This window comes from Planococcus sp. PAMC 21323, from assembly GCF_000785555.1.
Lineage (GTDB): Bacteria > Bacillota > Bacilli > Bacillales_A > Planococcaceae > Planococcus.
In genome coordinates, this window is sequence record NZ_CP009129.1 from 1,787,817 (window position 1) to 1,845,206 (window position 57,390).

Consider the following 57,390-nt stretch of genomic DNA (forward strand, 5'->3'; position numbering starts at 1 on the left):
GGATAAAAGTGTTTTCATATCGATAATAAAATCAAGCTGCCCCGAAAAGCGGATCGCTCGTAACATTCGCAATGCGTCTTCTTCAAAACGTTCATCGGGATCACCAACTGCACGAATTACTTTATTTCGCAAATCTTCTTTTCCACCAAAAGGATCGATTATCGTTAAGTCTTCTGTCATCGCCATTGCATTGATCGTAAAATCACGACGGCGCAAATCCTCTTCAAGCGAAAGAACAAATTCTACAGAATCTGGTCGGCGGTTATCGGAATAGCTGCTCTCTGTGCGGAACGTCGTCACCTCAATGCCTTCTCCATCCAGTAATACTAAAACTGTTCCGTGATCAATACCTGTATCAACAGTACGGTCAAATAATGCTTTTACTTGCTGGGGCAAAGCTGATGTAGCTACATCCATATCATGTGGTGTCTTTCCTAATAATAAATCGCGCACCGCTCCACCTACAATATAGCCCTCGAATCCCGCTGCTTTTAATGTGTGAATTACTTTAGTGGCCGTATTCATTGATTATCATCCTGTGGCATCAGCTGTTCGTATAAGCCTTCATATTGCTCCAAAATTTTTGAAGAATGAAAATGTGCAGACACTGTATCCAATGCGCCTTGACGCAAGTTTTGCAATTGAGTTTCATCACTCAACATGTCTACAATATATCGAGCAGCCTGTTCTGTGTCTCCTAGCTCAACAAGAAATCCATTGACACCAGGATTAATAATTTCAGGCATACCACCGATGTTTGCGCCTATAACTGGAACTCCGCACGCCATTGCTTCAAGTAGCACTAAACCAAACGCTTCTTTTTCAGAAAGTAACAGCTTGATGTCACTAATACTATAAAATTCTGCAAGGTCGTCTCGTTTACCAAGGAATAATACATGCTCTTCTAGTTTTAGGTCGCGCACTTGTTGAATGATTCTCCCCATTTCCGGTCCATCGCCTACTAATAATAATTTGCATTGAATTTGTTTACGGGCCAACGAAAAAGTTTCTACCACATCTTGTACCCGCTTAACTTTGCGGAAGTTTGAAACGTGTATCAACACTTTTTCAGCAGGATCAATGCCAAGTTGTTCCTTCAACTTCGTTTCGTTTTTTGGATGGTACTCTCTTTCATCGACAAAATTGTAAACTGTCTCAATCTTCTTATTGGGTTGAATAAGCTCATAAGTCTGATCTCTGAGTGAATTAGAGACGGCTGTTACAATATCTGATTTTTCAATCCCATAACGAATTGCTTCTTTTAGGGAAGAATCCGATCCTAATACCGTAATATCGGTTCCATGGAGAGTTGTCACTATTCCAATATTCGACCCTGCCATATCACGTCCGAGTATAGCGCAAACTGCATGTGGAATTGCATAATGAACATGGAGGAGGTCCAGCCCTTCATTTTTAATCACTTCAGAAATTTTAGTGGCTAAAGCAATGTCGTAAGGAGCGTATTGAAATACGGAATACGTATTGATATCAACTTGATGATTAAAAATATTTGGATATGTTTTATTTAAACGGAAAGGAGTGCTTGACGTAATAAAATGAACTTCGTGTCCTTTTTCCGCCAACATTTTTCCCAACTCTGTGGCAATAACTCCAGACCCGCCAACTGTAGGATAGCAAGTAATGCCGATTTTCATTTTTCGCACGTTATTCTCTCCTATCCTCTTCTTTCTCCAAGCAGGCGCCAGTCTATAAAGCCTTCTTTTAAGCCTTTAAGAAGAACTTCAGCCGTCCCCATATTTGTAGCTAAAGGAATGCCATAGACGTCGCACAGACGGATTAACGCCGTTACATCTGGTTCATGAGGTTGTGCAGTCAATGGATCACGGAAAAAAATAATCATATCCATTTCATCTTGTGCGATCATTGCACCGATTTGCTGATCGCCACCCAGTGGCCCCGAACGAAAACGAGTAACTGCCAAATCGGTTTCGTCGATAATTCGTTGTCCTGTCGTCCCTGTTGCAAAAAGCGAGTGTTCAGATAAAATCTCTTCATACGCTAAAGAGAATTGAATCAGGTCATCTTTTTTACGGTCATGAGCAATTAGAGCTATATTCATAATATCGTCCCCTTTAATCGATTATGTGTTCTAAACCATAGATCAATTCTTGTTTTTCCATCACAGTTTGGATAGATAAAATCACACCTGACATAAATGAGCCTCGATTAAATGAATCATGTCGAAGTGTGAGCATTTGTCCTTCTCCGCCAAGTAACACTTGTTGATGAGCTACCAAACCAGGTAATCGAACACTGTGGATACGCATACCGTCATAGTTTGCACCACGGGCACCTTCAAGAATTTCTTTTTCGTGGACATGTCCTTGTTCGTGAATCGGACGTTGCTGCGAAATCAGATGTGCCGTTTTCATCGCAGTGCCAGATGGAGCATCAAGTTTTTGGTCATGATGCATTTCAATAATCTCAATGTCGGGTAAGTATTTCGCCGCTTGTTCTGCAAATTTCATCATTAGTACTGCTCCAATTGCAAAATTCGGTGCAATAATACACCCTATTCCCGAGTTTTTCGAAAGTGCCTTTAACTCTTTTAATTGTTCATCAGAAAAGCCTGTAGTACCAACAACTGGACGAATCTTCAATTCCAACGCCTGCTTTGTGTGTTCATAAACAAATTCTGGTGTAGTTAAATCGACAAGTACGTCCGGCCTAGTTTCAGTGTTGAGCTGCTCCAAATCAATAAAGATAGGCGCAGTAAAACTAGAAGGAAATAAGTTTGTGTCAGCTAATGTATCGCCTACTCTTTTGTAATCTAAAACTGAAACTAGTTCCATTTCAGCATGATTCATAACGGTATGTACTGCTTCTTTACCCATTTTCCCTCTTGCTCCTGCAATTGCTACGCGAATTGTCATTTATGTTCCTCTTTTCGTGTCCAGCGATTTTGGTCTCTACTGCTGAATTTATCAATTACTCGGTCATGTGCATCCGCTAAATTTATGTTCATTGAGTTAGCCATACAGATTAAAACGAATAGGACGTCACCCATCTCTTCTTCGATACTGTTTTCAGCCTCTGAACTTTTCTTTTTTTTCGGACCGTACTCGTGCATGACTTCTCTAGAAAGTTCACCAAGTTCTTCGGTCAAACGAGCCATCATTTCCATAGGTTGAAAATAACCTTCTTTGAATTGTCCAATGTATGTGTCAACCTCTTGCTGAAGCTGTTTCATGGTTTTTTCGCCGCTCATATCATCACGCTCCTCAGTCAATCGTAAAGAAAACAATGCATGTTGTCAAAATACAAAATTTCAACGATAATACAGAGGTTGACATTTACGAAAGGGGCATGGCGGAATTGAAAGAATTAAAACTAAAAAATGTTTTTTTCATCCTTATAGGAGCTGCTATTTATAGTTTCGGTTTTGTTCATTTTAATATTCAAAATGAACTAGGAGAAGGCGGTTTTGCAGGTATTACATTGATTTTGTACTTTATTTTTAATTGGGACCCTGCTTTAATGAACCTTCTATTAAACATTCCATTGTTTTTCATCGGATGGAAACTTCTTGGCAGAAAAGTCTTTCACTATACCATCATAGGAACCGTAGCCGTTTCTGTATTTTTAAAGATTTTCCTTGTCTATGAAATACAAATTAATTTGCAAGATGATTTGTTTTTAGCTGCATTATTTGCAGGTGTTTTTGTAGGTGTTGGACTCGGAATTATTTTCCGTTATGGCGGTACAACAGGCGGCGTTGATATCATAGCGCGTTTAGCTCAAAAATACATAGGCTGGAGTATGGGAAAAACCATGTTTTTGTTCGATGCAGGCGTGATTATGTTATCATGGCTGACATTTCTTGATCACCGCTCAATGATGTATACGCTTGTCGCAGTCTTTGTAGGTGCGCGCGTTATTGATTTTGTACAAGAAGGAGCTTATTCTGGTCGTGGCGCTCTCATTATTTCAAATTCTCAAGAAGAAATCGCTAGTCGCATTGCGATTGAAATGGACCGAGGTATTACAATTCTTCGTGGCTATGGCCACTTTACTAAAGAAGAAAGAGAAGTATTGTATTGCGTAATAGCAAAAAATGAAATTGTGCGCTTAAAAAATATTATTAACTCTGTAGACCCTCATGCTTTTGTTTCCTTAATGGATGTTCACGATGTGATGGGTGAAGGATTTACACTTGATGAAGAAAAACGACCAATCGAATAATTTTTCCACGAAAAAAACGGCCCGCGTTGGGCCGTTTTTTTATGAGCGATTCATGCCTGTATAGATCAAGATTAATCTAGCAAGTTCAAGAACTGCAACTGCTGTAGCTGCCACATAAGTCATGGCTGCAGCACTTAACACTTTTTTTGCATGGCGTTCTTCTTCGTTTCGAATAATGTTATGTGATAGTAATTGGTCCATCGCTCGACTTGAAGCGTTAAACTCAACCGGCAAAGTGATCAGCTGGAATACTACACCCGCCGCTAATAAAATAATACCGATCAATAACGCGCCACTCCATGCGGAGAAGAAGCCAATCATAATAAAGATCCACGACATATTTGATGAAACGTTAACGATTGGCACAAGGCGATGTCGCAGACGCAAGAACGAATAATCCTCTGCATCTTGAATAGCATGACCTACTTCATGAGCCGCTACCGCAGTACCCGCAACTGATGCCTCGTTATAGTTATGGCTACTGAGTGCCACAATCTTTGTTAACGGATTATAATGATCACTCAACATGCCTCGACTTTCAATGACTTTAACATCTTGTAACCCATTAGCATCCAAAATAATACGTGCTACTTGAGCACCTGTGTGACCTGATGTCGAACGAATTTTTGAGTATTTAGCATATGTTCTTTTTAATTTAAATTGAGCCCATAATGGGATGATTAGCAAAAGGATAAAATAGAAGATATAACCGCCTATTCCCATGTCTAAATCAACACCTCTTTCTACTTGATACTCTTATTTTACTTAAATTAGTCAATATTGGTCAACTGAAATGGATTGCGCTTTGTTTAAATGAGCAACATAAAAGGCGAATCCGACACAAATAATTGAAAGCCAGAATGTAAAATAACCAATTTGACTACTATACTCACTTAATCTACTATATATAGGCATTTGCCCAAAGACATAATCGATTACATCGTTATGCAATGTCCAAACAGCTGTTAACGCAACAGATAGCCAACCAAAACGATAATGTTCGATATAAAGCACAGCTTGTAACGCCATCGCAAAATGTGAGCCTATTAGCATCCAACCTATCCAGCCAATTGAACCGGTTTCCCATAATGTGAGCAAGTTCATCACAACTGCCCATAGGCCATACTTAATCAATGTGACAAAAGCCAAGGCTTCAATTAATCGATTGCGTTTGCCGAAAATCCACAAACCAAGCACAATAGTGAAAAATAAACTTGCAGTCGGGCTATCGGGTACAAAAATCAGAAAAATTGGTTCTGTAATTTTTAATTGCCAGCCATACCATATGTATCCATATACCGAACCTGCTAAGTTTACTATAAATAACAAAATTAAAAATGGTCGATACATCAACCAAGTTGAAATTTTAACTGCAAAGGAAAGCATCATTTTTCTTCCTTTCAAGATAGAAAAAAAGAGTCGGTTTCCCGACTCTTTTTCTATTAATAATTATTCTGCTTCAAGGCCTGAAATAAACTCAGCTAGAACTTGCAGATCTTCATCTGTTCCGTCCCAAGATGGAGGCATTACTTGATTGCCGTCTTTTTCAATCCCGTTAACAGCAATATCAGCGATTTCTTCAGGAGTTAAACCAGTACCAGCAAGAGAAGGTCCAACTGCTCCTTCTAAATTATCGCCATGGCAACTAATACAAGCGGCGCCAGCATAAACTTCATATCCTGGATCAGTCGTATCAATTTCCACTTCTTCTTTAATTTGTCCTTGCGCTTCAGCAGCTTCCCAGTCATGGTTTGCTACTGATTCCCATGTTAGGAAAATGATTGATATGATAGCAAGAATCATAAATCCTGTAGGTAATGGGCGTTTTGAAGGACGTCTTTCCGGACCGCGGTCTAAGAACGGTGCTAACATAAGTGCTCCAAAAGCAAGGCCAGGAACGATGATAGCTCCAACCACGTTAAATGGTCCAGATGCAAATTCGTATTTTAGTAATTGATATAAGAACAAGAAATACCAGTCTGGTAAAGGAATATATGCTGTATTCGTTGGATCAGCCTGACCTTCAAGAGGTGAAGGATGAGCAACCGTCAAAAGCAGATAACCGATTAAGAAGACTGCACCAATCATCCATTCTTTCAAAAGGAAGTTTGGCCAGAAAGCTTCTGTTTTACCAGGGTATTCGGAGTAATCTTTAGGAACATTCGGCTTACGGAATTCCATACTTGGAACACGCGAATCCCCTACAAATTTCATCCCTTTTCCGCGATGCATAAGTGTTCCCTCCTTAAAAAAATCCTTGTTGCGGGATAAATTATAGCGGTCCTGAAATACCTTGTCTTCTAATCATGATAAAGTGAGCAGCTAGCAACCCAAGCAACGCTGCAGGTAAGAAGAAGACGTGGATAGCGAAGAATCGTGTCAAAGTCTGTGCACCAAGAATTGTTGAATCCCCAGCCAATAGAATTTTGATCGATTCACCGATTACCGGTACAGAAGCTGCAATTTCAATCCCAACTTTTGTAGCAAATAAAGCTTTCATATCCCATGGAAGCAAGTAGCCTGTAAAGCTTAATCCAAGGATTACGCCGAATAGTAGTACGCCTACTACCCAGTTTAGCTCGCGAGGTTTCTTATAAGAACCTGTAAAGAATACTCGTAGTGTATGAAGGAAGATCATAACAACTACTAGTGAAGCTCCCCAGTGATGCATCCCACGCACGATTTCTCCAAAAGCAACTTCATTTTGAAGATAGTAAACCGACTGCCAAGCATTTTCAATATCTGGCACATAATACATTGTTAAGAACATACCGGATAAGATCTGAATTACTGTAATGAAAAATGTAAGTCCCCCAAAACAATAAACAAATGCTGAAAAGTGGTGTGCGGGGTTTACGTGCTCAGGTACTTCATGGTCAGCAATATCACGCCAGATAGGCGTAATGTCTAATCGCTCATCAACCCAATCATATAACTTGTTTAGCACTGGTGTCGTACCCCCTAACTATTAAACTAGTGTGTTGTCTCTTACTGCGCCGATTGCAACAAAACCATCTTGTTCTTTGACTTTATACTCATCAAGTGGTCCAAGCGGCGGTGTTCCCGGGATGTTTTGTCCGTTTTTCTCATAACGGCCTGCGTGACATGGACAGAAGAATTGTGTCGGGTGTTCTGGATCTCCGGCCCAGTTCACTGTACAGCCTAAATGTTTGCAAACTGGTGAAAGTGCGATTAATTTATCGCCTTCTTTATACACCCAAGCTGAATTCGTTACTTCAGATACATACCAAGCGTCTGTTTGTTCAAATGTAAAGTCGACGCGTACTGGCTCTTCCGTAATATCAGCTACAGCTTGATCAGTTAAAACGTAGTCTCCGCCTTCTTTTTCCTGAAGAATCGGGTCTACTGCAAAACGAACCATTGGCATTAACATACCTGCTGCCATGAAACCACCTACACCTGTTAAAGTGTAGCCTAAAAATTGACGTCGTGATACACGATTATTACTCATCCTTTTCCCCCCTCTAACATTCAAGGTCAGTCCAATGGACATACTCATTCAAATATAATTACTAGGACAACCTAATGATATATCAATCAAATCTTAAGGTCAATATCGCATATAGCCTATTCAAGCAGTTTGTGAACATTTCATGAATGATGTGACCATTCTTTTGTAAATAGCGGCAATACCTGTCTCAATTGGTCTTCCATGACCGAATTTTTAAAGGATTGGTCCATATCCTCCATCGGAATTGCCGGTAGCCATAAAACATTTTTTAAACTGTCAATTGTTCGCCATTCAGAATCTGTTGTTAAATAAAAAATGTGTTTAAATTTTGTATGCGTTAATTCTGCCAACAGTTCATCTGCAATTCGCTGGCGATTTGCTCTTTTGCCATAAGAAATAGGCGGAAGCAAAAGGATCCGCCCTTTAAATTGCTTTTCTAGTAAAGCTGTTAAGTTTTGCAAGTATTCAGATGCGCCTGCACTTGACTTCATCCCAGCTTCACTTAAATCCAACTGCAAAAGTGGCACTACAGCTGTATCGATATAATCTTGTTGGCTTAAATATTGATCAATTTCTTTGCCGATAAAATGCATAGTGATTTTTCACTCTCCGTCTTTTTTAATAGCTTTGAACGCCTGTAATATCGCTGATAGTTCAAAAAAACGGTCGCGATCATTGGCATCTAATGCTTCATCAATTTGTTTATAAATTGTTTCTTCATGGAAAACAGACATGCTTTCCTTTAAAATTTTCTCAGCAATTTGACGATCTTGTTCATCGATAGATGCATCTTCGGGTATATATGGATTTTCTTCCAATACCGACAAATATAATGGAGGTGGCGGAATGCTAGGGAAATTCAATTGGATATACAAATGTTCATCGGGATTTAAACGCAAATCATGAAATGATTTTTCTGCATCTGCCGTCATTAAATTCCCTTTGTAAAAACGGAATGGGATTTCTTTCGAATCTGTTGAGGACATGACCATTGCGCGTGGACAATAATGCGCTTCTTCAACAAAATGGGTTTTCTCAAGCAGATCTTCATTGCTCAACATATAATTTAAAATCCAAATGCATTCACGTCTTTTCATCTTGTAGGATTGCAAAAACCAACGGACAAATTGCTTTTTTTCACCTACTGATATTGAAGCGGTCATGAAATTTCCTCCTTTCATTCAAAAGACTGTTGCCAATCAAACCATTCTGGATTTTCTGGTTCTAACACTTGCAGTTCTTTTATTATTTCGAGAGCGAGTTCTCTTTTCCCTTCTTCTATTAAAAATAAGGCATATTTCTTCAAAAATACAACATCGTCTCTAAACGATGAATACGCTTTTTCATAGTAAACAGTTGCCTGCTTGTAATTTTCTAAGCGTTCGTAAGCTTCAGCTACCATTGGATAAAGACCAGCCCAGTCGTCTCCACTTTCAATCACCATTTCTGCAAGTTCAAGAACTTCTGCATCTTGTTCTTGCGCATGAAAGTACGATACTAATGTATAAATGGCCTCCATGTATTCAGGATCTAGTGCAATTGCTTGACGTAGATGTTCTACACCTTCAGGTGCTTTGCCCAGTTTCAAAGCAAGCTTGCCTGCAAATAAGTACAGCTCCTTATCAAATTCATCTCTAGCAATTCCTTCACTTATTGCCTGATAAGCAGGTTGGTAATCTTCAGCCATATTATAACTTTGTGCTTTTAGCAAATAGGCAGAAAAGTAATCCGGATCAACGCCAATCAATTCGTCAAGTCGACGCACTGCCATCTCGTATTGACGAGTTTGAAATGCCGCAAATGCTGCGCCAAAAAGTACGTCGGGTGTCGCAAAATCTTCAAGCGCTTTTTCGTAATAAGGTAAAGCTTCTTCGTAAGCAGCTCCAGCACTATAAACTTCAGCTAGTCTTTCTGCGATATTAACACCTTCTATAACTACCTGTTGCGCTTCAAGCTCTTGATAAATTTTTGCCGATTCAAGATAACGTCCAGAATCTAGTAGCAGTTCAGCTTTTGCTTGTTGTAATAGAGGTTCTTCCGGCATTAAGTCTATCGCTTCGTTTAAACGATTCTCAGCTGCTTCAAGCAAGCCTTGTAATTGAAACAAGTCTGCTAATGATACAAGCGCTTGTGCATATAATTCGTTGTCTTTTGGAATTTCCATTAAGGCATTCAATGCATCATCTTCTCGATCAGCATCAATTAATAAATTGGCTCGGTCGATCGTCAATTGTGCTTCTTCTGGGAAAATATATTGTAAATGCTCGATTACTTTTATGGCTTCTTCTACAAAGCCTATTTCTGCTAACCATTCAGATAAACCGTATTGTTCGTCTGGGTCACCTTTTAGTAAATAATCATCTAATAATGTATTTAAGAGATTTGGGTCTCCTTGTTCTACCGCTTTTTGTATTTGTTCAATATTCGCCATGCTATCACCTATTCCTTCACATTCTTACTTTCATCCTACACGAAATACTTCTATTATCATAATAAAAAAACTCTCCAAATGGAGAGTTAATTTGTCAGTAAATTCAGTTGTTCGAAAAAGTTCGGATATGATATTGAAATGCATTCCGGATCGTCAATCGCAACTTCATCGGTTGCAACGAGTGCGGCAATTGCTGCCATCATTCCTAGACGATGATCGCCGTAAGAAGTCATTTCAGCACCTGATAATACAGTTGGACCATGAATAATCATGCCGTCTTCGGTAGCTTCAATATCCGCTCCCATTTTCGACAATTCTTTTACAACTGCGGCAATCCGATCAGTTTCTTTTACTCGCAACTCTTCTGCATCTTTGATCACAGTCGTACCTTCTGCTTGAGTGGCAATCAATGCAATCAATGGAATTTCATCGATTAATCGAGGGATTAAATCTCCACCAATTTCTATGCCTTTTAAAGCACTTGAATAAATGGTTAAATCTGCTGAACGCTCGCCTGCAATTTCTTTTTCTTTTATTTCAATAATAGCGCCCATTTTTTCAACTACATCTAAAATTCCTGTACGTGTCGGATTAATGCCAACATTATTTAACGTAACTTTACTATCCTCTGTAATTAAAGCAGCTCCTATCATAAATGCCGCAGAAGATATATCACCGGGTACTTGAACATGAGCAGCTGTCAGTTTTTGACCGCCTTCAAGTTTGATTACATGATCTTCCCGTGTAATTGTTGCGCCAAAATGTTCTATCATTATTTCTGTATGATCACGCGAGGCGATAGGTTCATGGATGATTGTTTCACCTTCTGCTTTTAAAGCAGCCAGTAGAACGGCTGATTTGACTTGCGCACTGGCTACTGGCAATGTGTATTCAATTGCTTTTAATGGCGTTCCCTGAACTGCCAACGGCGTATATTGTCCGTCTTGGCGACCACGAATATCCGCACCCATCTCACGAAGCGGATTAATGATGCGCTTCATTGGGCGTTTAGCGATTGACTCATCTCCAGCCATCACTGCATGAAAAGATGTGCCGGCTAATAGTCCAAGCATTAAGCGTGTGGTCGTTCCAGAGTTTCCTGTATCCAAAACTTCTGAAGGCTCTTCCCAAAACTCTTCTCCTTCGCTTTCAATTGTCACTAATTCATCTGTAACGTCAATTTTGACGCCAAGCTTTTTAAAACAAGCAATCGTACTTAAACAATCATCTCCCATAAGAAAACCTTCAACTGTCGTCTTACCAGTTGCGATCGACCCGAACATAATAGCCCGGTGAGAAATAGATTTGTCTCCTGGAACAAGTATGCTACCTTTTAAACTTGGTTTTTTAAATGCTAACGATAATGCCATAGAGTGACCCTTCCTCTCAGGAAATATATGTATCGTAAACTGTTCGTGTAGTAATGCATTTTTGCGCACGCGTACGGTCTTCGTTTGTTTGAAAACTAATAACGAGAATACCAAATACGTCTTCACGCGTTTCTAAAATTCGAATATTGACAATGCTGATTTGTTCTTCTGCTAAATAACCAGTCAGTTCAGAAATAATACCAGGCACATCCGGTATATCTATGTATAAATCAAATACAGAGAACATCGCCCCGTGACCAGCAATCGGGAGCTCATCTCTAACGACTTTTGCATGATTAAAAAATTGTTCGATTGGTTCGGGATCATTTTGTTGGAGCATTTCTTTCAAATGCTCCATTTGTTGCATCCAGTTGTCTAATTGATGAACAATCATGGCATTGTTTTGAGTCGTGATATCTCGCCACATTTCTGGATTTGCTGATGCGATACGCGTTGTGTCTCGAAAACCACCAGCTGCCAGTTGCCGTGCAAATGGAAATTTATTTTCTTGGTCTAATTGATGAACAAGTGAAGCTGCGATTAAATGCGGAAAATGACTAACCACCGCTGTCATATGATCATGTTCTTCTGCTGCTAGCACTTTGATTTTAGCTTTTGTGACCGACAGTAAATCTTTAAGAAATTGAAGACTTTTCTCATCAGTTTTTTCATCAGGTGTTAAAATATAAAAAGCATTTTCAAACAACACTTCTTTTGCTGCTTCTACACCACTTTTATGCGACCCTGCCATTGGGTGACCACCAATAAACAGGCGGTTTAGCTTTTTAGAAGCTTCCATTATCTTCAATTTCGTACTGCCTGTGTCTGTCAAAATGACATCGTCTTTTAGTTTCCAGTATTTGCTTTGCTCCATTAGTTTAATGGTCGCTCCAACTGGCGTAGCAAAAACAATCACATCAGCTTCCGCTGCAGCTTGTTCGAGCGATGGCGGTGAACTATGTATGATGCCCATTTTAAAAGCTTTTCGCGCTGTTAATGCACTTGAATCGTAGCCTGCCACATGGACATCCTTGTTACGCTGAAGCGCTTTTGCCAAAGATCCACCGATTAAGCCTAATCCAATGATTAATACGTGCTTGGTCACTTTGAAATCACCTGGCTTTTTGCTGATAGATCCGGACGCAGTTTCGTCGCTTCATTTAAGTAAACATGGTGAATTTCTTTTTGCTCTAGTTGTGTATTCACATGCATCATGACACGAATACATAGAGGCATGCTCCCAGGAACATCCATTTCATGTGTGCACATAACCGGTACATAATTCCAATTATCTATTGTTCGCACGGCTTTTGCAGGAAAAGCTGATGAAATATCAGTTGTCGTTGAAATGATGACTGATGCGACATCGTCTGGTTCAATTTTATTTTCTTTGGCCATTTCCAAAACAAGACGTTTTGTTTCTTTTAGCACTTCTTCTGCCTGATCTGTAGAAACCGTAATTGCTCCTCTTACTCCACGTATCATCAAATCACTTCTCCTATCTGTAAAACTAATTTTTCGTAGGCTGCAAAGGCACGCTGTTCATCTACTTTGTCCACATATGGCTGACCTGTCTGTTCAAGAAGAACAAAATTCAGTTCCCCTCTTGATGACTTTTTATCTTTTTTCATATATGGCAATAATGCTTCAAATTGAATTTCTTGTAGCAAGTTAAGCGGATAGTCATTTACCTTCGCCCACTGAATAAATTCATCCAATTTTTTATGGCCTGATAATAATAATGCATAGGACATTCCAAGTACGACCGCTTCGCCATGTGTAATCTTACCGTACCCTAAATTACCTTCCAGGGCATGAGCCAAAGTATGGCCGAAATTCAAATATTTTCGAACGCCGCCTTCAAATTCATCCTCTTCAACAATTGCCGCTTTTACAGCAATTCCTTTTTCTAAATGACGATTTAAATCTTCTTCAGTCAAAAGACTAAAATCTTCAATCGCTAACAGCTCTGACAGCCATTGTTCATTGGATATAAAAGCGTGTTTGATCACTTCAGCCATTCCAGAACGGACTTCTCCAGGGGGTAAAGTGTTTAATAATGCGCTGTCGTATAAAACAGCTTTTGGCTGATAAAATGTGCCAATCATATTTTTACCCAACTCATGATTGATCGCTGTTTTTCCGCCTACTGCGCTATCATGAGCCAAAATCGTCGTTGGAAGCTGAATAAAAGGAATGCCGCGCATAAAGGTTGATGCAACAAATCCTGCAACGTCTCCAGTAGCTCCTCCGCCAAATGCTAATAATATCGAATTTCGAGAACAGTTTTCAGATAGCAGAAAGCTGTGGCAGGCCATAAAGGTCTCCACAGATTTCGCACTTTCCCCGGCAGGAATCGTTAATACACGAATGTCCCAATCGGTTAAATAATTCAACAAATATTGTAAGTGAAGCTCGGCCACTTTTTCATCAGCGATAACCACAATCTGGTCAGCCGCATCTAGTAAAGGGCGATAAGTATCCGCAAACAAATCGAATGCTCCGGCACCAATATGGACAAGATAAGGATGATCAGCTTCGACCTGCAATTGCTTCATGCTTAAAACTCCTTCGTGTAATTCATGTAGTTTTTCAAGTTATCAACCAAACGCGGCATTTGATCCGCATCAAACTGATCTAATAATGCGTTTGCTACTTCCCAAGCTACAACGTGTTCCGCAACAATTGAAGCTGCTGGTACTGCACAACTATCTGAACGTTCAATGCTTGCTTGGAACGGTTCTTTTGTTTCAATATCTACACTTTTTAGTGGTTTGTATAAAGTAGGAATTGGTTTCATCACACCTCTTACAATAATTGGCATGCCTGTCGTCATACCACCTTCAAATCCACCTAAATTATTTGTGTTACGTGTATAGCCATTTTCTTTGTCCCATAAAATTTCATCATGAACTTCACTGCCTGGTTTTCTAGCCATCTCAAATCCTAACCCAAACTCAACACCTTTAAAAGCGTTAATGCTCATTATTGCCGCAGCAAGTTTCGCATCCAGTTTACGGTCATAATGAACGTAGCTTCCAATACCTGCTGGCATACCTTCGACAATAACTTCGACAGTACCACCGATTGAATCTCCATTTTTTTTCGTTTGATCAATTAAATCAGTCATTTTTTTTGTTACTGTTGGATCAGCACAATAAACCGCATCATTTTCAACAATTTCACGAATATCATCGACTGACTTCCCGATATAACTTTCAGGATCCACTTTTATACCACCGATTTCCGTAACGTGAGAAACAATTTTAATACCAAGTTCTGCTAATAACTGCTTTGCAACTGCCCCTACTGCTACACGCACGGTTGTTTCACGTGCTGAAGAGCGTTCTAAGACATTTCGAAGGTCACGGTGACCATATTTCATTCCACCGTTTAAATCTGCATGACCTGGACGTGGACGAGCTATTTGGCGTTTCACTTCTTCTGTTTCTTCAATTGGTTCAATTCCCATTATCGATGTCCAATGTTTCCAATCATCATTTTTGACGACTAAAGCGACAGGTGAACCTAATGTTTTACCATGTCGTACACCAGATACAATTTCAACCGTATCTTTTTCGATTTGCATTCTTCTGCCACGACCGTGGCCACCTTGGCGTCTCTTAAGTTCTTTATTAACCATTTCTGCCGTCAAAGGCAACTGCGCCGGCAACCCCTCTATGATGGCAGTCAATTGCGGACCGTGTGATTCTCCAGCTGTTAAATAACGCATTTACACTTTCTCCCTTCAACGTGCTAAAGTATTTATGTATCACTATACCATAAGATAATTCTTCAATTCTATATTAAAATCACATAAAGTGAAACTTCAATCAATTGAAAATTTTTATCTTCATTAAACATTCATATTCAACAAAAAAACCGCCCCCAAAAGGGACGGCTTTCAAAGGGTGAATTAGTTAACCCAGTTATTCATTGTTTTTTCGTATGATACTAATTCTTCTTCTTTGAAGAACAAACCGATTTCGCGTTTTGCGCTTTCAGCAGAATCTGAACCGTGAATCATGTTTTTCCCAACAGTAACTGCGAAGTCGCCGCGGATTGTTCCTGGAGCTGCGTCTTTAGGGTTTGTAGCGCCCATCATTTGACGTGCAGTCAAAATAACGTTTTCGCCTTCCCATACCATTGCGAATACAGGACCTGAAGTGATGAATTCTACTAATTCACCGAAGAAAGGACGCTCTTTGTGCTCGCCGTAATGCTCTTCAGCCAATTCAGTAGGAATTTGCATTAATTTAGCGCCTGCTAAATGATATCCTTTTTTCTCGAAACGTGCGACGATTTCTCCGATTACGTTGCGTTGAACGCCATCTGGTTTAACCATTAAAAATGTTTTTTCCAATGTAAACACTCCTCTATTAAAAGCTCGGGCTTTTTGCCCACCTTAAAAAATACTATCATTGTCGAGTCATTTGTCAACTAGCAACTTAAAATTTTCGTTTTCCAATAAAAAATGCAATTTTGCGCATCGTTTTCACGCCTTGCCCTTTTGGTAAGAAAGAAAGTTCACGCAAAGCCTTTTGCAAGTAGCGTTCGCTCATCGCCTTTGCTTCTTCAATCCCCGAACTGTTGCGAACCGCTTCCACAACTTTATAACGCTCTTCATCTGACAAATCTCTGTTTAAATTATCTTTTAACATCGTATAAAGTTTAGGATCTTTTCTGGCACATAAAATCGGCAACGTCATATTCCCTTGGATAAAATCACTACCTGCTGGTTTTCCTAGCTCTTCATCAGTTGAAGTGAAGTCTAGGATATCATCAATAATTTGAAACGACATTCCGATAAAATAACCAAAACGTCTTAAATGAGCTGCAGTTTTTTCATCAGTACCGGAAACGAGCGCTCCCAGTTCACAGCTTGATGAAATTAATAATGCAGTTTTTCGTTTTATGCGACGGAAATAATCACGTAAATTTTGATCTAATCTGTACTTGTCTTGAATTTGAATAATTTCGCCCCGACAAACTTCTATTAAAGTTTTCGATAAAATTTCGTGTACCCGCGGTGATTCAATTTCAGTAATGCGTTCTAATGCTCGCGCCAAAATAAAATCACCCGTATACATTGCTACACTATTATTCCACTGCGCTTTAACGGTTGGTTGACCTCTACGAATTTCTGAGTCATCAATAACGTCATCGTGGACGAGTGAAGCCATATGGATTAATTCGAGTGGAACAGCCACTTTTTTCATCACATCGATGTCATAGTTCCCAAATTTTCCTGCAAGCAAAACAAAAACAGGTCGGATTCTTTTCCCTCCGGCCTGCAATAAATGAAGAGACGCATCATTTAAAAGGAGAGATTCGGAATCCACTGCCTGTTCCAATTCCTTCTCAATCATTTCTAGTTCCGGCTTAAGATCGGAATAGAGCAATTTCAACTTCATCTTTTCCACTTAAAATCCTTCTCCCGCTAATTTACTTTTTTAATTCCTAAATGGAGGGCTGCGGCGCCTCCTGTATAAGGTTTGTATTTTACTTTTTTAAATCCGACTTCTACAAATAATTTCGCTAATTGCTTCATGCCTGGAAATGATTTTGCCGATTCTTGCAACCATGAGTATTCTTTATAACTTTTAGCAAAAAGCTTACCGAATACCGGCATGATAAAACGGAAATACATTCTAAAAAATGGTTTAAATACGATATTTTCAGGCTGTGATGTTTCAAGACAAGCAATCATGCCCCCTGGTTTCAAAACACGATGCATTTCAGCTAGCGCTTGACGATAATCGGGTACATTGCGCAAGCCAAAACCGATTGTTGCAAAATCAAAAGAATTGTCCGGATAAGGTAGAGACATTGCATTTCCTTGAATCAATTTAATTTGCGGCATATCTTTTGTTTTATCATGACCAACATTCAACATGTTCTGACTAAAATCGAGCCCGATTACTTGTCCAGTTTCTCCCACTGCTTCGCCTAATGCAATTGTCCAGTCAGCTGTTCCGCAGCAAACATCGATAGCTGAGGCACCTTTTGGTACTTGCATTTTAGACATCGTATCTTCACGCCATTTATTATGTTGCTGAAAACTGATCACTGAATTCATTTGATCGTAGTTTTCAGATATTTTTTCAAAAACTTCGTGGACTCTCTGTTCTTTCGTTTTAGGCATCTCAGTCATCCTTCTCGGGTCAGCTGCTCAGCTCTATGCTGGTGCGGGGTTATTTGATGGAGCAGAAATTGTGCCAATTCATAATCAAGTGCACAATCGGCGATAGACGCCAAGATCTGTTCATGCAGGCTATCCAACTTTTCCATTAGCCAGTATTTAGTATAATTTTCATGGACTAGATTTGTATTTAACTCACGTAGCAAATGCGTGTAATGTTTAGATTGAAGTCGATTTAACTCTTCAGTATAACGTATATAAAGAAGCGCATTTTTTGCTAATGGTCCATATTCGGTATAACCATAGAATGTATAAAATGACATTAAAAGTTCGGTTTCAATAACGGTAATTGCTTGTTCGATTTCTTCGACCGTTCTGTAATTCTTTTCGAAAAAAGATGTTTTGCTTTCACTTACTTTAATAATAGCTGTTGCCAATCGTTGGACTAACTCAATATTTTTAGTGTTTACCAACATTTGATAATAAATACCACTGTATAAGTCCCCAGCTAACACCGTAAGTTGCTGTTCTTTAATAATAGGGGCATCTTCTTTTATTTGATCATGCGCATGCAATGCCGCATAAACGATGGAAACCGTATTTGCAGAGGCTTCAATATCTGGCGACCAATTTTTTCCACTAAAAAATGGCAATAGTAAAAAAAACAAACGGGACTCTTTGACAGAGGGACCTTCTGTAAATTGATCGAGCGTCCGCTGTCGCACAGCTTTTAAGACCTCGATTTCCATTGAGATAATTTTCGATTGTATTTGATGTCCCTTCATACTGCTTGCTCCATTCATGATTTAGCCATACTTTAATAGTATATCACAGGCATAGCCCTGCCTTCACCAATATCGTTATTTTTTAGCTTCGCTTTCAACGATACCATGGGCAGAATGAATCTCCGCTTTACCACGAATCTTCATAGCTGAAGTGTGTTCAGTAAACTGAGCAATCATCACTTCGCCTTTATCCAATTTTTCAGTATGGTGAAATTTTGTATCGTTCCCTCGAGTCAATCCAATAACGTTAACGCCATCTTCTTGAGCGCGAATAATAATGTATTCTGTCTGAGCCATATTCACACCTACTTTTATAGTTTTAGTTCATATTGATATAAGTAATTACTTCTGAACGTTTAATTGCATCAGTTTCAAAAACTCCTCTGGAAACAGCTGTTACTGTTTTGGCTCCCGGCTTTTTGATCCCTCTCATAGTCATACACATATGTTCTGCTTCAACCATGACGTAAACACCATGCGGGTTTAATGTTTCCATTAAAGATTCAGCAATAGAAGAGGTAATACGCTCCTGTAGCTGAGGACGTTTAGAAACCGTTTCAACAGCGCGAGCCAATTTACTTAATCCAGTTACGACTCCATCACGAGGAATGTAAGCAATATGTGCTTTCCCGAAAAAAGGCACGAGATGATGCTCACACATCGAATAGAACGGGATGTCTTTAACTAGCACTAATTCTTCATGACCTTCATGAAAAACAGTTTTGAAATACTCTTTGGGATCTTCTTTTAATCCAGAAAATACTTCCGCATACATCTTAGCTACCCTTTTCGGCGTATCTTGTAACCCTTCGCGGCTTACGTCTTCGCCAACTGCCTCTAAAATCATCAAGACTGCCTGCTCGATTTTATCAAGATCTACTTTTTGTGTTTTCACATCTATCACTCTGCTTCCCCCTGTTGAAGACAATTCGGTTATTTGTTGAACAGCTAATTGGCTGCTAGTTTATTTTATATAGCTAAACTCAGTTTTATATTAGTTTGTAACTTTAGGAAACTAAGATGGCTGTTTCCGCTTTTCTGTCTGTCTAGCTGCAGGAGCCAGCTCCTCGAGGTCATAAGTCGTGCTGGCTGTAAGGCTTAAACGCCACTTCGCCACCCCACCTTATGCCTGTTGGAGCTGAGACGTCTCCTTCCGCTTTTCTCACATGAATCGTAGCATACGCACAGGTGTTTCGCAAAATTGTTGGCTCAAAAAAAGGATGACTTTTGCAAGATTGTGTCTCGCAAAAGTCATCCTATGTACAGAGGCTAAAGCTTACTTCACTGCGTCTTTAAGCGCTTTACCTGGCTTAAATGCAGGAACTTTGCTTGCAGCGATTTCGATTTCAGCACCAGTTTGCGGGTTACGTCCTTTGCGGGCCGCGCGTTCGCGTACTTCAAAGTTACCGAATCCGATCAACTGTACTTTTTCACCTTTAGTTAAAGCGTCTTGAATCGTCTCAAATGCAGCGTCAACTGCTTTGGCAGCGTCTTTACGTGAAAGTTCAGCTGCTTCAGCAACAGAGTTCACTAATTCTGTTTTGTTCATGCTATTCACCTCCTCTCAAAGGGGATGCAACCATCAATCCTGTAAAAAGAGTATCACATCGAAAATCGCATAGCAACAACAAACAGCCCACTTTTCCAATAAACACACTAAATACTAACAAAATCTTCTAAAAAGCAGCTTTTTCTATTAAAAACGCGTTAAATCAAGGGTTTTACTCTGTTAAAAAAATTGGTTCATTTTCTTCGTTTATAGTGTATGGAAGTGAATAAGCTGGTAAGACCGGAAAGTCTTCATAGAGGATAAATCGAATATCTTGTCCTGGTTCTAACTCACCTTCGTACTCTTGAAGTTCTGTAAAAAGATCCATTGCGTAATCAATGTAAACGTCTCCGCTTCCAGTTATCACCAACGGCAAGTTTCTACCACTATAAGGGCTTACTACTGTTGGTTCTTCTGAAAATCCCATTGCTTTATGGTTAAACTTGTAGACATTGTCTGCCAATATTTCAGCAATTGGTGCTTTACCGCCATTGGCGCTTTTTCGAACATTTACAGATCGAACCGCATCTGCCGCTTGTAAGTCGACTAGTTTGACCGTCGGATTTTCTTCAACATCTACTAATACATATTGAAAAATCCCACCCGTTTCAAATGCATTGGATGGTATTTCTGCAGTATAAGCTGGGACAATTTTCGAAAAATCGACAGGATATTTTATATATTGATCTATATCCATATCTCGAGTTTTGATCGGCAATAATCCACTTGTTGCATCTCTATACTGGTTTACTGCATTTTGTACAGTATTTAATTGGTCTTCGTAAGGAACTTGATTTTCTGCTTTCTCGCTTTGTGGATAACCACAGGCTGTCAAAATCCCAATCATTATCAACAATAATAACAGCATTGATATTTTTTTCAATTTTCTCACCTCAAGCGCCACCTGTCGGTCCACTGAATACTGTGAATATCATGATAAAAAATCCAAGAATCAGCAAAATATATGCAACTAGCGCAAAAATAAACTTAAGTATGCCGTTTTGCAATTTGTATCTACTTAAATAGATTAATCCCATAGAAATTAATAAAAAAGCAATTCCGGCAAATGATACCCACATTTTGTCTAACGCACTCATAATTGCCCGCCTTTCGTAGTGTTTCAAACCATAGTATAGCATAAAAAAAGAAGAGTCAGCCTTAAGCATCCTCTTCTTTTGTGACAATTAAAGCAAGTCGACTAAGTCTTCCATTTCGTTCTTTTTCGTGCGTCCCATTAAATTCCCAACTGCGTCATCTGTCGACACATTGTCAAACAGCACAGCATAAAGTGCAGCTGTAATTGGCATAGGCACATCATAAGCCTCTGACAACTGGTAAGCAGCTTTTGTTGTTCGTATTCCTTCGACGACCATGCCCATTTCTTCAAGCACTTCGTCTAAAGTTTTCCCTTTACCCAGCATGTTTCCAGCGCGCCAATTGCGTGAGTGTACACTTGTACAAGTAACTATTAAGTCGCCTACACCGGTCAATCCTGAAAAGGTCAAAGGTGTTGCACCCATCTTGACACCGAGTCGAGCAATTTCTGCTAGCCCACGTGTCATGATAGCTGCTTTTGCATTATCACCAAAATTTAATCCATCTGTAATTCCGACAGCTAATGCAATAATGTTTTTCAAGGCTCCACCGATTTCAACACCAATTACATCCGTATTCGTGTAAACACGGAAGTAGCTATTCATAAACAGATCCTGAATGCGCACAGCTGCTGCAGTGTTCTCACAGGCAGCTGTAACCGTTGTTGGATGCTCTTGTACTACTTCTTCAGCATGACTTGGTCCAGATAAAACGACCACTTCTTCAATCCATTGTTCTGGTATTTCTTCACGAATCATTTCACTGATACGTTTTAACGAATCTGGTTCAATTCCTTTAGAAACATGAACAAATAATACTTTACGATCGAGATTTTTTTTGATATCACGACAAACTTCGCGAATTGCTTTTGTAGGCACTGCTAAAACAAGAATATCACCGTGTGCAACTGCTTGTGGCAAATTACTTGTTGCCTTTAAGCTCTCTGGAAGTTGTGTATCTTTTAAATAGCGTTTGTTTGTATGCTGGTTGATTTCTTCAGCTTGCTCTTGACGATGTGTCCAAAGCAATAAATCATGACCATTTTGAGCTAACACGTAGCTCAGCGCAGTACCCCAGCTTCCTGCTCCAAAAACAGAAACTTTTTCCATAAGTTAAAACCACCTTTACCTTAAGTACGAGCTCTCGTTATAAGACGCAGAGGTGTGCCTTCAAAGTCGAAGCTTTCGCGAATTCGATTTTGTAAGAAACGTTCATAACTAAAGTGCATCATTTCCGGATCGTTTACGAAGACAACAAATGTTGGTGGTTTGATAGCCACTTGCGTTGCATAATATAGACGCAAACGACGACCTTTGTCGGATGGCGCAGGATTCATTGCAACTGCATCTTCAATAACTTCATTTAAAATACTTGATTGGATACGGCGTGAATGGTTATCGTTCACTTTATTAACTATTTCTAAAATGTTATGCACGCGCTTGCCACTGATGGCAGAAACGAACATAATTGGTGCATAATCTAAAAATAAGAAATGCTCGCGAATTTTACGAGTCATGACATTCATCGTTTTTTCGTCTTTTTCGACAGCATCCCATTTGTTGACAATAATAATCACTGCTTTACCCGCTTCATGAGCATATCCAGCAATTTTTTTATCTTGTTCTTGAATACCTTCTTCGGCGTTCAAGACTACTAAAACAACGTCTGAACGTTCAATAGCACGCAATGCTCTTAAAACACTATATTTTTCAGTTGTTTCATAAACTTTCCCTTTTTTACGCATACCAGCAGTATCAATAATGACGTACGGTTGCTCATTATACTCATATTGTGTATCAATGGCATCGCGCGTTGTTCCAGCCACTTCACTAACAATAACTCGTTCTTCTCCTAAAAATGAGTTTACAAGAGAAGATTTACCAACATTTGGACGACCGATTAATGAAAATTTAATGACATTGTCAGGATATTCCTCATCATCGTCTTTCGGGAAGTTTTTAGCAACTTCATCTAATAAATCACCCAATCCTAAACCGTGAGATCCTGAAAGTGGGAATGGTTCACCCATTCCTAAAGTATAGAAATCATAGATCATGTGACGCATATCAGGATTATCGATTTTATTAACTGCTAAAATAATTGGTTTTTTTGTTTGATATAAAATTCTTGCTACTTGTTCGTCTTGAGCCGTAACGCCATCGCGTCCATTTACAAGGAAAATAATGACATCTGCTTCATCCATAGCAATTTCTGCTTGTTGACGAATTTGTTCCAGGAATGGCTCGTCACGTAAATCAATGCCTCCTGTATCTATAATATTAAATTCGTGTGTTAACCAATCTGCCGAGCTGTAAATACGGTCACGCGTCACTCCTGGAATATCTTCCACAATTGAAACCCGTTCTCCTACCACGCGATTGAAAATCGTGGACTTACCAACGTTCGGCCGGCCAACTATTGCTACTACCGGTTTTGCCATAATAAATTCATCCTTCCACTTCTGATATGCCTATTATACACGAAAAAGGCGATGTCATCTGTTAAATGTCCATCGCCTTTAAATGTGCAATATTCAGTTTTTCGCAACACTTGCATAAGATGCTGGATTAAAGCCTCTAACAGTTAAATATTGTGCCAATTCTCCAGATATTATTGCAGGACATTTCTGTAATTCCATTAAGTTTTTTGCGCCTAACGCTGTCATCATCATAGCCAAATCTTCATATACCGAGTGGATATCAGTGATTAGCTGCTTTTCTCCATCTTGCATAGCGGTTTTCAAAAAAGAGCCAGCTAGACCAACCGCATCCGCCCCTAATAAGAATGATTTGATCATATCTCCGGCATTTGAGATCCCGCCCGATGCTAAAACGGTTTTTTCAAATATGCTTTTTACTTCTACTATCGCAGCGGCTGTTGGAATGCCCCAATCTTCGAAATATGACAACTTTTTTTGGCGACGCTTATTTTCAATAGATGCGAAGTTTGTTCCACCAAAACCACTGACATCTATAGCGGAGATCGAACAATCGCTAAGTTTTTCCGCTGTTTCTCGTGATATACCAAAACCAGTCTCTTTGACAATTACAGGTACACCAACTTCTTCAGCTATAGCCTGTATTCGCTCAAGAGCACCGCGAAAATCGCGGTCTCCTTCTGGCATCGTTAGCTCTTGCACAACATTTAAGTGAATTTGTAGCGCATTAGCTTCAATCATTTCTACTGCATCTCTAGCTTGTTGCAGAGTTGCTTCACTCCCTAGATTACTAAAGAAAATGCCATCTGGATTTTCTTTTCTCACAATAGCATAAGTCTTTCTTTCATTAACATCTTTGAGTGCTGCCATTTGCGACCCTACCGCCATTGCCATGCCCGTTTCTTTTGCTACACGAGCTAAAAGACCGTTCAATTGTTGCGTATTGTGTCCACCGCCTCCCGTCATTGCATTAATAAAAACAGGTGATTTTAAATTCAAATCACCTGTTTTTGGTTTTATGCAAATATCGGATACCGCTGAATCCGGCAAAGCTTGGTGAACAAAACGAATATCATCAAACATGCTTTTCTTGCTTTGTCCTGTTGATAAAGCAAATTGTATATGATCCATTTTACGTTCAGCTCTCGACATCTTATTCGGATTTAAAACCTTTTAGTTTATCACCGATAACGTCACTGATTGAGAAACCAGATGACTCTTCAGGCATATCGTAATTTGAGAAATCTTGCTCACCTTGTTTTTCTTGCAATTCTTTAATGCTTAAGGAGAGACGTTTATCAGCTTTATTGACTTCTAAAACTTTCACTTCTACTTTTTCGCCTTCGGTCAAAACCTCGTTTGGTGTTGCAATGTGTTTATGTGCAATTTGAGAAATGTGAACTAAACCTTCTACTCCAGGTAAAACTTCAACAAAAGCACCATAGCTAACCAATCGCTTGACAGTTCCTGTATGAACAGATCCCTTAGGCGCTTTTTCATCAATAGCATCCCACGGCCCAGGAAGTGTATCTTTGATCGATAATGAAATCCGTTCAGAATCACGGTCAACAGATAAAACTTTGACTGTCACTTCTTGACCTTCTGTTACCACATCCGAAACTTTTTCAACATGTTCATGCGATAATTGAGAAATATGGACAAGTCCATCTACCCCACCTATATCGACAAAAGCTCCAAACGAAGCAATCCGCTGAACCTTTCCTTTTAACTCATCACCAGCATGGATGTTATCCATAACTTGTTCTTTTTTCGATTCTTTTTCATTCTCAACAACTGCTCGATGAGAAAGGATTAACCGATTATTTTCTTTTTCCATTTCGACAATTTTAAATGTTAGTTCTTTTCCTTTGTAATCTTCAAAAGACTCGACAAAATAGTCTTCTACTAGTGATGCAGGAACAAATCCACGCACGCCTAAGTCGACAACTAAACCACCTTTAACAACATCTTTTACTTCAGCTTCGATGATTTCACCCGATTTAAATTTTGTTTCCAACTCGTCCCATGCCTGTTCAGCATCAACTTTGCGTTTAGATAAAACAAAATTCTCATCTTCGACTTTAGTAATGATTAGCTCCAATTCGTCACCAACTTCGACTGAATCTGAAGCTTTTTCAATGTGTAAGCTAGATAACTCACTGATTGGGATGATCCCATCAAATGGCGCACCATCAATCGTTACCGTAACTGCCTTTTCTTCGATTTTTGCTACTACCCCTTTAACGCGATCTCCTGTTTGGAAGTCACGGTTTTCCATCTTATTCGTTTCCTCTGACATAAGTAGCCCTCCTTCACAAACTATCCACCTTCTATTTTATTCGAATTCTCTAATAAAAACAAAAATTATCACTTATTCCCTGAATAGTCATCTAGAATTTTTTGGATACTCGCCATTATAACTTCAGTTACTTCCTCGACAGATGCTTTTCGCTCACGAAAAGGCGCCATTTGAATTGGTTCACCATAAACTACTTGTACTTTTCGGAATGCTTTATATGGTCCGATAATCGCACATGGCATAACGTCTGCATTGCCTCGTAACGCAAAAAAACCTGCTCCACTAAGACCCTTTTTCAATACGCCGTCTGTTGAACGCGTACCTTCTGGAAACAATCCAACTACATCGCCGTTTTTCAATATCTTTAATGCGGTACGCAATGCTTCACGATCGCTCATGCCCCGTTTAACCGGAAATGCATTTACTTTCGGTAAAATTGATTTAAGTATTGGTGCATTGAAAAGCTCTTCTTTTGCCATGAAATGAACCGTCCGAGGAGCAGTCATTCCGACAACCGGTGGATCTAGAGCATGGATATGGTTGGAACAAAGAAGAATGCCGCCATCTTTTGGAAAATTATCTGTGCCGATTACTTCAAACCGGTAAAGAGGACTTAATATTGTTTTTACAAGACCTTTACCAAATGCATATAAATTCACTTTAAACCAACCTCTCTTCAGCTAATTTCAATATTTCTTGAGCCGCTTGTTCTATTGTCAAAGCTGTAGTATCCAAATATATAGCATCTTCCGCCTGACGTAATGGAGCTACTTCACGTTCACTGTCCATTTTATCTCTCTTAGCAATTTCAGCTTGAAGATCTTCAAGAGACGTCATTATCTCTCTCTTTTGATTTTCCGCAAATCGTCTTCTCGCTCGCTCCTCAACAGATGCTGACATGAAAACTTTTAACGCAGCATCCGGGAGAACATGCGTGCCAATATCCCGACCATCCATGACCACTCCACGACCTTCAGCCAGTAGTTGTTGCAATTCGACCATACGCATACGAACCAATTCATGCGCCGCCATTTGTGACACCGATTTTGTTACATTTTGTGAACGTATTTCTTCTGTAATATTACGTTTATCAAGAAAGACTAGCTGACCATTTTCAGACGGCTGCAAGTCAATTTCAGTTTCTGCTAATAATTTTCCGGCTTCTTCGTTACTCGCCATATCAATTCCTGTTGCTAAAGCTTTCATCGTAATAGCACGGTACATAGCACCAGTATCGATGTAAACATAACCCAACTTTTCTGCTACAATTTTCGCTATCGTGCTTTTTCCAGCAGCTGCCGGTCCATCGATTGCTATTTGTATCGGTTTCATCAAAATAGTCACCTCATCCTAAGTATTCATCATATTTTAACATAAAAAAAAAGTCTTCATGTGTAAGACTTTTTTAGTATTCACTTTAATCTTCTGAATGTCCCCGCGAACTATGATCGCTATAATGTGACATCGAAAGTTGGTGAGCTTGCTTTGCTTTTTGAAGACCAAACCACCATAAGAACAGCATGAATGGAATTGCTCCGTACACGATATTATCGTATATATACAAACTCATATTATACGCAAGATGCAAAATTACCGAGCTAACAATAGCCCAGCCAATCCACCGTCTGCGCTTATTACTTTTGCTAAATTTGGCTTTACCAAAATAATAACCCATTACTACCCCAAATAATGCATGACTCGATACCGGTAAAAACGCACGAATAAAAGCTGTTTGTAAGCCAAATTCTAATAAGTATAAAATATTTTCGACTGTTGCAAACCCGAGTGAAACGCTAGCACCATACAAAATGCCATCATATGGATCTTCAAAATCGACGTGACGATAAATAGCTATTAATATTACTAACCATTTGAAAAACTCTTCAATGATGCTAGAAAACACTACATTTTGTATAAAACTATTTGTAAAAACACCTTCAGCATCAAAGACATATTGAACAAAAAGAATTGGAAATGTTAAAACAGCTCCATAAACAAAACTTTGAAACAGCAACTTCGAAGGTTCGCCAGCAAATTGATCGCGTAAATAAAAATAACTAAAAAGCGCCAGACCCGGGGCTATTGCTACTGTTAGTAAAATAATCATACGCGTACCCCTTTAGTTGGATTACACTTATTTTTCAAACTTATGTGTATATTTTTCATGTCATATAGAAAACTTATTGAAATTTTATCTTTCAAAAGCATTTGCTTGAATCAGGTCTTGAGTCGATAACAATACTGCAAGCTTTATACGCGCTTTCTTACTGTCGTAATCACTCCCAAGAATCACACCGCGAGTCAATAGATCATGAGCGCTGCCTGGATAGCTATATGTAGGATAAGTGTTTCCTTCTTCAGCACTAGTTGTCAAGACGACTGGTATACCCTGTTTGATCGCATGATCAATCGCATCTATCATATGAGGGGATACTTGCCCCCTACCGGCCGCTTCTAAAACAATCCCTTTTGAAGGTCCCGCTACTAATTGTTCAATTAAAAAGCCATCTTGTCCTGAATGGCATTTAATAATATCCACACGCGGTAATTGATCATTCACCATATGTACTTCATGCATAATCGGTTTCTGGTAAATACGTACAGTATCGTTATCAATAATCCCAAGATAACCATGACCAAACGAGTCAAAACCTTGTAAATTACTAGAGTGAACCTTCTTAACGTATTTCGCACTATAGATACGCTCATTAAATACGACGACAGCTCCTATCCCGCGCAGGTTCGGCTCAACAGCTACGTATATAGAGTTCTGTAGATTCGAGTAAACATCTGTGCCAACTTCTTCTGGGGACCGCTGAGAACCAGTGATAACTACTGCACGATCGTCATCAATCGTTAAATCTAAAAAGTAAGCTGTTTCTTCTAATGTATCTGTTCCGTGTGTTACAACAACTCCTTCAACTTCAGGATCTTGTAATTCTTTTAGGATCGCTTGTCTAATTTCCATCATTTGTTCAAAACCAATATGCATACTTGGCAACTGGAAGGCATCAACTACTTTAACTTCAATTTCTTCTGGGAGCTGGCAAAGCTCTGCTAATTCTTTCCCTGAAATTGCTCCAGATTTTAACCGTCCATCTGAAATTTCTCGACTGGCAATTGTTCCGCCTGTTGTAATCAATGATACTTTTTTCTTCATCCCAAAACTCCCCTTCTAAATCATAAAATTATACGTTTATGTATAGACGGTAAAAAAAGAAGGCACGATTATGCTATACCTTCTTTTTTTGCAATAGCTTCCGCAATTTGCAGTCCATGAAAGCGCCCATTTTCAATAAAAATCTCATTCGCATTATTCCCTGCTGCTATAACACCGGCAATATATAAATTATCTACATTGGTTTCCATCGTTTGCTCGTCAAAAGTGGGTCTTCCGCTTTGTTGATCAATGGAAATGCCCATAGATCTTAAAAATTGATGGTCTGGATGATAACCAATCATCGCAAATACAAACTGGTTCGGAATCGATTCTTTTTGATCATTAACGGTTAGCTCAACAAAGTCATCCGTGATACGGTCTACCATCGAGTCAAATAACATCGTAATTTCGCCTTTTTTCACTAACCCATCAAATTCCGGTAAAATCCAAGGTTTAATGCTTTTAGAATAACTCGTTCCGTGGTAAGAAACCGTTACTCTACTACCCGCCTTGTGCAAAGCTAATGCGGCATCTACAGCTGAATTTTTGCCACCAATCACTAAAACATCCTGATCAAAATAAGGGTGTCCTTCTTTAAAATAATGCATCACTTTTGACAAATTTGCGCCTTCTACTTCAAGTTTGTTTGGTTGGTCGTAATAACCAGTCGCAGCGACTACATATTTTGCCTGATATTGACCTTTTGACGTCGTGACTTTATAAAGGCCTTCTTTTTCAACTTGTTCAACTGTCTCGAAAGGTCGCACTTGAATACCACTTCTCTTAACAACTTCTCGGTAATATACGAGAGCTTGATTTCGTTTTGGTTTGCGACCTTCAATGATAAAAGGAACGTCTCCTATAGACAACTTTTCACTTGTACTGAAAAAAGTTTGATGAGTTGGGTAATTGAAAATGGCATTAACAATATTCCCTTTCTCAATAACAGTTGTTTGCAATCCTAATTTTTTCAACTCAATCGCAGCTGATAGTCCGCAAGGGCCGCCTCCTATGATAAGGGCATCTACATATTCCATTTCAAAACATCTCCTGTAATTAATCCTCATATAAGCATAAAGGACTTATGCTTTGTTTGCCAAACTTTATTCTCTCACTGTCTTTGGAATAATTGTCAGCAAATGATATTCAGCCGGAGCACCTAACCTAAGATGTAAAGTCGTTGTGCCGAATCCATTTGTAATCAGTTCAATTCGATCATTTTTATATTTCATAGCACCTTTTTTAAACATTCCAAATGGACCTACCCGAATTTGACCGCCATGTGTGTGCCCAGCAAGTAACAAATGGGCTGAATATGGCTTTTTAATCTTCCAAAAATCAAAAGGTGTATGTGAAATAAAAATCACGGTATCTTGTTTCTCAACATTGCTAAATGCGTTTTGTAACCCATCAGGCTTATATGCAAAATGATCAATTCCAACCAACTTCAATTGTGAATTGTTAAATAAAGAAACTGATTTATCTTCTAATATAATTACATCGTATTGATCAAATATTTTTCTAAGAGCTTGTTCATCTACTTCTCGGTCGTTATTTCCCCAGACAAAATAGACAGGTGCAAGAGAGCGTAAGTTTTTAACGTTTTTAGCTACTCGTTCAAGTGGTACACCTTTTTCAACTAAATCCCCACCAATTACAATTACATCCACAGGTAAATTGGTAAATTCTGCTTTAATACTTCTTCGGTGGATGTCAGCAATAAACAGCAAATTAAATGGCTCAAAAGGTTTTTTTGCAGGCAAGCTAATTGTTTTTTTCACAACATTTTCTGAAAAAGCATTTCGTATCATATACAGCAGCAGAGATAATGCTAAAAATCCAAACCGCATTAAATATTTCATGTAGAGCTTCCTTTCATATAAAGAAGAAAAAAACATAAGCAAGGCTTATGTTTTTCTTTCATTTTACTATTTGTCTTCTGCAATATCCAATACTCGGAAGCCAGATTTTTCAAGTTCTTTGACAAAGCGATCGATATTGTCTTTCTTTTCAACCTTTAATACGATACGTCGAACCATTTTATTTGTCTCATCAAAAGTAACTAAGGAAATTACAGACTCCTTGTATTTCTCAATAATTTCTCCTAATCGTCCAATGCGACCTTCTGATTCTACAGAAGTAAAAGTAATTCGATATCCTGGTTTATCAATACCGAATGCACTTTGTAATTGGTTAACAATGTCAAAACGAGTAACAATTCCTAGGAATTGACCCTTGTCAACTACTGCAATGATTGGAAAATCATTAAGTTCGACTAAAGCCTTTTCATAAACATCGTTAATTGTTAAGTAAATTTCTTGGTTTACAATTACATCACTCACTTTAGTTGAGCTAATGAATTCTTCTTTTGATTTCCCTGAGTAGAAAAACGCACGATATGCATGGTACCAAGTAAAGATACCTTTATACTCTGATCCATCAACTACAGGCAAAGCATCGATTGTGTGTTTTTCTAATAAGTCGAAGCCTACTTGCACTGAATCTTCTAATTTCACTGTATAACATTTTTCTCTTTTTACCATTACACTTTTAACAAACATGTATTCGCCCCACCTTCTATTTTTTTGCTTTTATCTTTCATTTACTATTGTAACCTCATCACTACTTATGGCAATGTCAAACTTTGCCCTGGGCTAATACTATTCGATCCTAAACCATTTGCTTGTTTGATTTTTTCTACAGCGGCAGCTGCTCCTGCTGCACCGTAATTATTAACAGCAATTCGATATAGCGTTTCACCAGGTTTCACTACATAAGTTTTGCCTGATGCGCTCGGAGTTTCTTCTTTTTTATCTGCTTCTGCTTTGGCTTGAGCATCCGCCTTCGCTTTTGCTTCAGCTTCTTTTTTTGCTTGTAGATCAGCTGCAGCCTTCGCCTCGGCATCCGCTTTTGCTTGGGTTTCTGCTTGGGCTTCTGCTTTTTCTTTTTCTACTTGTGATTGGGCTTCTGCTTTTTCTTGTTCTACTTTTGCTTTTGCTTCGGCTTCAGCTTTTTCTTTTTCTGCTTTTGCCTCAGCTTCTGCTTTTGCTTTATCTGCTTCTTTTTGTTCTTTTTCTTCTTTTTCCGCCGCAGCGACAGCAGCACTAGATGGCTCAGCATTCATTTCAAAACTTACTTCGTTCTCTGTAGGTTTGGCTGTCAAAGTATCGTTGGGTTCAAAAAAGAAAGCTACATAAATCAATAAAGAAACTGGAATTAAAATAAATATAAAAAACAACACCGGCATTAAAAGACTTTTACTTTTTTTAGCTTTAGGCTTTTGGGCTTGCCTTTGAGCTGCTCTAGACAATTCTGATTTGTTACCTACTGAAATTTCTTGCCGATTCTTTTCAATCGACTCATGATAACTATGATTCCCCATACTTGACTACCCCTATCTGTACTAATATATCTATTATGACGAAAAAAGGCTCATTTGTAAATGACAGTTAATGAAATCCTTATATAGGTAATATTACACTTAAACGCTCATTCCAATCAAGAGGTATTGGCTTTTTATTAGAAAAAGAAAATGCTTCGAAAACTTCATAATTAATCCCATCATTCACGCAACAATTGTCAGGTTTGTCTAGAAGTTCTTGGTCAAAACTGCTGATTATATAACTTCTTATACAATTATCGCTCGAGATTAGCTCTCGAATTTTCGCCGCTTGTTTCTTTTTGCCTTTTCTTAGCCCTTCAATTTGACTTATTACGCCGGCTAACGGTAATTTTGTCATCCAATAAGCAATAACTCGAAATGCGGTTTCTCTTACGATTCCTCGATCTATTAAATAAGTCGCTGAAGGTCCATCATTAAAAACAGCCTCTATTTCATGTCGTGTTGGCAAGTCATCCGTCACTAAGCTTTCAAGCAAAGCTTCATCTCCTTGAGCATAGAGCAATGTCGCCAAAGCAGGCAATCCATCTCGACCAGCTCTTCCAACTTCCTGCACGTACCCTTCAATCGAAGTTGGAACTTGAAAATGAATAACTTGTCGTATATTTGCAATATGCACTCCCATACCAAAAGCATTTGTAGAACAAATCCACTCTACCTCTCTGTTTTGGAACTGCTGTTGAACAAAAACTCGATCTTGATGTTCCATTCCCCCGTGGTAAAAAGCAGATGAAATCCCTTGTTCCGTTAAAAGCATAGACAGCTCTTGGGACTTTTTTCTTGTACCCGCATAAATAATTCCAGGACCTTTAAATTTCAGGATAAAATCTTTCAAAAACTCAAGCTTTTTATGGGTGTCTTCAAATTTCTTTATATCGTAAACAATATTTTTTCTATCCATTGGATGACAATAAATAAAAGGTTTTATGAGTGCCAAATACTCTTTTATTTCTTCAGTAACTTTGTCTGTAGCAGTAGCAGTCAGCGCTAAAACTTGAGGGAATTTCAAATCGGGTAAAATTTCAGAGATCCGCAGGTAATCAGGCCGAAAATCAAAGCCCCATTGAGAAATACAATGAGCTTCATCGGCTACTAATAAAGAAACCCGTATTTCTTGCAGCTTTTTCTTAACAAACGGCTGAACTAGCATTTCCGGTGAGATAAAAATAAATTTATAAGAACCAAGCTTTTTCATAATTCTCTCTTTGTCTTCTGGTTTTAAAAAAGAGTTTATTGCAACGACTGATTTTTCACCCATTTTTTTTAATTGAGCTACTTGATCTTGCATCAACGACAACAATGGAGAAACTATTAATATACTATCTGGCAAAATTTTTGCCGGCAATTGATAACAAATTGACTTTCCCATTCCGGTTGGCAACAATGCAATAACATCTTCACCAGCTACTATCTTTTCAATCACTTCCTTCTGCCCAGGACGAAAGGAAGAAAAGCCATAAGTAGTGTACAATAATTTCTCCAAATTCATTAATGTTCCTCCTTGACTGCCAATGCGAGTCGTATTTGAAAATAGCTCGCTTCGGGTAAATTTTCTTTAATTTCACGTAATCTTTTTGTTTTATTACGGTGACTCTCCGTAATAATTGTTGTGTATAGTTCAGTACTCATAAATGGTTTATAATTGAAATACGGGTCATTCATAGCAAGTTCTACGACATGATCTTCAATGGTACTTGTTTTTAATTGCCTTAAGGAAGCAATTTGTTCTAACGTAAAACCTCTTTCAAACAACTTTTCTGTACGCTGTGCAGTTGCTGTTAGCGAAGACTGTTGAACAATGCCCTCCATTAACCCTAAGAGCATAGGTGACTTTGTTTGCTCTATTACATTCATCCAACTATGCAAAGCTTCAACTGTCATTAATTGTACGTCTAAAACAGATAGTTTTTTAGCCGATGCAATTTGTTGCCATGTTAGACCACTTAATCCAAAACCTGTTAATCGCTCTACTATAATCATTTTATGTGTTTCAGAAATATTGGTTTTGGATAAAGTAGTAAAGAGTTCTTTTTTAAACGCTTGGGCTACTGCTAAATCGCGAAAGTGAATTTGTTGCAAATATTTTTTCACCCACATTTGTACTTCTTCATTATTAACAATAGGATCGAAAATTTTTATGGACTGGCTGACATGGGATAAAGTTTGAACAATTAGTGACAAGCGGCTAAAAAAGAGTTTTTCTTTTCCTCTATATTTCCATCCATTTAGAGAAGACTCGAACGCAGTTAAATTTAATGCCTTTTCTGATAGCTCAAGAACTTGCTCGTTTGCTATCAAATAGCCTTGTGTAAATAATTGTTGAACCACTTGGTCATAAGCTTTCTTATCCAATTTTGGCAACACACCAAAATAAGGATAAAGGCCAAAATAGCCAATATCCTGTATTGTTTGTCCGGACTTCTTTCCTTTTATTAAATGATAAGGAGAAGAGATTGTCCGTTGTCGATCGAGTGGCTTCATAATGGCCAAAATAAGTTCACTAAATAACAAGCTTGCACCCCCTAACGGTTTAAGGTTGAAAAACTACTCAAACACCTTTAGAATAAATACGATAGTATAACTGAACTTGTTCGGAGATAAAGGAGTGGAAAACAATATGGCTAAGTATACCATTGTTGACAAGGATACTTGCATCGCTTGTGGTGCTTGTGGTGCTGCTGCACCCGACGTTTATGATTACGATGATGAAGGAATCGCATTTGTTATTTTAGATAATAACATGGGAACTGAACAAGTTCCAGATGAACTCGAAGAAGACATGGAAGATGCATTTGAAGGCTGTCCAACAGATTCTATCAAAGTAGCAGATTCATCTTTTGAAGGCGATCCTTTAAAATACGAAGACTGATTAACAAAAAAAGCGTTCTGGGACAATCCCAGAACGCTTTTTTTGATGTGACCCGGCCTAACCGGGAACTTCAAATTTTCTATATCTTTTATAATAAATAGTAATTTCGTTGTTTTTGAATCCATGTGTGCATGCTGCTAAACATTAGCAAAACGACCGCTGTTAAAAGAACACCTTTGATCAAGTTAAAAGGAAGTATCCCTAAAACAATCATTCCAAATAATGCGTCACCAGTAGTTGGTGGCATATTAAGGAAATACGTATACATTGGAAGGAAAACTAAATAATTTAAAACGCTCATTCCAATTGCCATAATTAGTGTTCCAATTGTTAATCCGAAAGCCATCCCTTTTTTCGTTGCCACTTTATGATAGATGAAATAAACTGGCAAAATAAATAAGAGACTCGTTACGAAATTCGCCATATGACCGACTGGAACTCCTGTAGGACTGCCTGCAAAAAGCCAATCTAAAATGTTTTTAAAGAATGCTACTAAAATTCCCGCAACCGGTCCCATAGTAATTGCTGCGATTAATGCAGGTACATCACTAAAATCTACTTTCAAAAATGCTGGTAATGCTGGTAATGGAAAGTTGAAAAGCATTAATACAAAGGAAATACTGCTCAACATCCCTATCGTAATCATTGTTTGTAGCTTTTTGTTCTTCATATTCCTCTCTCCTTGTAATGATTCACCAGAAGAAAAGTTTGGACTCTGTATTTACACATAAAAACCCTTAAGCATTAAATACTTAAGGGAGAAAAGGCACACTTAATAAGCGTTCCGTCTACATGTAAACGACAAACGTCCGCACCTTCACCTTCTCCCATCCAGACTATACTGTCGGCTTTGGAATCTCACCAAATCCTGCGTTTTACGGCTCGCGGGCTTATGAACAGAGTTCAATTACCGCCGGTAGGGACTTGCACCCTGCCCCGAAGATGAATCGATATTTTGTTATGCCCTAATATTAGTATAAAAAAGAAGGGTTGTAAACAAATTTGTTTACAACCCTTCTACTACTTATTGTATTGACCATTCCAATAAATTAGGTGCTAATGGAATCGGCATTGGTTTAGTAAAGTCAAAACCATTCCAAATTTCCTGTTGGAACCCTTTTACTACCACTTCTTTATCAAAAGTATTAGCAGTCAGTACAAGACTTTCAAGCATACGAACTATATCTAACCGATCCATCGATTCTAAATCGACATTATTCTTAAAATCAACTTCTACGATTTTCTCTGTTTCTAATACTTGATACTCTAAATTTTGCGGAATAGTGGCTTCATATACATCATTGGGCGCATCTGCTAGTGCTGTAATTGCTTGTTTCGCAGAATTAAACGGCATATTGTAACCTGGTGCAAGGTATATTTCGCCATTGTTCGTTTGATAAGAATAATAAGCCAGATTTTTAGCTCCTGGAACTAATTTTTCAACTGGTCCAATTTGAGAAAACTCGATAGGAGAACCTTCTTCATTGGTTACACTAATTTCTTCAACATCAGCAAATGTCTCTGTCATCGTATTCATGTAAACATTAATACTGGCTGAAGCTAAATCATACTGGTGATTCCCCGGCAACGAGTGACGAATGCCAGTAGCTGTCTTCTCTAAAGTCCCAACGTACGGATGATAGTCATCAAATCCTAATGCGACTTCATCTAGTTTATCTGCATATTTCTGATACAGCTCTAATGATGATGGTAAAGTATTTTCGAATGTTTTTGTTATTTCCTCATTTGGAATAAGGAAAGACACTGGTATAACGAATGCATTTTCAGTCATCCCAATAGTCATCAATGTTTGATCACCTATTGACTCTTCATAAACCGCAGTTCGCAACGTTTCCTCTACTTGAGCTGTTGAATATGAATCTGCACTTTCATTACGAGATTCTTCAGCTGCAGGTAAACTTTCTTGTTCCTCTATACTTTCCTGAGTCTTCATTTCTGCCCCATTATTAGAACTGTCTCTATTTTGTGCAGAATCGATACCATTTTGATTGATAATGGAGGAGACCAACAGTCCAACAGCGATAAACGCCAACGCCGCGACAAGAAGCGGTAGCCATCTATTTGGACGCTTATGAACCGGCTCTTTTTGAACCAATTGATTGTATACTTTTTCTTTTGGCCGGTTATCTTTTATCGCGGGGAAACCCTTCAACAAATCTTCGATAGAATCATCGGTCCATTTGTTATTCGGCATTTCCATCTCCCCCTTCCCTAGCTATTAATTTTTCGCGCAAGGCCTTAATTGCACGGTGCTGGGTTGTTTTCACTTTCCCTTCAGTCCAAGCTAACACTTCAGCGGTTTCTGAAATTGATAAATCCTGAAAGAATCGCATAATAACGACCATCTTTTGATCTCCTGTACACGTGTCCAATGCTTTGTATAAAAATATCTTATCTTCGTTTAATAAAGAAACTTCTTCTGGTAGCTTTTCCGATGAAACTAGTTGCTGAGTTTCCCAATCAAAATACTCCATCGAATGTTTTGAGCGAACTGCCGCTTTACGAAAATGATCAATTGCTACATTTTTAGCAATTGAAAAAAGCCATGTTTTCTCAGAACTTCTTCCTTCAAATCGATCATAAGCACGAAACGCACGAATATAAACTTCTTGCATCAAATCTTCCGCAAGATGCCTGTTTTTCACTAGATAAATTAAAAATTGAAAAACATCCTGATGATATTCATCATACAGTCGGTGGAAAACGGAGTCCTTCAATATACTCCCTCCGTTCTTTAGATTGGTCGTCTCTGAAACTGAAAAGTTACATGTCTTTTAAAGGTAATAAAAATACAAATGAAGTGCCCAGCCCTACATTGCTTTCTGCATAAATCTTACCTTCATGAGCTTGGATAATATTGCTCGCAATTGCTAAACCAAGACCTGTTCCGCCTTTTCCAAGCGTTCTCGCCTTATTTGCTTTATAAAATCGCTCAAAGACAAATTCCAAATCTTCTTTTGAAATGCCGACCCCATTGTCATTGATCGAAATCTTCGCGTACTCTTTTTCTTGTTCGACACGAACAACCACTTGCCCTTCTTTAGGCGTATGGCGTATGGCATTATCGATTAGATTCGTCATAACCTGCTCGATGCGATCTTCATCAATCTCAGTTGCCGCCCAATCATCGATAGTCGTTTCGAATGACAAATAGACGCCATTTTCTTTCGCAATTTGAGAAAATTTAAGTGTCATGCGTTCAATAGAGCTGTTTAATTGCACAATTTCTTTATAAAGTCGCATATATCCTGATTCTAAACGAGCTAAGTTTAATAAATCAGTGACCAAACGCCCCATCCGCTGTGATTCTTCGTAAATAATTTTCGTCATTTCGCGACGCTCTTCCTCCGTTGCACCCACATCATCTAAAATCGCTTCACTATAGCCTTGGAGCATAGCAATAGGCGTCCGCAATTCATGGGATACATTTGCGATAAAGTCTTCCCTAAGCTTCTCTAAACGATGCTGTTCTGTCATATTATGCAAAACGGCGACAGCTCCACGTATCGATTCACCACTATACAAAGGGCTAAAATTAATGGCGTAATAGGCACCTTCAATTTCAAGTTCTTCTTCTATCTCTTCCTGAAACCCTATAACATGATCGAGCATATGCAACATTTCTGCAGGCAAAGATCGCGCTTCTGTAGAACCACTTTTTAAAGTCCATTGCTTCAATAGTTTTTCGGCGGGCGGATTACTTAACAAGACGGTTTTATCTTGATTAAATGTGATAACCGCATCTGCCATCGATGTCAAAATGCTTGAAAGCTGTTCTTTTTCCTGATTGATTACTTCAACATGATGTTTTAATTGACGGCCCATTTGATTAAATGCAATGGCCAATTGACCAATTTCATCACTAGAAGTCGCTTTAACTTTTGTATCGAAATTGCCTTTCGCTAGCTCAAATGCACCTTCACGCATTTTCCGAAGAGGTGATGTAATTCGCGAAGATAAAAAGAATGCAAAAAAGGTTGTTAATAAAAGAGCGATAAATGCTGATAAGAATACAATATTGGTCGTACGTTCCGCTGTGCGATCCATTACTTCTAATGACTGGTAAATGAATACAACTCCATGCTCTTCTTCTCCAGTTTTTAATGGACTGGCTAAAACAATATAGGATTCTAGACGATTTTTTTCCGTTAGTGAAGGCAATAGCATTTCCTTCATCACGGTTTCGTTCGTTTCAAACACTTTCTGAAATGCTGGTTCATTTAATATTTCTTGTCGTGTCTTTTCACCATTCAGTCCATCATGAATATAATAACTACTGTCAAAAGGGACTTCCGCTATAACAGCATTTGTTTCAGCACCGATAATATCGCCAATGATTTCTAATGAACTGACTACTTCTTCGTGCTCGTTAAAAATATTTGCAATCATATTTGCTTCGCTATTCAACGCTTCTTCCACCGTCTGACTGTGATAGTTCCCTAAAAACTCTAAGAGTAGGACGGTCACAATAAAAAGGACAAAGGAAACGAGAAGCAGGATCGTAATCCAAAGCTTCCCGACGACACTATTCCATATTCTATTCATTGCCGACCTCAAATTTATAGCCGACACCCCAAACCGTAACAATCATCTTCGCAGCAGATTCTGAAACGCGGTTCAGTTTTTCGCGTAAGCGTTTGACATGCGTATCTACTGTTCGTAAATCACCGAAAAAGTCGTAATGCCAAACTTCTTTTAGTAAATGCTCACGGTCAAACACTTTGTCTGGCGCTTTTGCTAAAAAGTACAATAATTCGTATTCTTTTGGTGTTAAGTTTACTTCTACACCATCAGCCGTGACACGATGTGCATCGTGATCAATCGTCAAATGTGGAAAAACAACAAGATCTTTTGAAGCTGTTGAATTAGAAATCGGAGAATAAGCAGCCGAACGGCGTAAGATTGCTTTAACACGTAAGACTACTTCTCTTGGGCTAAAAGGTTTCACAATATAATCATCTGCCCCAGACTCGAAACCTTCCACACGGTTAGCTTCTTCACCTTTTGCAGTAAGCATAATGATCGGTGTCATTTTAGTTTCACGTAATTCTGTAGCAACAGAGACACCATCTTTTTCAGGCATCATCAAATCAAGCAAGATACAATGATAATCTTTTTCCAAAGCCATATCTAATGCTTGAACTCCATTTTCTGCTTCTTCAACTACATAGCCTTCACGTTCTAAATACATTTTCAATAAACGTCGAATCCGTTCCTCATCATCTACTACTAAAATCGTAATTTCCTCTGACATACTAATCCCTCCAACTTTCTACTGTTATGTCTCATTGTACCGATAACTTTTGCAAAAATAAAGAAAAGTGTAAAAGAACTCGATAGTCCTAATCAAAATAAAAGGCCCTTTCCGTTACCGGAAAAGGCCTGCTTGTTATGCGTAAGAATGCAACCCGGCGATTATTAAGTTTACAGCAACCAAGTTAAACATGATGATTACAAAACCAAGAACAGCCAGCCAGGCAGATTTCTCACCTTGCCACCCTTTGCCTAAACGCAAATGCAAGTAAGCAGCGTAGAATAACCATGTGATCAATGCCCATACTTCTTTCGGGTCCCAGCCCCAGAAACGAGACCAAGCAATTTGTGCCCAAATCATAGCGAAAATTAATGCACCTAATGTAAATATAGGAAATCCAATGATTACGGCACGATAACCAATTTCATCCATTAATTGCAAGTTAACATTTTTAACAAATGGTTTTAAAATCGCCGCTATCCGTTTTCTGGAAACTAAACGAATCAACCAATAAAGAATTGTACCAATCAAAATTGACCATACAACAGTTGTCAATTTTCCTGCGTGTACAATTGCAGGCATTTCAACAAGCGGTGTCATAGCATCATCCGTTAATGCAACATATTCATTCATGCCGAAGATTGGCGGCATTGTGTACGTCACAGCAGCATCTTTAGCTTCTTTATCAACGTAAGTAAATTCCGCTTCATAACCTGTTAACGAAAAGAAACTACTAGCTATAACAAACCCGAGAACTAGCACAAGTGAATACATAATGGCTTCTAAGCCCATACGTTGCTTCGATTTTTTTGTTAAATCTACAACTTTTAATAAATAAATCAATCCCGCAGCTGCGCTAATTGCCAAAATTCCTTCTGCAATAACTACTGTGCTAACGTGAATCGCTAACCAGTTTGTTTGAAGAGCTGGAATAAGTGGGCTCACTTCACTCGGGAACATGCTCGCAAATGCAATGATTAATAATGCGACCGGCAAAACAATCATGCCCAATACAGGCGTTTTATACAAGAAGTATAAAATGATAAATCCGCCAACTAAAGTCATTCCAAATGCTGTTGTAAATTCGAACATATTACTAAGTGGTGCATGACCTGTTGCTCCCCATCTCGTGAAGAAATAACCAAGATTGGCAGCGAAGCCGATAAGGGTAATGGTGATTGCAACCAGACCCCATCGTGACTCTGATCTAAAGGTTCCTTCTTTGTTTCCCTTGACCGCACCACCAAAAACAAACGTTGCGATAAGATAAGCGACAAAGGCTACGTATAATAAACTTGAACTTATTTCAGCTAACGTCATGACAATACTTCACCTTCCTTTTCCACTTTCTCTTGTTTATCGATTTCATCTTGCTGATCTGTGTAAGCGGGCAATGATGCATACTCAACAACTTGGTCTAAATCTTTTTTCAAGCCAAACCAGTTTTTGTTTGTGTGACCTGCTAGTAAAATGGTCCCGTCAGTTTTATGCTGAATCCAGAATCTACGGTGATTAAAATACATCCCTTGAGCTACACCAATCATAAAGATTAAACCGCCAAGTCCAAGAATCGGTAAAGTCCTGTCTTTACGAACTGTTAACCCAGAAACATCTCGTGTTTCAACGCTTTGGAAAGCTAATTTATAGTCATTGTCACCTAAAGGCTCAACCGTATTTTTAATCGTGATAAAGCTTGTTTCTCCTTCTGGTGTATCCGGAGTAAACAATTTCACTAAAAAGCCTGGGTTGTTCGGTAATGGTGTAGCCGTTTGTGGTTCACCATTTTCAAACCCTGAAAAATCCGGGTAATAACCAATCAATTTAACAGAAGCTCCATCATCAAGTTCATAATCTTTTTTCGGATCAATCAAATCAATAGTCAGTTCACCAAAAGATTCTTCTGTTTCTTTGTTAATAAATGAGAAAGTCATCGCTTTAAGCTCGTCTAGACGGAAGTCCATTTGATAAATAGCGTACCCATCAAATTTTAACGGTTGGTTTACGCGAATCGGATACTCTTTTACCACTTCCTGTCCATCAACTGCTCCAGGCAATGCATCTTCTTTCTTTTTGTACAAAACAATGTCCGTTTGGTAATTTTTTGCAACAGTGCCGACACGATCCAGTGCTTCACCGAAGATTTCTTCTCCGCCTTCACCTGAATAATTTTCTAGTTCGAAGTTTTTGTTTTCCAAGTAATAACCCGGCACTTCAGGAATAGCTCGTGTTTCTCCTTCACGAATCCAAAGACTTTCATCAATATAAAATCCTGGCATCATGCGCAGCATAACCCCAAATAAAAATATGATCAGTCCGATGTGATTAACATAAGGACCCCATCTAGAGTAACGGCCTTTTTCAGCTAATAAGCCATTTTTATCTGTGCGGACTTTATATTTCAATTCGGTTAATTTTTCTTCTGCTTTAGTTAGCGTATCTTCTGCTCCAGGTCCTTCAGCGTAAATTCGCTGCTTGTTCATAAAGCTTGGATGACGTAACACACGTTGGTTTTTTAATGATTTATAAAGAGGAACAAAACGGTCTAAGCTAGCAATAATTAACGAAATGGCTAGCATTCCAACCAATATAATAAACCAAGATGAGCTGTACAAATCATGAAAACCAAGTGTGTGATAGATTTGTCCGACTACGCCATACGTATCCGCGTAATAGTCTTTAATCGTTGCTTCTGTATTAGCAGGAACAAATGCTTGTTGTGGCAAAATTGTCCCAATTGCTGCAGCTACTAGCAATACCACAATAATACTAACACCGACTTTAACACTCGAGAAAAAATTCCAAATTTTATCGATAATCGATTTATTATAAGTTTGTGAGCGTCTTGCTGTTCCTTCGTAGCGCATATCGACCAGTTTGCTGTTTTGATCTTGTTCAGTCAAAGATCGACCGCACGATTCACATAGTTTCGTACCCGGCGGATTTGTATGACCGCATTGACATTGCAATTTTTCCATCCAAAAAATCTCCTTAGTCAGGTTTGATTTCTTCCATAAAGCCCTCAATATCCTGTTCTGTCATTTCGCCTGTAATGATGCGTTGTATATTCCCCTCTGGGTTCACAAGCACTGTCGTTGGCAACGGCCTTATATTATAAGCCGTCATCACACTTTTTGTTTTATCAATCACTACTGGAAAAGACAAGCCGTATTGATCAGCAAAAGATTGGACTTCAAAATCTGATTGAGCAATGTTTACCGCGAGTACTTGAACTCCTTCATTTGAAAAGACCTCATATTGCCTATCCATCGCCGGCATTTCTTTTGCACAAGGTTTACACCATGTACCCCAGAAATTCAAAAAGACGCCTTGACCTTCATAATCTGACAGTTTATGATCATTTCCTTCAAGATCTACTAATGTAAAGTTAGGTGCTTTGTCACCAACTTTCAGCACAGTAACATCTTCTGCTGTAGCACTGTTATAAATGGTATAACCAATCGCAGCTATCAAAATCGCTAAAATGATTGTTCGCATCATAGCTCTTTTTCGCTTTTTGTTATTCTTTTTTTGGTTTGATTTTTCTTCCATACTTGTTCCCCCCTTCGAGGTGTATTACGTAAACCTAATTATAACAAAGTTCAAACCGTCACAAATCAGGAGTTTTGAAGGGTTTGTGAACGTTAGAAATTTAGACGCGTTTGCCTGTTTCAGCTAACACGCGCAATAATTTAACTTCATGAGCAGATAGTTCACGTGATTCGCCCGCATTTAAGCCATGCAATGTTAAGAAAGCAAATTGTTCACGGCTCAATTTTTGGACTGGATAACCAATTGCCTCAAACATTCTACGAACTTGACGGTTTCTACCTTCATGAATAGTAATTTGAACAATTGCTTTTCCTGTCTTTTTATCGCCAGACAACAGTTTCACTTTAGCAGGTGCCGTCATGCCATCTTCAAGCTTTAGCCCACGCTCTAATTTTCTCAAATCATCTTTTTCAGGAATTCCTTTTAAACGAGCAACGTAGGTTTTATCAATTTCAAATTTCGGGTGAGTTAGCATATTGGCAAATTCCCCATCGTTTGTCATGATTAATAATCCAGATGTATCATAATCTAATCGACCAACTGGGTAGATCCTTTTTTCAATTCCTTCGAAAAAGTCTGTAACAACTTTTCTGTTTTTATCATCAGATACGGCAGAAATAACGCCACGTGGTTTATATAATAAATGATAGACTTTCTGCTCTTTTTCAAGCTGAACGCCTTCAACTTCGATTTTATCGGAGTTTGATACTTTTACGCCTAACTCTTTTATCGTTTTCCCATTTACTCTTACTTTACCGTCCAAAATCAATTGTTCTGATTTACGTCTTGATGCTACGCCTGCATGTGCAAGTACTTTCTGTAATCTTTCCATAAATAAGTTCACCTCATTAGTATTTTTTCGAAAAGCGTACGCCCCTGAGTCTTCAGATGCTGCAACTAGGTCGATAAAACATGTTTTATCTTACTTAGCCGAGTACTGCAAATATATTACAATAACTTGATATGCCGTTCGTTCCTCTCGGAATTATGTCACATTTTCCTTAAAAGCGGAAGCACTAAGCTCAAAAGAAAAAGAGACTGTCAAGTTCTCAGTCTCCTTGATAATTTTATACTTTCACTTCTTCTTTAAAGGTTTGTTGAAAATTCGTCATAAAAAGGTCGGTATCTTCATCCAAATCACTTGCTGTTTCTTCTGGTAATGGCGGAAGTTCTTCAAGGTTTTTTAAACCAAGATAATTTAAAAACTCTTTTGTTGTAGCATACAAAATGGCACGCCCTGTTCCTTCAACACGACCCGCTTCTTGAACTAAACCTTTTGCAGTTAATGTTTGAAGCGCTTTTTCACTTTTCACTCCACGTAAGTCTTCAACTTCTATTCGTGTAATTGGTTGTTTATAAGCAATTATCGCTAATACTTCTAACGAAGCTTGTGACAAAGATTGAACGGTTGGATTTTCGACTAGTTTTTGAATTGTTTCAGCAACTTCCTGTTTAGTAACTAATTGAAAAACCCCTGCCAATTCTTTTAATGCTATGCCGCTTACTGACGAACGGTATCTTTCATCTAACTCATTGATTCCTACTTGTAATTCTTCGTGGCTTACTTCTGTTAAAAATTGAAGTTGCTTTAAAGTTAGACCATCGTCTCCAGCCACAAAAAGTAAAGCTTCTATTTTACTCGAAAGATTCGTCTTCATATTCCCACTTGTCCTTTCTGAGTTCTACCATCAAATCAGTAAAATTCTTTTGCTGTTCTACTGCTACAACTTGTCTTTTCATCAATTCTAAAATCGATAAAAATGAAACAACAAGTACAGACTTATCATCTGAAGGAAATAATTCACTAAAAGATGTTCTGCCTTTTGACAACTTTAGCTGATCTACTATGGAAGTCATTTGTTGCTTTATTGAAATTTCTTGTCTAGCAATTCGCGCAGATAAAGGCGCTTTTAATTGTTTGCGACGAAGCATTTTTTGAAAAGCTCCTAACATATCATAAGCATTTACTTCTAAGTCTAGCTGATTATCAGGTAATGCTAATTGAATATCCGATAAATCCATAGGTGCTTTCGTATAAATTATGGAACGATTGCTTTCAAGTTCTTTTAAATTTTCTGAAGCATCTTTGAATTTTCGGTACTCTACGAGTCGAGACACTAAATCTTCCCTTGGGTCTTGCTCGTCAAATTCATATTCAACTTCATCCAATTCTCCTTCATGAACTGGCAAGAGCGTTTTACTTTTTATCGCAAGTAAAGTTGCAGCCATAACAAGGTATTCACTCGCCTCGTTTAACTCCAGAACTTGCATCGCGCGTATGTGTTCCATATACTGTGTAGTAATCTGGGAAACAGGAATATCGTAAATATCAATTTCCAAACGGTGGATTAAATGCAATAATAAATCAAGAGGACCTTCAAACGCCTCTACTTTCACTTCGTAAGACATGTTTATACCACCTGACTGTTAAAATACTCATCTATCCCGATTAATGGGCAATTATTCTTTATTATAGTAGAAAGGGGATCAAAATGCATCCACTTCAACATCCACTGTTTATTCAGTACATCGTAAATTTTAATTTAGAAAAAGATTTTTTCGAATGCCATGAAGTCGGCGAAGACTACTGGAAGCTAGTTGCACCGAAAGATAAAATGCATCCCCTTACCGGCTGGATTCAATTAGCGGTTGGTATGTACCATTGGCGAAGAAGCAATTATCCAGGTGCTTTACGCTCATTTATTCGAGCTAAAGTAAAGTTATCTGAAGGAGGCGTTTGGGTTGAGGGGTTTGATCATGAAAAGCTAATAGGCATTTTAACTTATTCGATCAAAGCTGTTACACAACGACAGCCTTTTGTCGTACAAGAAGTGCCGGTTGTTTCTGATGAGTTATTAAAAGCAGTTGAAATGTACTGCTCTGATAACCCTTTACCTCCACAAGACCCATATTTTCTTATGCACAAACATAGACTTCGCGATCGATCTGCTATCATTAGTTTGCGTGAACAAAAAAAAAGGCGAAACCTTTAATCTAAATTAAAGGTCGCCTTTTTTTACTGGACATTTTTTTAGAAACGCTTCAGTTTCATCTGTTGAAAGCATTTCTCGATCTTGCATCATATTCTGTATTTTCCCGATCATTTCATGACCGATTCCTTCTCCCCGATGTGATGGGTTTACAGAAATATGGTGAATTGTATAAGACTCTTCTTCGACTTTGACGCCCAATAAGCCAACAAAATCATCTTCTTTTTTCCAAAGGAACAATTGCCAATCCGGATTTTCTTCATAAATATGCATGGTCTGCTGAAGTTTTTTCAGCTCTCGTTCTTTCGGCATGAAAGACATTAGCCCCATAGCAATTTTTTCGAATGATTTCTTATATCTGAATAACATAATTAAATCCCTCATTTTCGTCTTAAAGCAACTTTCATCATACTACTATAAATCTCTTGAGAACTCAAGAGAGCCTTTTTTAGCCGCCAACAACATTTTCTGCAAAGAAGAGCCAGTAAACAATTCCCCACCCAATAGCCATCGCTAAGATAAATAACAGTAAAATGACATTACTTTTCCTCATTCTTGAACAGGCTTTCGTGTATATGGTAAGTCTTGTTTAACCAAATCATCATTTGTTTCACGTTTGACAACAAGCTGAGATTCACCATTTTCTACAAAAACAACGGCTGGTCTGGCAATACGGTTATAATTGCTGGCCATCGAATAGCCATATGCACCCGTGCAAAATACAGCTAAAATATCTCCCGCTGTTACAGCTGGCAACTCCGCTTGCTCGATTAATTTGTCACCAGACTCACAGCATTTCCCCGCGATCGTGTATTGCTCTGTTAAAGGTGCCATTGCATTATTGGCAATGACCGAACTATATTTTGCGCCATATAGGGCAGGTCGGATATTGTCAGACATTCCGCCATCTACTGCCGCGTACTTCCTAGTGTTTGGAACTTCTTTTGTCGAACCGATCGTATAAAGTGTTGTCCCTGCGTCACCGATCAACGAGCGACCTGGTTCAATCCAAATTTCAGGAATCGGGTAGCCAGAAGCATCGGCTGTTTGTTTTACTGTCTCGATCATTTGTTCCACATAAACTGCAGGCTCAAGGGGCGTATCTTCTTCTGTATAGCGAATTCCAAACCCTCCACCAAGATTTAATACAGGACACGTATAATCGAATTGATTTTTCCAACTCGCCATTTTTTGCATTAGCTTTTCAGATGCTAGTTGAAATGCACCCGTATCAAAAATTTGCGAACCAATATGGCAATGAAGACCTAATAAATTCAAATATTCATGGTTAAACGTTTGTTCAAATGCACGATCTGCTTGTCCATTTTTCAAATCAAAACCGAACTTTGAATCTTCTTGACCAGTTGTTATATAGTCATGTGTATGAGCTTCAATACCAGGAGTTACACGTAATAAGATATTCATTGATTGCTGCAATTGCTCAGAAAGTTTCTTCAATAAGTCAATTTCATGGAAATTATCGACCACAATACAGCCAACCCCCACTTCAAAAGCCATCTTTAATTCTTCTAGACTTTTGTTGTTGCCGTGGAAATGAATTTTTTCAACCGGAAATCCTGCTTTGACAGCTGTATATAGTTCTCCTGCTGATACCACATCTAGCGACAACTTTTCTTCAGCTGCTACTTGGTAGATGGCAATTGTTGAAAAAGCTTTACTTGCATAGGCAACTTGATAACCTATTCCTGCTTTTTCAAAAGTTTCTTGAAAAGCTTTAGCACGATCACGAAATAATTGAATATCGTATACATAAAGAGGAGTACCATATTCTTTTGTCAACTCTACTGAATCAGTTCCACCGATTGTTAAATGACCTTGGTCATTAATTGTTTGTGTGCCGTATAAATGCAATTAAAGCCCCTCCTGATATTCGCTTTATAAGAAAAATCTTGCTGAGCAATTACCCAGCAAGATTTTTTGTTAATCGGTTATCAAAGCTGAAATTAGTTTGATTTTCTCAACCGGTTTACTTGTATATTCAATACTATTATATATCATTTTAGAACATTCTGCGAGCTCTTCTGTATTCGAGTAGATGGTTGCGATTGACTCACCCTCTTTTACGAAGTCTCCCACTTTTTTACGAAGAACGATTCCAACAGCTAAATCGATTTCCGACTCTTTTGTTGCACGTCCTGCACCAAGTACCATTGCAGCTGTTCCAATTTCATCCGCTTCCATAAATGAAATATATCCTTCTTCTTTTGAAGGAACCTCTGTTACAAATTTAGCTTGTGGCAATAATGTGACATCATCTACTACAGCTGGATTTCCACCTTGGTCTTTAATGAATTGTTTGAACATTTTTAAAGCTTGTCCATTTTCAATTACGTTTTCTAACATCGTTCGTGCTTCTTCAAGTGTTTCTGCTTTTCCACCAACAACAACCATCTGGCTACCAAGAACCATGCACAATTCTGTTAAATCTTCTGGACCATTACCTTGTAAAGTTTCAATCGCTTCTTTAACTTCTAATGCGTTTCCAATAGCAAACCCAAGAGGTTGGCTCATGTCGGAAATAATCGCCATCGTTTTTCTACCTGTTGCATTGCCGATGCCGACCATAGCATGTGCTAGTTCTTTAGCGTCTTCAGGCGTTTTCATAAATGCACCTTCGCCCGTTTTAACATCTAAAACGATTGCATCTGCTCCTGCCGCAATTTTTTTACTCATAATCGAGCTTGCAATTAATGGAATGCTATTAACCGTTCCTGTCACATCACGCAGTGCATACATTTTTTTATCCGCCGGAGTTAAGTTGCCACTTTGACCTATTACCGCTAACTTATGATCATTTACTTGTTTGATGAAATCTTCTGTTGAAAGTTCAACATGGAAACCTTCGATTGCCTCTAATTTGTCTATCGTTCCACCCGTATGCCCAAGTCCGCGCCCACTCATTTTTGCAACGGGAACACCGCATGCAGCAACTAAAGGACCTAACACTAAAGTAGTCGTGTCGCCCACGCCACCGGTAGAATGTTTGTCTACTTTAATGCCTTCGATTGCTGACAAGTCGATTTGGTCGCCCGACTCTGCCATCGCCATTGTTAAATCTGCACGTTCACGCTCTGTCATGTTTTGAAAATATACCGCCATGAGGAAAGCACTCATTTGGTAATCAGCAATATCGCCCTTTGTATATCCTGTGATAACGAATTTAATTTCTTCTGTCGTTAACTCATTGCCATCTCTTTTCTTTTCAATTACATCTACCATTCTCATGCATATTACCGCCTTCTTGATTTGATTTTCGAACAGATTATCTACATTTCATCTATTGTTTATTGATTAATGCGAGATAGAAAGCTTTTGCCGAATTTAGGCATTTCTACTGAGAAGTTTTCAGCAATAGTAGCACCGATATCAGCAAAAGTTTTACCTGTTTCTAATTCTTTTCCTCCATTGAAACGTGGTGAATATGCTAAAAGCGGCACATATTCACGTGTATGGTCTGTCCCTGGGAATGTCGGATCGTTACCGTGATCAGCAGTAATGATTAACAAATCATCTTGCTGCATTTTCTCCAATACTTCTGGAAGTCGAGCATCAAATGCTTCTAAGGCATCTCCATATCCTTGAGGATTTCTTCTATGACCATAAAGTGCATCAAAATCTACTAAGTTCAAAAAGCTTAATCCATTAAAATCTTCTTCAACAACTTTAACAAGTTTATCCATTCCATCCATATTGTCTTTTGTACGAATAGCTTTTGTGACGCCTGCACCGTTATAAATATCATCTATTTTCCCGATAGCAATAACGTCTTTTCCACCGTCTTTTAATTCGTTCATAACTGTACGATCAAATGGCGCTAGTGCATAGTCATGTCGATTTGAAGTCCGCTTAAACGCTCCAGGCTCTCCAAGAAATGGACGTGCAATAATACGCCCTACTAAATATTCAGGTTCTAATGTTAATTCACGAGCAATTTCACAAATACGATACAATTCTTCTAAAGGAACAATTTCTTCGTGAGCTGCGATTTGTAAAACCGGATCTGCAGATGTATAAACAATAATTGCACCTGTATCCATATGCTGTTGACCAAGTTCGTCAAGAATTTCAGTCCCACTCGCTGGTTTATTGCCGATTACTTTACGACCAGTTTTTTCTTCAAGTTGCTTTATTAATTCTTCTGGGAAACCGTTTGGATAAACTTTAAATGGGGTGTCAATGTTCAAGCCCATAATCTCCCAATGTCCAGTCATAGTGTCTTTTCCTACTGAAGCTTCTTGTAACTTGCCATAATATGCAGCCGGTGAATCTATTTTTGCAAGCCCTTTCACAGGCACGATGTTGCCAAGGCCTAAATTCTCCATATTCGGCATTTTTAGCCCGCCTACTGTTTCTGCAATATGTCCAAGTGTATCTGACCCTTTATCGCCATAATCTTCAGCGTCTGGTGCTTCTCCAATACCTACAGAGTCTAGTACAACTAAATGTATACGTTTAAATGGGTTGGTCGTCATAAGTATTCCTCCTTATTTTGCTTTTAGTTTACCACATAATCTAACATTGTCGGAAGTCAGACCTATTTTAAGCACGTGGATGAAATTGAGAATAAACATCTTTCAATCGGGTTTTACTAACATGTGTGTAAATTTGCGTTGTAGATATATCTGCATGGCCAAGCATTTCTTGAACGGCACGAATATCTGCTCCATTTTCTAATAGATGCGTAGCAAAAGAATGACGCAAAGTATGTGGTGTCAATTCTTTCTGTATACCCGCTTTTTGAGCATGTTGCTTTAAAAGTTTCCAAAACCCTTGGCGAGTTAAGCGTTTTCCTCGTTGATTGATGAACAACGCGTCTGTCTTTTCACCACTTTTCAATAAATCGATCCGTCCTTTTTCAAGGTACGCTTGGCAAGATCTTAGAGCGGAATTTCCTAAAGGAATAATGCGCTCTTTACCACCTTTTCCTGTGCAACGTACAAAGCCCATTGTTAAATGAACATCTTCTATATCCAGATTAATGCATTCACTAATACGCATCCCACTGGCGTATAATAATTCTAGCATCGCTTGATCACGCAATCCGTTTGCTTTATTGGTAGCAGGCGCTTGTATTAATGCGTCTACCTCCTCTATAGATAAAATATTTGGCAACTTCTTATCCATTTGAGGCATTTCTAAATGAACTGTTGGATCAGTTTCGACAATACGTTCACGAATCATAAATTGATGAAAAGATCGGATGGAAGATATATGACGCGCTATTGTTCGTGACGTTTTTGTTGTTTCCTTTAAATGGCGTAAATGATTTAAAATATGGACGCGTTCTACCTTTTTTAAAGACTCTATTTGTTCAACTTCTTTTAAATATTGTAAATAAACTTTTAAGTCTCGTTCATAAGACGTTAATGTATTTTCAGCAAGCTGTCTTTCGACACGCAGAAAATGAATATAATCGTCTAGTGCATCTTTGCCAAAATTCATACGTCTGCCTCCTTCACTTTTCACATAATCCCTTTTGCACTCTCTTTTTCCCACAATAAAAGGACGACCGGTAGGGCCGTCCTTTTGGCATCGATTATTCTGATGGATTTTGAGAATTGCTGTCATTGCAGCGCCAGCAGATGCCATGGAAAGTAAGACGGTGGTCTTTAATTTGGAAATTCCAACGTTTCTCTACTATGTTCTCCACATCTTCTAAAAGATCCTCTTGTATTTCATCTACAGCTCCACATTCTAAACAAACAAGATGATGATGGAAATGTGCTGCACCTTCTTGACGCAAATCATAACGCGACACACCATCACCGAAATTTATTTTGTCTACAATTTTCAATTCAGTTAAAAGTTCTAATGTCCTGTATACTGTTGCCAATCCGATTTCCGGTGCAATGTCTTTAACTAAAAGATAGACGTCTTCTGCACTTAAATGATCTTCTTCATGGTCTAACAAAACTCGAACTGTCGCTTCACGCTGTGGCGTCAATTTGTAACTCGCAGCGTGTAATTGTTTTTTTATGCGGTCGATTCTAGTTTCCATGCGACGCCCTCCCTCAAACTGCCTTTATTATATCAAAAGGGAGTTCTCAATTACAACAATACTATTCACTCTTTAATAATAATCGTTATAAAGTAATAATAGTTTCAATTCTCAATTGATAAATGTTGCTTCGCCCATAATACAGCGAAAGCCGTTTTAGCATCATAAATTCGTTCGTCAGCGACCATTTTTTCCGCTTCTTCAATTGTGACTTCCATTAATTCAACAAACTCATCATCATCTAACACCGCACCATTTGTGGCTTTACTCAAACCTTCAGCTACGAACAAGTGAATGACTTCGTCTGCAAATCCTGGAGATGTCGCAAAAGTCTGTAGTTTGATTAGTTTTTCAGCTGTATAGCCCGTTTCTTCTTCTAATTCACGCATCGCTGTTGTTTCTGGCGCTTCACCCGGCTCTAGTTTACCGGCCGGAATTTCTACTAATGAGCGTTCCAACGCTTTACGATATTGCTCTACAAAAATGATTTTTCTATCTGGAGTAATTGCAATAATCGCAACCGCGCCTGGATGCTCTACTAATTCGCGTTTTGATGTGTGGCCATTCGGAAGTGATACGTCATCAACTTTCAAATTAATGACTTTCCCTTCATATATTCGATTGGAATGGATTGTTTTTTCTTCAAACTTCTTCATCTGGACCCTCTTTTCGTTTGTGGTATCTCTGACAAAAAGTATACCATACTAGTAACGACAGACTAAATGAGGTGGAAAAAGATGAAGAAAAGACAATTAGGTACAAGTGGGCTTGAGGTTAGTGAAATCGGCTTTGGCTGCATGTCACTACCTACTGATGAGAAAGATGCAGGACGAATTGTTGATGAAGCAATTGCTCAAGGCATTAATTATTTTGACACGGCCGATTTATACGACAGAGGAGAAAACGAAGAAATTGTCGGCAAAACACTAAAGCATCACCGAAATAATATCGTTCTCGCCACAAAAGTAGGAAATCAATGGAGCAACAACTCTGATGAGGTCCAGTGGAATCCAAGTAAAGATTATATAAAAAAACAAATTCACGAAAGTTTGAAGCGATTGCAAACTGATTATATCGACTTGTATCAATTACACGGTGGCATGATTACTGATAATGCCTTTGAAACAATCGAGGCATTTGAAGAATTGAAAAAAGAAGGATTAATTCGTGAATACGGCATCTCTTCTATTCGTCCAAATGTTATTAATCGTTTTCTTTCCGAAAGCGATCTGACGTCTATTATGATGCAATACAGCTTATTAGATCGTCGTCCTGAGGAATGGCTTGATACTATTCAACAATCAGGAGGCTCTGTAGTGACGCGCGGTACTTTAGCAAAAGGTCTTTTAACTGCCGAAGGTCTTGAACGAGCAAATAAAATTGATGGATATTTATCTTACGAGTCAGAAAACCTAAAAGACACTTTGCAAAAGCTTATGAACATTCACAGCAATCTTCACGCATTGTCTTTGCATAGTATCTTGCAACATCAAGCAATCGGATCGGTTGTAACAGGCGCTAGCTCTCCAGAACAAATCAAATCGACTATCAAAGCATATGAAACTAACATCTCACAAGAACAAGTAAAGCAAGCAAAAGCTGTTACACGTCAAGAGGTTTACAAAGAACATAGAGATTAAGCGTTTGTCGTCTGTAGATCAATAAATATAGTCATCAATCGTTTATTTTGTAACCTTAAAAATCTTATTTAAAAAATAGGCACTGAACTCTTATAAACACGAGAGCTTCTATGCCTATTTTTATTGTCTTTAACCTCAATTAAATTAACTCGAGAGCTTCTATTAATATGCATTAATAATACTCAAAAAACTCGTAGTTACTATAGTCTTTATAAGCTCCCGAGAAAAAGAATACTAAATTTTCTAAAAATATGGAAAAATAAGTTGTTTTTTTATTTTTATTTGTTATTATGAATAGATAGAATCACTTTTAAGTTAAAAAATAAAATAAGGAAGTGAAACTGTAGGCATTTTTACACAAGTCAATGCAAGTCGCAAAGTTTCTTTTTTTGTATGCAATACCCATTAAAGGAGGATGAAAAATGATAAAAAAGATTTTTACTACTGCAGCTGCATTAACATTAGTCCTAACAAATGCTAGTTTAGCACCATTAGCAGCTACAAGCTTTGAAGAACCGAGTAATGTCAAACCCGCTGATTATGCTACAGATGTCAGTTTGAATCCAACGTTAGAAGCGATCGTTAAAGATTCTACAGGGGCTGCTATTAACACCGTTGACTTTAAAAAAGGATTTAAGTATGACTTCGCTAGTAGCAATAACATGACGGGATTTGAAAACGATGCTGCTGAGAACCCTCTCTCTTCAAGTATCCCAACAAATTCTACTCCTTTAACGGACCAAAAAATTGATGCAATCGCCAAAAATGATAATAAAACTGCCCTTACGAAAAGTAGTAATGGTTTCCCATCTCAACGCTTTGTTGTTGATGTATCTAAAGATATGGCTGCCGGAAATGCTATCGAGATTTACTGGGAAGGTAAAACACTTGCAAACGGATTAGCAAACTTATCTGCATGGGATTACAAAGCCAATAGCTGGATTGCTTTGAGCCAACAAGAAGGTAATTCAAAAGGCAACGAAATTGTCTTGTCAGCCGAAATCGATAAAGAAAGATTTGTTAAGGACGGAAAAGTCCAAGCAATGGTCCATGACTCTGGTACTGTAACGAATTCTAAAGATGAAGACTTTACGATGTTATGGTTTTCTGACACGCAATATTACGCTGAAGACTTTCCTGATGTTTGGACTTCTATGACTGACTGGATGATTAAAGAATTTAAAAACAAAACATTTGAATATGCTATGCACACTGGTGACGTAGTCAACCAAGTGGATAAACCAGATCAATGGGAAGTTGCCAATAAAAACTTTGACCGCTTGGATGAAGCTAATATTCCCTATGGTGTTCTCGCAGGAAATCATGATGTTTCTATCGACACGCTTAACAATACTTACGATTATACAATTTTCGAAAGATATGTTGGACTGTATCGCTTCCAAGACAAACCTTGGTTCGGTGGATCTATGAATGATAAAAATCAAAACCATTATGATTTGTTCTCATTTGGAGACCACGATTTTATCTTCCTTTATCTTGGTTTTGGCACTAACGGTTCTGCTGAAACTGTTGCATGGGCTAATAAAGTGCTTAAACAATACGAAAATCGCAACGCTATTCTTGGCATGCACGAAAATATCAACTCTTTAGCCCAATATGTAACAGATGAGGCCAGAACTGTAAGCCGAGAAATTGTTAATCCGAATAACAACGTCAAAATGGTGCTTAGCGGCCATCACCACGGTTCAAATTACCGAGTAAAAGATGTAACAAATGAAGACGGTTCTAAACGGGAAGTATTAGAAGTGTTAGGTAATTACCAAGGCAACACTGCTCCTGACCGCGGACAAGGTTACCTACGTTTGTTAACATTTGATCCAACTGACGAAACATTGGATTTTGTTACGTATTCTCCATATTTAAACGATTACGATTTTGATCAGTTTGATCCAGCGAAAGAAAGCTTTACTGCTAATTTTGATTTAGCTGATGTCGAAGCTAAACCAAACCCAAGACAAATTGAAACTGATTACTTAGCTGTCAATATCTATACCGATCAAGCGATTGGCCAAGTTAAAAATGTGAAATCAGGCGACAAAGCTACCGTTCAATGGAAAGGTCTTAGCGAAAAAACAAACTACCAATGGTATATAAACATGATCAACGCTGCTGGCGAAAGTGAAAAATCCCCAGTTTACCAGTTTACGACTGGCGTAAAAGAACCTGATCCAGAGCCGGAGCCAGAACCAACTAAACCTACATTCCCAGACGTTACACCTGAAAAACCCGACTGGGCATATGAAGCTATTGAACGTATGGCTGGCAAAGGAATTATTCAAGGTTACCCAGACAAAACGTTTAAATGGAGAAATAGCATTGAAAGACAGCATGTTTCATTAATGTTTACTCGTGCTATACCAGAACTGAAAAGCAAACCACCTTACAAACTATTTAGCGATGTTCCTGTAGGGTATAAATATTTCGAACCAATTATGGCAACTCAACAAGCTGGAATTGTTGAAGGTTACGACAATAAATTCCGCCCAGCCGGTATGCTCACTCGCCAAGAAATGGCGAAGGTATTAGTTGTAGCATTTGATATTAATGCAAAAGGGTCACATAAATTCCCAGACGTTGATCCAAATGGATGGTCTGATCCATATATTGATGCATTATACGCTGCCGGTATCACAGTTGGTTCGCCTGATGGCAAATTTAATCCTAAAGCGGATGTTACTAGAGCC

General features: G+C 38.5%; 64 protein-coding genes and 1 riboswitch (2 of these 65 running past the window's edge). Of the genes, 5 read left to right on the top strand and 59 right to left on the bottom strand.

Features of this window, described 5'->3' with window-relative positions:
* The 5 genes in view from PLANO_RS09050 to PLANO_RS09070 are tightly spaced (at most 13 nt apart) and all read right to left on the bottom strand, a layout consistent with a single transcriptional unit that may run on beyond the window.
* Nucleotides 1-525, bottom strand: the 5' portion of a protein-coding gene (locus tag PLANO_RS09050) for a CCA tRNA nucleotidyltransferase (protein ID WP_038704137.1). 609 nt of this gene lie to the left of the window's left edge; the window shows 525 of its 1,134 coding nt (coding positions 1-525); its start codon is at nucleotides 523-525; its stop codon lies off the left edge, out of view.
* Nucleotides 522-1,664, bottom strand: coding sequence for an N-acetyl-alpha-D-glucosaminyl L-malate synthase BshA (gene bshA, locus PLANO_RS09055; RefSeq protein WP_038704138.1), 1,143 nt, complete (start codon nucleotides 1,662-1,664; stop codon nucleotides 522-524). Before bshA ends, PLANO_RS09050 begins: the two co-directional genes overlap by 4 nt.
* Nucleotides 1,665-1,675: 11 nt before the next feature.
* On the bottom strand, nucleotides 1,676-2,080 hold the full coding sequence (mgsA, locus tag PLANO_RS09060; protein ID WP_038704139.1) for a methylglyoxal synthase: 405 nt from the start codon (nucleotides 2,078-2,080) through the stop codon (nucleotides 1,676-1,678).
* A gap of 13 nt (nucleotides 2,081-2,093) precedes the next feature.
* Entirely contained in the window at nucleotides 2,094-2,894 is an 801-nt protein-coding gene (gene dapB, locus PLANO_RS09065; RefSeq protein ID WP_038704140.1) for a 4-hydroxy-tetrahydrodipicolinate reductase, read from the bottom strand.
* A complete protein-coding gene (locus PLANO_RS09070; protein ID WP_038704141.1) occupies nucleotides 2,891-3,229 on the bottom strand; it encodes a nucleotide pyrophosphohydrolase in 339 nt (112 codons plus the stop codon). Before PLANO_RS09070 ends, dapB begins: the two co-directional genes overlap by 4 nt.
* A gap of 98 nt (nucleotides 3,230-3,327) precedes the next feature.
* Between PLANO_RS09070 and PLANO_RS09075 the strand changes: the two genes are divergently transcribed.
* Entirely contained in the window at nucleotides 3,328-4,203 is an 876-nt protein-coding gene (locus PLANO_RS09075; RefSeq protein ID WP_038704142.1) for a YitT family protein, read from the top strand.
* Nucleotides 4,204-4,242: 39 nt separating this feature from the next.
* On the opposite strand, the gene PLANO_RS09080 is transcribed toward PLANO_RS09075, so the two are convergent.
* From PLANO_RS09080 to PLANO_RS09255, 36 genes are all read right to left on the bottom strand, one after another.
* Nucleotides 4,243-4,926 (bottom strand): zinc metallopeptidase, encoded by a 684-nt coding sequence (locus tag PLANO_RS09080; protein WP_038704143.1) that lies wholly within the window; start codon nucleotides 4,924-4,926, stop codon nucleotides 4,243-4,245.
* Nucleotides 4,927-4,977: 51 nt separating this feature from the next.
* Nucleotides 4,978-5,589, bottom strand: a complete 612-nt coding sequence (locus tag PLANO_RS09085; RefSeq protein WP_156108900.1) for a lipoprotein heptaprenylglyceryl N-acetyltransferase LhaT — start codon at nucleotides 5,587-5,589, stop codon at nucleotides 4,978-4,980.
* Between the two features lie 63 nt (nucleotides 5,590-5,652).
* Nucleotides 5,653-6,435 carry a menaquinol-cytochrome c reductase cytochrome b/c subunit gene (locus PLANO_RS09090; RefSeq protein WP_038704145.1) on the bottom strand — a complete coding sequence of 261 codons (783 nt, stop codon included), beginning with the start codon at nucleotides 6,433-6,435 and terminating at the stop codon, nucleotides 5,653-5,655.
* A gap of 40 nt (nucleotides 6,436-6,475) precedes the next feature.
* Nucleotides 6,476-7,150: a menaquinol-cytochrome c reductase cytochrome b subunit gene (qcrB, locus tag PLANO_RS09095; protein WP_008431028.1), complete on the bottom strand. Its 675-nt coding sequence runs from the start codon at nucleotides 7,148-7,150 to the stop codon at nucleotides 6,476-6,478.
* A 21-nt stretch (nucleotides 7,151-7,171) separates the two neighbouring features.
* Entirely contained in the window at nucleotides 7,172-7,675 is a 504-nt protein-coding gene (locus tag PLANO_RS09100; protein ID WP_038704146.1) for a Rieske (2Fe-2S) protein, read from the bottom strand.
* Between the two features lie 140 nt (nucleotides 7,676-7,815).
* Nucleotides 7,816-8,268 (bottom strand): DUF2487 family protein, encoded by a 453-nt coding sequence (locus PLANO_RS09105; RefSeq protein WP_038704147.1) that lies wholly within the window; start codon nucleotides 8,266-8,268, stop codon nucleotides 7,816-7,818.
* A gap of 9 nt (nucleotides 8,269-8,277) precedes the next feature.
* Nucleotides 8,278-8,838: a ReoY family proteolytic degradation factor gene (locus PLANO_RS09110; protein ID WP_038704148.1), complete on the bottom strand. Its 561-nt coding sequence runs from the start codon at nucleotides 8,836-8,838 to the stop codon at nucleotides 8,278-8,280.
* Nucleotides 8,839-8,852: 14 nt separating this feature from the next.
* Nucleotides 8,853-10,106, bottom strand: coding sequence for a tetratricopeptide repeat protein (locus tag PLANO_RS09115; protein WP_038704149.1), 1,254 nt, complete (start codon nucleotides 10,104-10,106; stop codon nucleotides 8,853-8,855).
* An 86-nt stretch (nucleotides 10,107-10,192) separates the two neighbouring features.
* Nucleotides 10,193-11,476, bottom strand: a complete 1,284-nt coding sequence (aroA, locus tag PLANO_RS09120; protein WP_038704150.1) for a 3-phosphoshikimate 1-carboxyvinyltransferase — start codon at nucleotides 11,474-11,476, stop codon at nucleotides 10,193-10,195.
* Between the two features lie 16 nt (nucleotides 11,477-11,492).
* On the bottom strand, nucleotides 11,493-12,581 hold the full coding sequence (locus tag PLANO_RS09125) for a prephenate dehydrogenase (protein WP_038704151.1): 1,089 nt from the start codon (nucleotides 12,579-12,581) through the stop codon (nucleotides 11,493-11,495).
* On the bottom strand, nucleotides 12,578-12,961 hold the full coding sequence (gene aroH, locus PLANO_RS09130; RefSeq protein ID WP_038704152.1) for a chorismate mutase: 384 nt from the start codon (nucleotides 12,959-12,961) through the stop codon (nucleotides 12,578-12,580). The genes PLANO_RS09125 and aroH overlap by 4 nt, the downstream gene beginning before the upstream one ends.
* Nucleotides 12,961-14,034: a 3-dehydroquinate synthase gene (gene aroB, locus PLANO_RS09135; RefSeq protein ID WP_038704153.1), complete on the bottom strand. Its 1,074-nt coding sequence runs from the start codon at nucleotides 14,032-14,034 to the stop codon at nucleotides 12,961-12,963. The genes aroH and aroB overlap by 1 nt, the downstream gene beginning before the upstream one ends.
* Before the next feature lie 2 nt (nucleotides 14,035-14,036).
* Complete coding sequence (gene aroC / locus PLANO_RS09140) at nucleotides 14,037-15,209, bottom strand: chorismate synthase (RefSeq protein ID WP_038704154.1); 1,173 nt, start codon at nucleotides 15,207-15,209, stop codon at nucleotides 14,037-14,039.
* 183 nt (nucleotides 15,210-15,392) lie between these two features.
* The gene (gene ndk / locus PLANO_RS09145) at nucleotides 15,393-15,839 is read right to left on the bottom strand and encodes a nucleoside-diphosphate kinase (protein ID WP_038704155.1); all 447 of its coding nucleotides are present in this window, start codon (nucleotides 15,837-15,839) and stop codon (nucleotides 15,393-15,395) included.
* Nucleotides 15,840-15,924: 85 nt separating this feature from the next.
* Nucleotides 15,925-16,899 (bottom strand): heptaprenyl diphosphate synthase component II, encoded by a 975-nt coding sequence (hepT, locus tag PLANO_RS09150; protein ID WP_038704156.1) that lies wholly within the window; start codon nucleotides 16,897-16,899, stop codon nucleotides 15,925-15,927.
* Nucleotides 16,900-16,916: 17 nt separating this feature from the next.
* Nucleotides 16,917-17,621 carry a demethylmenaquinone methyltransferase gene (locus PLANO_RS09155; protein WP_038704157.1) on the bottom strand — a complete coding sequence of 235 codons (705 nt, stop codon included), beginning with the start codon at nucleotides 17,619-17,621 and terminating at the stop codon, nucleotides 16,917-16,919.
* Nucleotides 17,622-17,626: 5 nt separating this feature from the next.
* The gene (locus PLANO_RS09160; protein WP_038704158.1) at nucleotides 17,627-18,403 is read right to left on the bottom strand and encodes a heptaprenyl diphosphate synthase component 1; all 777 of its coding nucleotides are present in this window, start codon (nucleotides 18,401-18,403) and stop codon (nucleotides 17,627-17,629) included.
* Between the two features lie 75 nt (nucleotides 18,404-18,478).
* A complete protein-coding gene (gene mtrB, locus PLANO_RS09165; protein WP_006829861.1) occupies nucleotides 18,479-18,700 on the bottom strand; it encodes a trp RNA-binding attenuation protein MtrB in 222 nt (73 codons plus the stop codon).
* Nucleotides 18,701-18,722: 22 nt separating this feature from the next.
* Complete coding sequence (gene folE, locus PLANO_RS09170; protein WP_038704159.1) at nucleotides 18,723-19,307, bottom strand: GTP cyclohydrolase I FolE; 585 nt, start codon at nucleotides 19,305-19,307, stop codon at nucleotides 18,723-18,725.
* A gap of 372 nt (nucleotides 19,308-19,679) precedes the next feature.
* On the bottom strand, nucleotides 19,680-19,952 hold the full coding sequence (locus PLANO_RS09175) for an HU family DNA-binding protein (protein ID WP_006829858.1): 273 nt from the start codon (nucleotides 19,950-19,952) through the stop codon (nucleotides 19,680-19,682).
* Nucleotides 19,953-20,124: 172 nt separating this feature from the next.
* Nucleotides 20,125-20,835 carry a hypothetical protein gene (locus tag PLANO_RS09180; RefSeq protein ID WP_038705427.1) on the bottom strand — a complete coding sequence of 237 codons (711 nt, stop codon included), beginning with the start codon at nucleotides 20,833-20,835 and terminating at the stop codon, nucleotides 20,125-20,127.
* A gap of 10 nt (nucleotides 20,836-20,845) precedes the next feature.
* Entirely contained in the window at nucleotides 20,846-21,049 is a 204-nt protein-coding gene (locus tag PLANO_RS09185; protein ID WP_038704160.1) for a DUF2768 domain-containing protein, read from the bottom strand.
* 87 nt (nucleotides 21,050-21,136) lie between these two features.
* The gene (locus PLANO_RS09190) at nucleotides 21,137-22,156 is read right to left on the bottom strand and encodes an NAD(P)H-dependent glycerol-3-phosphate dehydrogenase (RefSeq protein WP_038704161.1); all 1,020 of its coding nucleotides are present in this window, start codon (nucleotides 22,154-22,156) and stop codon (nucleotides 21,137-21,139) included.
* 20 nt (nucleotides 22,157-22,176) lie between these two features.
* Nucleotides 22,177-23,487 (bottom strand): ribosome biogenesis GTPase Der, encoded by a 1,311-nt coding sequence (gene der, locus PLANO_RS09195; RefSeq protein WP_038704162.1) that lies wholly within the window; start codon nucleotides 23,485-23,487, stop codon nucleotides 22,177-22,179.
* A gap of 93 nt (nucleotides 23,488-23,580) precedes the next feature.
* Complete coding sequence (fni, locus tag PLANO_RS09200) at nucleotides 23,581-24,615, bottom strand: type 2 isopentenyl-diphosphate Delta-isomerase (protein ID WP_269429569.1); 1,035 nt, start codon at nucleotides 24,613-24,615, stop codon at nucleotides 23,581-23,583.
* Between the two features lie 22 nt (nucleotides 24,616-24,637).
* Nucleotides 24,638-25,783, bottom strand: a complete 1,146-nt coding sequence (rpsA, locus tag PLANO_RS09205) for a 30S ribosomal protein S1 (RefSeq protein ID WP_038704164.1) — start codon at nucleotides 25,781-25,783, stop codon at nucleotides 24,638-24,640.
* Between the two features lie 68 nt (nucleotides 25,784-25,851).
* Nucleotides 25,852-26,442, bottom strand: a complete 591-nt coding sequence (locus tag PLANO_RS09210; protein ID WP_038704165.1) for a lysophospholipid acyltransferase family protein — start codon at nucleotides 26,440-26,442, stop codon at nucleotides 25,852-25,854.
* Between the two features lies 1 nt (nucleotide 26,443).
* Nucleotides 26,444-27,118, bottom strand: coding sequence for a (d)CMP kinase (cmk, locus tag PLANO_RS09215; RefSeq protein ID WP_197053082.1), 675 nt, complete (start codon nucleotides 27,116-27,118; stop codon nucleotides 26,444-26,446).
* An 82-nt stretch (nucleotides 27,119-27,200) separates the two neighbouring features.
* The gene (prsW, locus tag PLANO_RS09220; RefSeq protein ID WP_038704167.1) at nucleotides 27,201-27,890 is read right to left on the bottom strand and encodes a glutamic-type intramembrane protease PrsW; all 690 of its coding nucleotides are present in this window, start codon (nucleotides 27,888-27,890) and stop codon (nucleotides 27,201-27,203) included.
* A gap of 84 nt (nucleotides 27,891-27,974) precedes the next feature.
* Nucleotides 27,975-28,943: an asparaginase gene (locus tag PLANO_RS09225; protein ID WP_038704168.1), complete on the bottom strand. Its 969-nt coding sequence runs from the start codon at nucleotides 28,941-28,943 to the stop codon at nucleotides 27,975-27,977.
* Between the two features lie 68 nt (nucleotides 28,944-29,011).
* Nucleotides 29,012-29,980, bottom strand: a complete 969-nt coding sequence (locus PLANO_RS09230) for a YpdA family putative bacillithiol disulfide reductase (protein ID WP_038704169.1) — start codon at nucleotides 29,978-29,980, stop codon at nucleotides 29,012-29,014.
* A 66-nt stretch (nucleotides 29,981-30,046) separates the two neighbouring features.
* A complete protein-coding gene (locus PLANO_RS09235; protein ID WP_038704170.1) occupies nucleotides 30,047-30,805 on the bottom strand; it encodes a metallophosphoesterase in 759 nt (252 codons plus the stop codon).
* A gap of 66 nt (nucleotides 30,806-30,871) precedes the next feature.
* Nucleotides 30,872-31,504, bottom strand: coding sequence for a CBS domain-containing protein (locus PLANO_RS09240; RefSeq protein WP_038704171.1), 633 nt, complete (start codon nucleotides 31,502-31,504; stop codon nucleotides 30,872-30,874).
* Between the two features lie 65 nt (nucleotides 31,505-31,569).
* Nucleotides 31,570-32,325 (bottom strand): LysM peptidoglycan-binding domain-containing protein, encoded by a 756-nt coding sequence (locus tag PLANO_RS09245; protein WP_038704172.1) that lies wholly within the window; start codon nucleotides 32,323-32,325, stop codon nucleotides 31,570-31,572.
* Between the two features lie 79 nt (nucleotides 32,326-32,404).
* Nucleotides 32,405-33,832, bottom strand: a complete 1,428-nt coding sequence (locus PLANO_RS09250) for a RecQ family ATP-dependent DNA helicase (RefSeq protein WP_038704173.1) — start codon at nucleotides 33,830-33,832, stop codon at nucleotides 32,405-32,407.
* Entirely contained in the window at nucleotides 33,832-34,854 is a 1,023-nt protein-coding gene (locus tag PLANO_RS09255) for a YpbB family protein (RefSeq protein ID WP_038704174.1), read from the bottom strand. The genes PLANO_RS09250 and PLANO_RS09255 overlap by 1 nt, the downstream gene beginning before the upstream one ends.
* A 106-nt stretch (nucleotides 34,855-34,960) precedes the next feature.
* Between PLANO_RS09255 and PLANO_RS09260 the strand changes: the two genes are divergently transcribed.
* Nucleotides 34,961-35,212, top strand: a complete 252-nt coding sequence (locus PLANO_RS09260; RefSeq protein WP_038704175.1) for a ferredoxin — start codon at nucleotides 34,961-34,963, stop codon at nucleotides 35,210-35,212.
* Nucleotides 35,213-35,300: 88 nt separating this feature from the next.
* On the opposite strand, the gene PLANO_RS09265 is transcribed toward PLANO_RS09260, so the two are convergent.
* The 11 genes from PLANO_RS09265 to PLANO_RS09315 form a co-directional block, all read right to left on the bottom strand.
* Nucleotides 35,301-35,882 carry an ECF transporter S component gene (locus tag PLANO_RS09265; protein WP_038704176.1) on the bottom strand — a complete coding sequence of 194 codons (582 nt, stop codon included), beginning with the start codon at nucleotides 35,880-35,882 and terminating at the stop codon, nucleotides 35,301-35,303.
* A 145-nt stretch (nucleotides 35,883-36,027) separates the two neighbouring features.
* A riboswitch (FMN riboswitch) is annotated at nucleotides 36,028-36,160 on the bottom strand.
* 76 nt (nucleotides 36,161-36,236) lie between these two features.
* A complete protein-coding gene (locus tag PLANO_RS09270) occupies nucleotides 36,237-37,427 on the bottom strand; it encodes a GerMN domain-containing protein (protein WP_038704177.1) in 1,191 nt (396 codons plus the stop codon).
* A complete protein-coding gene (locus tag PLANO_RS09275; RefSeq protein ID WP_038704178.1) occupies nucleotides 37,417-37,950 on the bottom strand; it encodes an RNA polymerase sigma factor SigX in 534 nt (177 codons plus the stop codon). Before PLANO_RS09275 ends, PLANO_RS09270 begins: the two co-directional genes overlap by 11 nt.
* Nucleotides 37,951-37,996: 46 nt before the next feature.
* On the bottom strand, nucleotides 37,997-39,778 hold the full coding sequence (locus PLANO_RS09280) for an ATP-binding protein (RefSeq protein ID WP_038704179.1): 1,782 nt from the start codon (nucleotides 39,776-39,778) through the stop codon (nucleotides 37,997-37,999).
* The gene (locus PLANO_RS09285) at nucleotides 39,771-40,487 is read right to left on the bottom strand and encodes a response regulator transcription factor (RefSeq protein WP_038704180.1); all 717 of its coding nucleotides are present in this window, start codon (nucleotides 40,485-40,487) and stop codon (nucleotides 39,771-39,773) included. Before PLANO_RS09285 ends, PLANO_RS09280 begins: the two co-directional genes overlap by 8 nt.
* 135 nt (nucleotides 40,488-40,622) lie before the next feature.
* The gene (ccsB, locus tag PLANO_RS09290) at nucleotides 40,623-41,807 is read right to left on the bottom strand and encodes a c-type cytochrome biogenesis protein CcsB (RefSeq protein WP_038704181.1); all 1,185 of its coding nucleotides are present in this window, start codon (nucleotides 41,805-41,807) and stop codon (nucleotides 40,623-40,625) included.
* Nucleotides 41,804-43,462: a cytochrome c biogenesis ResB family protein gene (locus PLANO_RS09295; protein ID WP_038704182.1), complete on the bottom strand. Its 1,659-nt coding sequence runs from the start codon at nucleotides 43,460-43,462 to the stop codon at nucleotides 41,804-41,806. Before PLANO_RS09295 ends, ccsB begins: the two co-directional genes overlap by 4 nt.
* 13 nt (nucleotides 43,463-43,475) lie before the next feature.
* Nucleotides 43,476-44,036, bottom strand: coding sequence for a thiol-disulfide oxidoreductase ResA (gene resA / locus PLANO_RS09300; RefSeq protein ID WP_038704183.1), 561 nt, complete (start codon nucleotides 44,034-44,036; stop codon nucleotides 43,476-43,478).
* Nucleotides 44,037-44,136: 100 nt separating this feature from the next.
* A complete protein-coding gene (locus PLANO_RS09305) occupies nucleotides 44,137-44,868 on the bottom strand; it encodes a pseudouridine synthase (protein WP_038704184.1) in 732 nt (243 codons plus the stop codon).
* A gap of 235 nt (nucleotides 44,869-45,103) precedes the next feature.
* On the bottom strand, nucleotides 45,104-45,694 hold the full coding sequence (gene scpB, locus PLANO_RS09310) for an SMC-Scp complex subunit ScpB (protein WP_038704185.1): 591 nt from the start codon (nucleotides 45,692-45,694) through the stop codon (nucleotides 45,104-45,106).
* Nucleotides 45,672-46,445 carry a segregation/condensation protein A gene (locus tag PLANO_RS09315; RefSeq protein WP_038704186.1) on the bottom strand — a complete coding sequence of 258 codons (774 nt, stop codon included), beginning with the start codon at nucleotides 46,443-46,445 and terminating at the stop codon, nucleotides 45,672-45,674. Before PLANO_RS09315 ends, scpB begins: the two co-directional genes overlap by 23 nt.
* 83 nt (nucleotides 46,446-46,528) lie before the next feature.
* Here PLANO_RS09315 and PLANO_RS09320 point away from each other — a divergent pair, with 83 nt between their 5' ends.
* The gene (locus PLANO_RS09320; protein WP_038704187.1) at nucleotides 46,529-47,029 is read left to right on the top strand and encodes a DUF309 domain-containing protein; all 501 of its coding nucleotides are present in this window, start codon (nucleotides 46,529-46,531) and stop codon (nucleotides 47,027-47,029) included.
* Nucleotides 47,030-47,035: 6 nt separating this feature from the next.
* Here the strand turns inward: PLANO_RS09320 and PLANO_RS09325 are convergent, their stop codons facing one another.
* The 7 genes from PLANO_RS09325 to PLANO_RS09355 form a co-directional block, all read right to left on the bottom strand.
* A complete protein-coding gene (locus PLANO_RS09325) occupies nucleotides 47,036-47,395 on the bottom strand; it encodes a GNAT family N-acetyltransferase (RefSeq protein WP_038704188.1) in 360 nt (119 codons plus the stop codon).
* Between the two features lie 180 nt (nucleotides 47,396-47,575).
* Nucleotides 47,576-48,898 (bottom strand): diaminopimelate decarboxylase, encoded by a 1,323-nt coding sequence (lysA, locus tag PLANO_RS09330; RefSeq protein ID WP_038704189.1) that lies wholly within the window; start codon nucleotides 48,896-48,898, stop codon nucleotides 47,576-47,578.
* A gap of 69 nt (nucleotides 48,899-48,967) precedes the next feature.
* Nucleotides 48,968-50,272, bottom strand: a complete 1,305-nt coding sequence (locus tag PLANO_RS09335; RefSeq protein ID WP_038704190.1) for a pyrimidine-nucleoside phosphorylase — start codon at nucleotides 50,270-50,272, stop codon at nucleotides 48,968-48,970.
* 59 nt (nucleotides 50,273-50,331) lie between these two features.
* Nucleotides 50,332-51,519 carry a phosphopentomutase gene (deoB, locus tag PLANO_RS09340; protein ID WP_038704191.1) on the bottom strand — a complete coding sequence of 396 codons (1,188 nt, stop codon included), beginning with the start codon at nucleotides 51,517-51,519 and terminating at the stop codon, nucleotides 50,332-50,334.
* 67 nt (nucleotides 51,520-51,586) lie between these two features.
* Nucleotides 51,587-52,489, bottom strand: a complete 903-nt coding sequence (xerD, locus tag PLANO_RS09345) for a site-specific tyrosine recombinase XerD (RefSeq protein WP_038704192.1) — start codon at nucleotides 52,487-52,489, stop codon at nucleotides 51,587-51,589.
* A gap of 94 nt (nucleotides 52,490-52,583) precedes the next feature.
* Entirely contained in the window at nucleotides 52,584-53,045 is a 462-nt protein-coding gene (fur, locus tag PLANO_RS09350; protein ID WP_008430965.1) for a ferric iron uptake transcriptional regulator, read from the bottom strand.
* 104 nt (nucleotides 53,046-53,149) lie between these two features.
* Complete coding sequence (locus PLANO_RS09355) at nucleotides 53,150-53,701, bottom strand: NUDIX hydrolase (RefSeq protein WP_038704193.1); 552 nt, start codon at nucleotides 53,699-53,701, stop codon at nucleotides 53,150-53,152.
* 81 nt (nucleotides 53,702-53,782) lie between these two features.
* Here PLANO_RS09355 and PLANO_RS09360 point away from each other — a divergent pair, with 81 nt between their 5' ends.
* Entirely contained in the window at nucleotides 53,783-54,685 is a 903-nt protein-coding gene (locus tag PLANO_RS09360) for an aldo/keto reductase (RefSeq protein WP_038704194.1), read from the top strand.
* Between the two features lie 422 nt (nucleotides 54,686-55,107).
* Nucleotides 55,108-57,390, top strand: partial view of an S-layer homology domain-containing protein gene (locus PLANO_RS09365; RefSeq protein WP_038704195.1) — the 5' portion only. The gene runs 51 nt beyond the window's last position; only the first 2,283 of its 2,334 coding nucleotides appear in the window; the start codon lies at nucleotides 55,108-55,110; the stop codon falls past the right edge of the window.

What these genes read in the sequence shown, in the direction of transcription:
- mgsA (WP_038704139.1), bottom strand. Translation starts at nt 2,080, where the DNA reads ATGAATATAGCTCTAATTGCTCATGACCGTAAAAAAGATGACCTGATT.
- dapB (WP_038704140.1), bottom strand. Translation starts at nt 2,894, where the DNA reads ATGACAATTCGCGTAGCAATTGCAGGAGCAAGAGGGAAAATGGGTAAA.
- PLANO_RS09070 (WP_038704141.1), bottom strand. Translation starts at nt 3,229, where the DNA reads ATGAGCGGCGAAAAAACCATGAAACAGCTTCAGCAAGAGGTTGACACA.
- PLANO_RS09075 (WP_038704142.1), top strand. Translation starts at nt 3,328, where the DNA reads ATGGCGGAATTGAAAGAATTAAAACTAAAAAATGTTTTTTTCATCCTT.
- PLANO_RS09080 (WP_038704143.1), bottom strand. Translation starts at nt 4,926, where the DNA reads ATGGGAATAGGCGGTTATATCTTCTATTTTATCCTTTTGCTAATCATC.
- PLANO_RS09085 (WP_156108900.1), bottom strand. Translation starts at nt 5,589, where the DNA reads ATGCTTTCCTTTGCAGTTAAAATTTCAACTTGGTTGATGTATCGACCA.
- PLANO_RS09090 (WP_038704145.1), bottom strand. Translation starts at nt 6,435, where the DNA reads ATGCATCGCGGAAAAGGGATGAAATTTGTAGGGGATTCGCGTGTTCCA.
- PLANO_RS09100 (WP_038704146.1), bottom strand. Translation starts at nt 7,675, where the DNA reads ATGAGTAATAATCGTGTATCACGACGTCAATTTTTAGGCTACACTTTA.
- PLANO_RS09105 (WP_038704147.1), bottom strand. Translation starts at nt 8,268, where the DNA reads ATGCATTTTATCGGCAAAGAAATTGATCAATATTTAAGCCAACAAGAT.
- PLANO_RS09110 (WP_038704148.1), bottom strand. Translation starts at nt 8,838, where the DNA reads ATGACCGCTTCAATATCAGTAGGTGAAAAAAAGCAATTTGTCCGTTGG.
- PLANO_RS09115 (WP_038704149.1), bottom strand. Translation starts at nt 10,106, where the DNA reads ATGGCGAATATTGAACAAATACAAAAAGCGGTAGAACAAGGAGACCCA.
- aroA (WP_038704150.1), bottom strand. Translation starts at nt 11,476, where the DNA reads ATGGCATTATCGTTAGCATTTAAAAAACCAAGTTTAAAAGGTAGCATA.
- aroH (WP_038704152.1), bottom strand. Translation starts at nt 12,961, where the DNA reads ATGATACGTGGAGTAAGAGGAGCAATTACGGTTTCTACAGATCAGGCA.
- aroB (WP_038704153.1), bottom strand. Translation starts at nt 14,034, where the DNA reads ATGAAGCAATTGCAGGTCGAAGCTGATCATCCTTATCTTGTCCATATT.
- aroC (WP_038704154.1), bottom strand. Translation starts at nt 15,209, where the DNA reads ATGCGTTATTTAACAGCTGGAGAATCACACGGTCCGCAATTGACTGCC.
- PLANO_RS09155 (WP_038704157.1), bottom strand. Translation starts at nt 17,621, where the DNA reads ATGCCTAAAACGAAAGAACAGAGAGTCCACGAAGTTTTTGAAAAAATA.
- PLANO_RS09160 (WP_038704158.1), bottom strand. Translation starts at nt 18,403, where the DNA reads ATGAAGGGACATCAAATACAATCGAAAATTATCTCAATGGAAATCGAG.
- mtrB (WP_006829861.1), bottom strand. Translation starts at nt 18,700, where the DNA reads ATGGCTCAGACAGAATACATTATTATTCGCGCTCAAGAAGATGGCGTT.
- PLANO_RS09175 (WP_006829858.1), bottom strand. Translation starts at nt 19,952, where the DNA reads ATGAACAAAACAGAATTAGTGAACTCTGTTGCTGAAGCAGCTGAACTT.
- PLANO_RS09185 (WP_038704160.1), bottom strand. Translation starts at nt 21,049, where the DNA reads ATGAGTGCGTTAGACAAAATGTGGGTATCATTTGCCGGAATTGCTTTT.
- PLANO_RS09190 (WP_038704161.1), bottom strand. Translation starts at nt 22,156, where the DNA reads ATGGAAAAAGTTTCTGTTTTTGGAGCAGGAAGCTGGGGTACTGCGCTG.
- der (WP_038704162.1), bottom strand. Translation starts at nt 23,487, where the DNA reads ATGGCAAAACCGGTAGTAGCAATAGTTGGCCGGCCGAACGTTGGTAAG.
- fni (WP_269429569.1), bottom strand. Translation starts at nt 24,615, where the DNA reads ATGGATCATATACAATTTGCTTTATCAACAGGACAAAGCAAGAAAAGC.
- rpsA (WP_038704164.1), bottom strand. Translation starts at nt 25,783, where the DNA reads ATGTCAGAGGAAACGAATAAGATGGAAAACCGTGACTTCCAAACAGGA.
- prsW (WP_038704167.1), bottom strand. Translation starts at nt 27,890, where the DNA reads ATGATTATTTTACTAACAGTAGCAATAGCCCCGGGTCTGGCGCTTTTT.
- PLANO_RS09225 (WP_038704168.1), bottom strand. Translation starts at nt 28,943, where the DNA reads ATGAAGAAAAAAGTATCATTGATTACAACAGGCGGAACAATTGCCAGT.
- PLANO_RS09230 (WP_038704169.1), bottom strand. Translation starts at nt 29,980, where the DNA reads ATGGAATATGTAGATGCCCTTATCATAGGAGGCGGCCCTTGCGGACTA.
- PLANO_RS09235 (WP_038704170.1), bottom strand. Translation starts at nt 30,805, where the DNA reads ATGAAATATTTAATGCGGTTTGGATTTTTAGCATTATCTCTGCTGCTG.
- PLANO_RS09240 (WP_038704171.1), bottom strand. Translation starts at nt 31,504, where the DNA reads ATGTTTGTTAAAAGTGTAATGGTAAAAAGAGAAAAATGTTATACAGTG.
- PLANO_RS09245 (WP_038704172.1), bottom strand. Translation starts at nt 32,325, where the DNA reads ATGGGGAATCATAGTTATCATGAGTCGATTGAAAAGAATCGGCAAGAA.
- PLANO_RS09250 (WP_038704173.1), bottom strand. Translation starts at nt 33,832, where the DNA reads ATGAATTTGGAGAAATTATTGTACACTACTTATGGCTTTTCTTCCTTT.
- PLANO_RS09260 (WP_038704175.1), top strand. Translation starts at nt 34,961, where the DNA reads ATGGCTAAGTATACCATTGTTGACAAGGATACTTGCATCGCTTGTGGT.
- PLANO_RS09265 (WP_038704176.1), bottom strand. Translation starts at nt 35,882, where the DNA reads ATGAAGAACAAAAAGCTACAAACAATGATTACGATAGGGATGTTGAGC.
- PLANO_RS09270 (WP_038704177.1), bottom strand. Translation starts at nt 37,427, where the DNA reads ATGCCGAATAACAAATGGACCGATGATTCTATCGAAGATTTGTTGAAG.
- PLANO_RS09280 (WP_038704179.1), bottom strand. Translation starts at nt 39,778, where the DNA reads ATGAATAGAATATGGAATAGTGTCGTCGGGAAGCTTTGGATTACGATC.
- PLANO_RS09285 (WP_038704180.1), bottom strand. Translation starts at nt 40,487, where the DNA reads ATGTCAGAGGAAATTACGATTTTAGTAGTAGATGATGAGGAACGGATT.
- ccsB (WP_038704181.1), bottom strand. Translation starts at nt 41,807, where the DNA reads ATGACGTTAGCTGAAATAAGTTCAAGTTTATTATACGTAGCCTTTGTC.
- PLANO_RS09295 (WP_038704182.1), bottom strand. Translation starts at nt 43,462, where the DNA reads ATGGAAAAATTGCAATGTCAATGCGGTCATACAAATCCGCCGGGTACG.
- resA (WP_038704183.1), bottom strand. Translation starts at nt 44,036, where the DNA reads ATGGAAGAAAAATCAAACCAAAAAAAGAATAACAAAAAGCGAAAAAGA.
- PLANO_RS09305 (WP_038704184.1), bottom strand. Translation starts at nt 44,868, where the DNA reads ATGGAAAGATTACAGAAAGTACTTGCACATGCAGGCGTAGCATCAAGA.
- scpB (WP_038704185.1), bottom strand. Translation starts at nt 45,694, where the DNA reads ATGAAGACGAATCTTTCGAGTAAAATAGAAGCTTTACTTTTTGTGGCT.
- PLANO_RS09315 (WP_038704186.1), bottom strand. Translation starts at nt 46,445, where the DNA reads ATGTCTTACGAAGTGAAAGTAGAGGCGTTTGAAGGTCCTCTTGATTTA.
- PLANO_RS09320 (WP_038704187.1), top strand. Translation starts at nt 46,529, where the DNA reads ATGCATCCACTTCAACATCCACTGTTTATTCAGTACATCGTAAATTTT.
- PLANO_RS09325 (WP_038704188.1), bottom strand. Translation starts at nt 47,395, where the DNA reads ATGTTATTCAGATATAAGAAATCATTCGAAAAAATTGCTATGGGGCTA.
- PLANO_RS09335 (WP_038704190.1), bottom strand. Translation starts at nt 50,272, where the DNA reads ATGAGAATGGTAGATGTAATTGAAAAGAAAAGAGATGGCAATGAGTTA.
- deoB (WP_038704191.1), bottom strand. Translation starts at nt 51,519, where the DNA reads ATGACGACCAACCCATTTAAACGTATACATTTAGTTGTACTAGACTCT.
- xerD (WP_038704192.1), bottom strand. Translation starts at nt 52,489, where the DNA reads ATGAATTTTGGCAAAGATGCACTAGACGATTATATTCATTTTCTGCGT.
- fur (WP_008430965.1), bottom strand. Translation starts at nt 53,045, where the DNA reads ATGGAAACTAGAATCGACCGCATAAAAAAACAATTACACGCTGCGAGT.
- PLANO_RS09355 (WP_038704193.1), bottom strand. Translation starts at nt 53,701, where the DNA reads ATGAAGAAGTTTGAAGAAAAAACAATCCATTCCAATCGAATATATGAA.
- PLANO_RS09360 (WP_038704194.1), top strand. Translation starts at nt 53,783, where the DNA reads ATGAAGAAAAGACAATTAGGTACAAGTGGGCTTGAGGTTAGTGAAATC.